The sequence below is a fragment of the Thalassobacter sp. 16PALIMAR09 genome (genome assembly GCF_000765485.1).
Lineage (GTDB): Bacteria > Pseudomonadota > Alphaproteobacteria > Rhodobacterales > Rhodobacteraceae > Thalassobacter > Thalassobacter stenotrophicus.
This window is the reverse complement of sequence record NZ_JHAK01000001.1, coordinates 56,622-112,063: the sequence shown is the minus strand read 5'-3', so window position 1 is coordinate 112,063 and position 55,442 is coordinate 56,622. Positions and strand designations below refer to the sequence as shown.

Here is a 55,442-nt window from a genome sequence, read left to right as displayed (position 1 = left end):
CATGCGTGCACGATGATCGAGCCGCCAACCCAAAGCATCGCCGCCGTACCAACCACCAGCAGCAGCTTCATAAAAGTAGGCATGCCCTTCACGATCCCACGCCCAATGGCAGCTGAAACACCGCCGCGCGCGGACATGTGCAGCCCGACATCATCCGCCTTTACGATGATCGCAACCGCGCCATAAACCAACGCCGTGATCCCGATGGCCACGACCACCAATGCAGCCCCTTTGAACACAAGGCCCGCCTCCGCAGGCAAAGCCGACAGCGCGATGGTCATGATTTCGGCCGAAAGGATAAAGTCCGTCTTGATCGCACCTTTCACCTTTTGCTCTTCGAGGTGCGCGGGGTCGCCTTTGACCCCTTTGGCGTCCAGATCAACGTGCCCCGGTCGGAGCCATTTCAGGATTTTCTCCGCCCCCTCAAAACACAAATACGCCCCGCCCAGCATCAACAAAGGTGCGATCAGCCACGGCGCGAATACCGACAAAAGCAGCGCCGCAGGTGTGAGGATCAACAGCTTGTTCAAGATCGAGCCGCGCGCGATTTTCCACACGATGGGCAATTCCCGCTCCGCCGAAAAACCGGTCACATATTTCGGGGTCACGGCCGCGTCGTCGATCACAGCCCCCGCAGCCTTGGCCCCGGCTTTGCTTGCTTGTGCGATGACATCATCCACCGAGGCCGCTGCGATCTTTGCAATCCCGGCCACATCATCCAATAGCGCCAAAAGGCCCGACATGTGCGAATCCCCCTTCAAGGTTACCGCAGGGTAACGCACGAAATTCCTTACGCAATCCGCACCGGTTAACCACCACTTCCGCACAGTCCCGCCATGATAGCGATATCAGTTTCCGCTAACGGCAACATTTACCGCTAACACACGAAAACTGCGACCGTTTCACCCTTTGTCAAAGCCGCTTGCTCCCGTATATCGGACCCAACGGGCACGGGGCTTGCACCGCTAAGAATTGGAGCGAAAGATGACCATCACTGTCGGGATCAACGGATTTGGACGCATCGGACGGTGCACGCTGTCGCACATCATTGAATCGGGGCGCAATGACATCGCCGTGGTCAAGATGAACGCAACCGGGCCGATCGAAACCAATGCGCACCTGCTGAAATACGACAGTGTTCATGGCCGTTTCGCCGGCGACATCCGGGTTGAGGGCAACACGATGGATCTGGGCCGTGGCCCAATCGAGGTGATGTCGACATACGACCCCACCGAACTGGACTGGTCCGGTGTGGATGTTGTGTTGGAATGCTCTGGCCAGTTCAACGCCCGCGACAAAGCCGCCGTCCACATGAACCACGGCGCCAAGCGCGTTCTGGTATCCGCCCCCGCCACAAACGCCGACAAAACCATCGTTTACGGTGTGAACCACCGCGAATTGGACGGCTCGCATCACGTCGTGTCGAACGCGTCCTGCACCACCAACTGCCTCGCGCCCTTGGCCAAAGTCCTCAATGACGCCATCGGCATCGAAAGCGGCATCATGACGACCGTACACTCCTACACCGGGGACCAGCCCACGCTGGACCGCCGCCACAAGGACCTGTATCGCGCCCGCGCGGCCGCCATGGCGATGATCCCAACGTCCACCGGTGCCGCCAAGGCCATCGGCGAAGTCATCCCGGCTCTGAACGGAAAACTGGACGGCACAGCATTGCGCGTGCCAACGCCAAATGTCTCGGCCGTCGATCTGACCTTTGTCGCCTCCAAGGACGTGACGGTTGCAGACGTTAACGCAGTCGTCGCTGAGGCCGCAGCCGGTCACATGGGCCACGTGCTGTCCTATGACCCCGAGCCTAAGGTCTCGATCGACTTCAACCACACGACACATTCGTCGATCTTTGCCCCCGACCAGACCAAGGTCATCGGCCGCCAAGTCCGCGTGCTGGCATGGTACGACAACGAGTGGGGCTTTTCGTGCCGGATGGCCGATGTCGCCACCGCGATGGGCCGCCTGATCTAAACTATCGCCCCCATCTGATATTCCAAAACCCCGCCCTAAAAGGCGGGGTTTTTGCGTTGTACGCTACCACGCAGGACACATGCGCGCTTCCCACCGCATCCCCGCTCTGGCAAGCTGCTGCCATGTCCAACCGTTTTGCCTTTGTTTTCTTCGCCCTGATCTGTGGCTTGCTCGCGTTCGACTGGCTCAATAACGAAGCCCAGGTGATTATCTTCCTCGGCCAACGGCTCTTGGATCTGATCGCGTGGATTGCATTCTGGCGGTAAACAGCCAGCTCAAACACCCAGACTTGCGCGTTCGGCCCCAACATGTTAGCGCTACCATAAATTAGCAATAAACCAGAACGGAGACCGGTTATGACCGTGCGCGTGGCAATCAACGGCTTTGGCCGCATCGGACGCAATGTATTGCGAGCATTGGTGGAACAGGGTCGCACCGACCTAGAGGTCGTCGCCATCAACGACCTTGGGCCCGTGGAAACGAACGCACACCTGTTGCGGTTCGACTCGATCCATGGCCGCTTTCCAGGGACAGTCACGACCACAGATAGCACGATTGACGTAGGCCGCGGCCCGATCAAGGTCACGGCCATCCGCAACCCCGCCGACCTGCCATGGGGCGATGTTGACATCGTGCTGGAATGCACCGGCATCTTCACCTCACGTGAGGCATGCCAAGCGCACCTCGACACCGGCGCGCGTCGTGTTCTGATCTCAGCCCCCGGCAAAGATACGGATAAAACAATCGTCTATGGCGTGAACCACGGTGCCCTGACGGACCAAGACATTGTTGTGTCGAACGCATCTTGCACCACAAACTGCCTCGCTCCCGTGGCGCATGTGCTGCACCAATCCATCGGGATCAAACGCGGCTTCATGACCACGATCCACAGCTATACCGGCGATCAACCAACGCTCGACACCATGCACTCGGATCTTTACCGCGCACGCGCCGCGGCCATGTCGATGATCCCAACCTCCACCGGTGCCGCCCGCGCAGTGGGCCTTGTTCTGCCTGAACTCGCTGGCAAACTCGACGGCGTCGCAATCCGCGTCCCCACGCCCAATGTCTCTGCCGTGGACCTGACGTTCGAAGCGAGCCGGGACACTTCGGTTGAGGAAATCAACGCAGCCCTCACCGCCGCCGCAGCGACCGGCCCCCTCAAAGGCATCCTTGCCGCCACCGACGACAAGCTCGTGTCGATGGACTTCAACCACGATCCGCACTCCTCCATCTTCGCCACCGATCAGACCAAGGTCATGGACGGCACAATGGTCCGCATCCTCAGTTGGTATGACAACGAATGGGGCTTCTCAAACCGGATGCTCGATACCGCTGCGGCCATGGGAAAACTGCTCTAACGGCCCAACCGCGCAAAAAGAAATGGCAAAGGGGCAAATCGCCCCCTTGCTCCTCCTTTGTTCCAAAAATACTCATCCACCAGACGCAACTGGGCAACAGAACTGGCGGAGACCCCTGATGAGCTGGAAAACACTCGACGACATGGATTTGGCGGGCAAACTCGTCTTGACCCGCGTGGACATCAACGTGCCGATGGAAAACGGGCGCGTCACCGACGACACCCGTATTCAGCGCATCCTGCCCACTTTGCGCGATATTCTCGCAGCTGGGGGCCGTCCAGTGATGCTCGCGCATTTTGGTCGCCCCAAGGGCAAGCCCAATCCCGATATGTCGCTGCGCCTTGTCGCCCCCGCGCTTGAAGCCGCTTTGGGCCAGCCCATCACTTTCTTTGAGAAACCTGTCCGCGCCGATCTTGATGCGTTGCCAGAGGGTGCCGTTGCCCTGATCGAAAACACACGCTTTTCCCCGCAAGAAACAGAGAACGCCCCCGAAATGGCAGCCTTCCTGGCCTCGCTGGGTGATGTCTATTGCAACGATGCCTTCTCAGCCGCGCACCGTGCCCATGCATCTACCGAAGGTGTGGCCAAGCTGCTCCCCTCCTGTGCAGGGCGCTTGATGCAGGCCGAACTCAGCGCGCTTGAGGCTGCTTTGGGCGCGCCCAAACGCCCGGTCACGGCCGTGGTTGGCGGGGCCAAGGTCTCAACCAAGCTAGAGCTGCTGGGCAACCTCGTGCACCGGGTCGACACGCTCGTGATCGGCGGCGGGATGGCCAACACATTTCTAGCCGCCCAAGGCATCGACGTCGGTAAATCCCTCGCAGAGCATGAGATGACCGACACCGCCATCCAAATCCTCGAAACGGCGCGCGTCGCGGGATGCCGCATCTTGCTGCCCTCGGATGTGGTTGTGGCGCGCGCGTTTGAGGCCCACGCCGAGTGCGAGGTCGTGCCCGCCGACGCATGCCCTGCCGACGCCATGATCCTAGATGCGGGCCCCGACGCGACCGCACAGATTATCGCGGCTTTTGAAGCCTCCAAGACCTTGATCTGGAACGGCCCGCTCGGTGCCTTCGAAATCCCCCCCTTTGACACCGCGACCAACGCCGCAGCCCAAGCCGCCGCCCGCCTGACCCGTGAGGGTGGGCTGATTTCCGTGGCCGGCGGTGGCGATACGGTGGCCGCCCTCAATACCTCCGGTGCGGGCGCGGACTTTACCTATATCTCAACCGCCGGTGGCGCGTTCCTTGAATGGATGGAGGGCAAAACCCTGCCCGGCGTTGCGGCTTTGCAGGGCTGATGCGCCACCGTTAGCGCGATCATAATTGCGGTCCCTTTCTGAGGCAGCTAAGCCGGTGTTAACGCATTCAGAAAGGCCGCTTCTATGAACGAGACACAAGCCAACCAAGTCCGGACAGGCAAAGGATTTATTGCCGCCCTCGACCAATCTGGCGGCTCAACGCCCAAGGCCCTGCGCCTCTATGGCATCGAAGAGGACGCCTATTCCGGCGAAGCCGAGATGTTCGACCTGATCCACGCCATGCGCGCGCGCATCGTGGACGCACCTGCGTTTTCTGGCGAAAAGGTCGTTGGCGCGATCCTGTTTGAAATGACCATGGACCGAGACATGGGCGGCAAGCCCAGCCCAGCCGCATTGTGGGAAGACAACGGCGTTGTGCCCTTCCTCAAGATCGACAAGGGCCTCGCGGATGAAGCGGACGGCGCGCAAATGCTCAAGCCGATGCCCGATCTGGACACGCTTTTGACCCGCGCCGTGGCCAAGGGGATCTTTGGTACCAAGGAACGCTCGGTCATTCACGCAGCCAACCCCGCCGGCATCGCCGCCGTTGTGGCCCAACAGTTCGACGTCGCACGCCAAGTTCTGGCCCACGGCCTGATCCCGATCATCGAGCCTGAGGTCACGATCTCCATCGCGGACAAAGCCGCCGCCGAGGATATCTTGCTGGCAGAAATCGCCAAGCACCTCGACGCAGTGCCCGCGGGCCAAGAGGTTATGCTGAAACTGACCTTGCCCGAAAAAGCGAACCTGTATCAGCCCTTGGTCGATCACCCCGCCGTCATGCGGGTTGTGGCCCTTTCGGGCGGCTATTCCCGCGAGGAAGCCAACACACGCCTGTCGCAGAACACGGGCGTCATCGCCTCGTTCTCTCGGGCGTTGACCGAAGGGCTGTCGGCGCAGCAATCCGACGAAGCCTTTAACAGCACGATCGCTGCCACAATCGACAGCATCTACGCGGCCTCTGTCGCGGGCTAAGTCCGCCTAGCCGCAGCAAATACTGGCCACGGGGGATTCCCAAATCCCCCGGGCTCTGCCATACTGCCCCAAAGGCCCATCCAGAGGCCCCACTTCGAGGCGCACCATGGCACGACCCCACCGAACCCGGTCCTTGTTTTCGTTGTTCTTCATCGTTGGCGTTCTTACGCTTGCGGGGTACTTTACCTTTGCGGCGGTACAGGGCGAATACGGCCTGTTTGAACGGATCGAGCTAGAGGCGCAGCGCAGCGAGTTACAGCAGGAATACGACCAGCTTGAAGCCGATGTCGTTGCCATGGAAAACCTGACCAAGCGAATGTCCGACGAATACCTCGACGTGGATCTGCTGGACGAACGTGCCCGCAAGGTGCTGGGCCTCGTGCGCGCAGATGAGATTGTCATCCAATAAAACCGCCCTCTGAGCGCCGTTTACGCGGGTTTCCGAGCAGATTGTCGCGGCATTAACTGTGCTGTAGACAGCCGCGCCGTTGCCGATTACAAGATAGTTCAATACTAAACTATCCGCGAATGCTCGCCCGGAGGAACCCTTACATGGCCACCAAAAGCGCTAAGAGTGCGAAGAAACCGAACGTTTCATCCGAAGAATTGATGGAGCATTACCGTCAAATGCTTCTGATCCGCCGTTTTGAAGAAAAGGCGGGCCAATTGTACGGCATGGGTTTGATTGGCGGCTTCTGCCACCTTTACATCGGCCAAGAGGCGGTTGTGGTGGGTCTTGAGGCTGCCGCCGACGAAGGCGACAAGCGCGTCACCTCCTACCGTGACCACGGCCACATGTTGGCCTGCGGCATGGACCCCAACGGCGTTATGGCCGAGCTGACTGGCCGCGAAGGCGGCTATTCCAAGGGTAAAGGCGGCTCCATGCACATGTTCTCGAAAGAGAAACATTTCTATGGCGGCCACGGCATCGTTGGTGCGCAGGTGCCAATTGGTGCGGGCCTCGCGTTTGCGGACAAATACCTTGGCAATGATCGCGTGTCATTTGCGTATTTCGGCGATGGTGCGGCGAACCAAGGTCAGGTCTATGAGACCTTCAACATGGCCTCCCTGTGGGAATTGCCCGTCATTTTCGTGATTGAAAACAACCAGTACGCTATGGGCACCTCGGTGCAGCGGGCCTCCAAAACGCCAGACATCTACACCCGTGGTCTTGGCTTTGGCATTCCCGGCGAAGCAGTTGACGGGATGGATGTTCTCGCGGTGAAGGCCGCTGGTGAAAAGGCCGTCGCGCACTGCCGCGCGGGCAAAGGCCCCTACATCCTTGAGATGAAAACCTACCGCTACCGCGGCCACTCCATGTCGGACCCCGCCAAATACCGGACCCGCGATGAGGTGCAAAAGATGCGCGAAGAGCGCGATTGCATCGAGCAGGTCCGCGACATGTTGCTGACCGGCAAACACGCCAGCGAAGACGAGCTGAAAGCAATCGACAAAGACATCAAAGCCATCGTGAACGAGAGCGCAGAATTCGCCAAGACGAGCCCCGAGCCCGCTTTGGACGAACTCTGGACCGACATCTACGCCGATTGAGCCGACAGAATTTGAGGAGAACTACCAATGGCAACTGAAATTCTGATGCCGGCTCTCTCGCCGACCATGGAAGAGGGCACACTGGCCAAATGGCTGGTAAAAGAGGGCGATACCGTCGCCTCGGGCGATATTATCGCTGAGATCGAAACCGACAAAGCAACGATGGAATTTGAAGCCATCGACGAGGGTGTTGTGGGCAAACTGCTCATCGCTGAGGGCACCGAGGGCGTCAAAGTGAACACGCCCATCGCCATCATCGGTGAAGCCGGTGAGGACATGTCCGCCCCCGCCGAACCCGCCGCCGCAGCGCCTGCTGCGGCCGAGGCCCCCGCAGCAGCAGCAGCCACCGTCGCCGCCCCTGCGGCACCTGTTGTGGACAGCAGCCCCGATTACCCCGAGGGCACCCCCATGAAAACTCAGACCGTGCGCGAAGCAATCCGCGACGCCATGGCCGAGGAAATGCGCCGCGATGACACCGTCTATTTGATGGGCGAAGAGGTCGCGGAATACCAAGGCGCTTACAAGGTCAGCCAAGGGATGCTGGACGAATTCGGCGCCCGCCGGGTCATCGACACCCCCATCACCGAGCACGGCTTTGCCGGGATCGCGACGGGTTCTTCCTTTGCTGGTCTGCGCCCCATCGTTGAGTTCATGACGTTTAACTTCGCCATGCAAGCCATTGACCACATTATTAACTCTGCGGCCAAGACGCTCTATATGTCCGGCGGTCAGATGGGGGCACCCATGGTGTTCCGTGGCCCCAACGGTGCGGCAGCCCGCGTTGGCGCGCAGCACTCGCAGGACTACGCGGCGTGGTACGCTTCGATCCCCGGCCTCAAGGTCGTGATGCCCTACTCGGCCGCAGACGCCAAAGGCCTGATGAAAACCGCAATTCGCGACAACAACCCAGTGATCTTCCTTGAGAACGAAATTCTCTACGGGAAATCCTCCAAAGTGCCGGATATGGATGATTTCACAATCCCCTTCGGCAAGGCACGCACATGGCGCACCGGGTCGGATGCGACGATCGTCAGCTGGGGTATCGGCATGACCTACGCGCTTGAGGCTGCCGAAAAGCTGGCCGAAGAGGGCATCGAATGTGACGTGATCGATCTGCGGACCCTGCGTCCCATCGACTACGACGCGGTCATCGCCTCGGTGCAAAAAACCAACCGCTGCGTGATCGTAGAGGAAGGGTTCCCTGTCGGATCGCTCGCCAACCACATGGCCAGCGTCATCATGGAGCGCGCGTTTGATTATCTTGACGCGCCGGTTCTGAGCCTGACGGGCAAGGATGTGCCGATGCCCTACGCGGCCAACCTTGAGAAATTCGCGCTGATCACAACCGATGAGGTCGTGGCCGGTGTTAAACAAATTGCTTACCGTTAAGGAGCGCGCGACATGCCGACTGAAATCCTGATGCCCGCGCTGTCCCCGACGATGGAGGAAGGGACGCTCGCGAAATGGCTGGTCAAGGAGGGGGACACCGTCTCCTCCGGTGACCTTTTGGCCGAGATTGAGACCGACAAGGCCACAATGGAGTTTGAAGCCGTCGATGATGGTGTCGTGGGCAAAATTCTCGTCGCCGAAGGGTCCGAAGGGGTCAAGGTTAACACCCCCATCGCCGTCATGCTCGAAGACGGTGAAAGCGCGGACGACATTGGTGCCGCCTCTGCACCAGCACCCGCTGCGGCACCAGCGGCCACACCAACAGAGGCAGCCCCCGCTGCCGCAACCCCTGCCCCCGCAGCCGCCAAGGCCGCTGATGGCTCGCGCCTGTTCGCGACCCCACTGGCCCGCCGGATCGCTGCAGACAAAGGTCTGGACCTGAACACGGTTTCCGGTTCCGGCCCCCATGGCCGCATCGTCAAAGCAGATGTCGAAAACGCCACTGCGGCCCCCAAAGCTGCGGCACCAGCCGCTGCGGCATCGGCCCCCGCAGCACCTGCCGCAGCGCCCGCCGCCGCAGGCACCGGCCCGACGACCGACCAGGTGTTGGCCATGTACGGAGATCGTGAGTTCGAGGAAGTCTCCCTCGACGGGATGCGCAAAACCATCGCCGCCCGCCTCACTGAAGCCAAACAAAACGTGCCCCACTTCTATCTCCGCAAGGATATCGAACTGGACGCGCTGATGGCGTTTCGTGGGCAACTCAACAAAACGCTTGAGCCGCGCGGCGTTAAACTTTCGGTGAATGATTTCATCATCAAGGCCTGTGCGCTCGCCCTACAACAGGTGCCGGACGCCAATGCCGTTTGGGCCAACGACCGGGTGCTTTCACTCAAGCCCTCCGATGTGGCTGTGGCTGTAGCGATTGAAGGCGGGCTGTTCACGCCCGTGCTCAAAGATGCAGACATGAAGTCGCTCTCGGCTCTCTCGGCTGAGATGAAGGACCTCGCCTCCCGCGCGCGAGATCGTAAACTTGCCCCCCACGAATACCAAGGTGGCAGCTTCGCGATTTCAAACCTCGGGATGTTCGGCATCGATAACTTTGACGCGATCATCAACCCACCCCATGCGGCCATTCTGGCCGTTGGCGCAGGTGCCAAGAAACCTGTCGTCGGCGCGGATGGTGAGTTGAAGGTGGCCACGGTCATGTCGACAACCCTATCGGTCGATCACCGGGTGATTGATGGTGCACTTGGGGCGAACTTGTTGAACGCAATCAAGAATAACCTCGAAAATCCAATGGGCATGCTGGCCTAATCAGCGGTCCCAGAACGCAAAAAAGGCGGCCCTCCGGTTAGGAGAGCCGCCTTTTTTAATGCAGTAAACGCAGGTGCTAGTCTGAGCCGCGCACGCCCAAAAGCTGATCCATTGTGACCGAGGGCTGCGAACACCCCGCCTCACCCACGATCCGCGCGGGCACACCTGCGACCGTCTTCATCGGCGGCACGGTTTCCAAAACCACCGAACCCGCCGCGATCCGCGAGCAATGCCCAATATGGATGTTGCCCAAAACGTGCGCACCGGCACCGATCAAAACACCATCGCCAATTTTGGGGTGGCGGTCGTCGTCTTCCTTGCCCGTCCCGCCGAGTGTCACGGAATGCAGCATCGAGACATTGTCGCCCACCACCGCAGTTTCACCAATCACGATGGAATGCGCGTGGTCGATCATCAGCCCCTTGCCCACACGCGCGGCCGGGTGAATGTCGATCCCAAACGCCTCAGAAACACGCATCTGAATGAAATAGGCCAGATCTTGCTGTCCACGGTTCCACAGCCAATGCCCCACGCGGTAGGCTTGAACAGCTTGGAAGCCCTTGAAATACATCAAGGGTTGCATCAGGCGGTGGCAGGCGGGGTCCCGCTCAAACACGGCGACCAAATCCGCACGTGCCGCAGCGGCCGTTCCGTTTTTCTCATCCCGCAGAGCCTGATCCGCGACCTCACGCACCAGCTGTTCGGACATCGCAGGCGATGCGATTTTCTCTGCGATACGGAACGCCAAGGCCCCTTCAAAGTTGGCGTGATGCAGGATGCACGCATGCACCATACCACCCAACAGCGGCTCTTGTGCGATGGCCGCACGGGCTTCTTCGCAGATGCGGTCCCAGATCGGATCAATGGAGCGAAGGGGTTTTTCTTGCAATGCCATGGGACCTCCAGAGGTTCAGCGGTATTCCGGCGACCATAGCAGTGCGGCCCCGCGCGCGCCAGATCAAGCGCGCGCGGGGCGTAACACAGCTAAGATTTTGAGAAAAGAGACGTTGCGCCCTAGGACAGCAAAAGAACCGCAGGTGAGCCGAGCCCAAATCGATCAGACAGCTGCACCACATGCACCTCATCACCGGCGCCCAGCGCCATGGCCGCTACATCAGCGACAGGGATCGTAAGGGCAGAGGTCGCAGTTTCAAACGTACCAAGCGTGGCATCGCCACGCACGAAAGACACCTGATAGGCCTCACGCGCCTCAGACACAGGCACATCAAGCCCCGCCCATGTGTCACCATCAAGGCGGGTCCGCCGTATCCAGCGGACATCTAGCCCCCCATCAGCCCTCGTTTCAGCCGAAAGGTGCGCAGGACGATAGGGTTTAAGTGCGACGCCTTGGGTCGGCCAAACCTGTTGCGAATAGGTGCTGTCGTCATATGGGCGATTGGCCGGTCCAACCAGGTAATGAATGGGCAAATCCCGCTGTGCTGCATCCATCGGCAGCTTGGTCAAATCCCGCCCAAGCAGAACAACCGTGCTCCCCTCTGGCCAAGCACGCGCGGCCAAGCCCTCAGTCCCGTTTTGCCCCCTTAGGCGGAGGGATATCTCATAGGTGTTCGGCCCGACCAGAACCGCATTCAGGAACTGGAAAATCTCCCACGCGTCGATACTCCCATCTCCAATGGCCATAACATTGGCACCGTTTAGCACTGACAAGCGCTCAGCGCTCGACAGATCGCCACCTGACACCTCTACGCGCAGCGCAGGCCCACGATCCCAAACGCCCGCGCGGGCGGGCTCCAGGACATTAAGGGTGGTGCCAACAACGGACGGCGCGCTCACGATGCCCTTCAACGCATAGTCGGACTGCTGCATCGAACCAAACACCGCAACGTCACCACGCCAAGGCACCGCATTCACCGCGACATGCGGCCCGGGGGCCTCATCCATTGACGCCGCAATCGGCAGGTCCATGAACTGTGCGTAGACTGGCACAACAGTAAACGTCGGCCGCTGCTTTGGCACAACGTCCAAGATTTCGGCTGGGTCATATGTGCTGACCTCTGTTCGAATGGCCTCGACTTGCTTCATGCCCTGATCATCGATCCGGTCCACGCGAAACACTTCCGCCACACCAGCGCCCGCGTCGAACCGCACCAGGTCCCCTGGCAAGATATCATTGCGGGAGGGCGGCAACGTAAAGGCAACCGTGTCGCGCGACACACGCGACTGCGCTTGCCACCGCTCTGCGACGGCGTGCCCTTCGCCGACACTTAGCACCAATGGCAACTCCGTCTGCGACACGGTCGCCGTCCGATCCTGCGGCCACGCCGCCTCTACCGTTTTGGACTGATAGCTACTGGCGGCCTCCACAAAGTCGACCATCACCTTACCTGCCACATCCGTAGACGGTGCAGTTTCGCGTTTTAGCACCTCTTGCCCATCGCCCTGATCGACAAATTCCTCTGGGTCAACATCCACAAGCCGCGCATTCTTACGCATCGTGAACACCAGCGTTCCCGAGACTTCGGTCACATCAAGACCATAAGCCATCAATAGCGGCTGAAGGCTGGAACGGGTGGATTGGACGTCCCGGATTTCAAAGCCTTGGACCAGCCCCTCTACCCGAGAAACGTCATAATCCACGTACCCCGCACGCTCACACAGCTCGGCTACAACCAACGCAAGGGGTTGCGCGCTTAGGCGACCATTCAACCAATGCCCGCGTTTGTAGTTATCCCCATCAGACCAAAGTGCCGTGTTGTTGGGAAACTCCGGCCAAGGGCGCGCGTCATACGCCCATACATGAGCGCGTGACATATCAATCATCGCTCCATCATAGACGTCCGACGTTGGGTTATGCGCTGGATCAGACCAATAGCGCAGCGTCGCTTGTATATAACGCATCTGCAAAAAATCATCGCGGCGACCGTTGGAATAGTGCGGCAATGCACTTTCTGAGGATTTTGCATCAATGAATTTGTTCGGCTGATTGGTGCCCTTGTCGATCGCAGCGCACCCAAATTCCGTAAACCAGATTGGCTTAGACTGAGGCACCCACGCCGTCGGCGAGGCTGACCTTACCCCCCCCACACGCTCATGGTGCGCAAGGCTCCACCAGCTTTTGATGTCCTTATAACGATACACCCAAGGCTCATCAAAGGCACCATCAGTTATCGGGGCTCTCTCCTGCGCGTCGCGCGCTTCTTGATCGGGATAAAACCAATCATACCCCTCCCCCCCCGCAACATTCGCCATCAGGTAGTCTTCGTTGTAGATTGAGCCGTAGGACGCATCCAAATGATCATCCCCATCCCGCCAATCAGACAGCGGCATGTAGTTGTCCATGCCGATAAAATCGAGATTGTCGTCCGCCCACAAAGGATCAAGGTGGAAGAACACGTCCCCCTCTGGGCTTTGATACCCAAAGTACTCAGACCAATCAGCGGCGTAGCCTAGCTTTGCCTCTGGCAAAAGGGCACGTACTTGCCCCAACAGAGCCACCATGCGCGCAACTGCGGGAAAGCTGTTGTTGTCCCCACGGATCTGCGTCAACGCCCGCATCTCGGACCCTATGCAAAAGGCATCAACGCCACCCGCTGCGGCACAAATCGCGGCATTATGAAGAATGAACCGATTGTAACCCCAATCATCCGCGGGACCCGTGTACGACACTGCACCATTTGCCACGCTGAAATCACCGGCATTAACGGCGCCAAAAAACGCATCCACTTCTGCTTCCGCCGCAATAGTCCCATCAGTTGATCCATCAACGCCCGGAGCCAGCTCTGTGGTAATGCGCCCCCGCCACGGGAACGAAGGCTGACCTTCCAAACCACTGTATGGGTCGGTCAGCGTATTCCCATCCAAGACTTCCATCAGAATAAATGGGTAAAACACCGCTCGCTTGCCGCGAGCCCGAATAGACGCCAAAGCCTCAATCACAGACTGGTCCGTCGGGGTACCCCCATACACGCTCTTGCCATCAACTTTGGGTAATATCTCAGCAGAAAACCGGTCCAAGCCCGCAACACGCCAAGGCATCTCCTTTGGATCACCTGTGTTCTGATCCACCTTCGGCTTGATCGTGCACATATTGCAGCGCAGATCGCTCCCAAACCAACTGCTAATCAACAAAATAGATTCAAGCGCAGGCATCTCCCCCTCGGCGGCGCGCAAAGACGCATCAAAATCGCTCTCTCCAGAGGGGGTATTCATGTTCAAGGGTGTCACACGCCCAAGCCCCTCATCAACATGCACAGGCGTCGTCGCAAGACTGTATTCGCCCGTCCCCGGGATCAGCGCCACACCCGGCACAATCCGCGCAGGCGCAGGCGTCAGTTCAGGATTTTGCGGATCGACCGCACGGATAACCTCAAAAGAGAACTGCGGCACCCGGTTACCAAAGGGCTTCAGCGGCAGCCGGTCAAACACGACATAGGCCATGCCCCTATACGCGGGCGTCTGATCAACGCCCTCAATCGCTTCAATCGCACTATCCGGCAGTTGATCCTCGGCGCCTGTATAAACCCGAAAGGTAAAATCCTTCGCTTGGATTTCCGTACCATCTGCCCAAATCCGCCCGATCCGACTGATCTGCCCTTCACATACCGAAACCGCGAGGCTCACGAAATACTCATAAGTGGTTGAGGCAGGTTGGCTCGGTGCCCCCTTGCCGCCCCCCCCTGACGTGCTCTTTTCCTCGTTAAACTGCGATGACCAAATGACCTGACCCGGAATACGATAGGCCCCCGCGACACGCGATACGGCTGCACCCTCCGTGGCTCCGTTGATCCGGAACCGGTCGATACGGCCGTATTCCACCACATCCGACCCTGATCCCATGATCTTTTGGTCAATGACCCGACCAAGGGTCGAACCCGCTGCTCGCCCCACGACGGCGGCGCTCATCCCTAGAACTGAGCCCCCGATGCTGCCGCCAATTGATGCGCCGATAGCGCCAAGTACGAGAGTGGCCATAATGCAAAATTCCTAGGCGTGAGGGGGAAAGGTAAAGCGCGCTGTCAGCGCGCGCTGCCACGGCGCAGAAAAACTGGTCTCAACAACCCCGTGGCGCGCGTAGGCATGGATAAATCGCGGTGTTTGTCCGACCGTCACAAGGATACCAAGGTGTTTGGCAACGGCGGTCTTGCGCATGCGAAAAAGCAACACCTGACCCGGTGCCAAAGGCGTCTCTGTATCGACATCCTGCAAAACTTGGCGTGCAGAATTCCACAAAACCTCAGCCTTTGAGACCTCGGACCAATCATACGTATAGGCCGGGATTGGAACCGGCTCCGCCCCAACCACATCGCGCCAAACACCGCGTACAAGACCAAGGCAATCGCTGCCCGCGCCCATGCACGACATCTGATGTTGATAGGGTGTGCCGATCCAAGTGCGTGCGGCTGCAACGACTTTGTCGCTTATCGCAGTCGAACCCGTCACAGCTGCCCCCCATCCATCGTCAGTCGGCTAGAGGGATAGCTCATCGCCCAATCCTCACCCGGGATAGTCGGAAAACCACGAAAATTGAGGATGTTGTCGAACTTGACCGCGCATGTGCTCGCAAGACGATTGCACCCCGTCGTCACACGCAAAACTCGCCCAGGCTCGATCATAACGTTCGGAGTAAACCATAGCTCAATGTCGCGCCCAGCGTCGGAAACCTTATCGGATTTAATGACCGTCGCACCCATCGGCGCGCCGTCCTCCATGATCTCAACGGTCCCACGCTCAAACCAGGCCTCAGGATACGCATCCAAACCCGCAACACGGACATACCGCTGGTCCTTAACACTCACGACGGTCACATCCGTGCGGTATTCCGGCGACGTCAGATCAACACCACAGCGCACATCACCCAGCGCCGCATCACACGACGGTTGGTAAACACGACCAAGAGGTTGGTTCAACAGATCAGACTTGCCCCGCAATTCCGCGACAAAACTCCCATCCTTGACCTGAACCTCTCCGATCATCGCCTTGAATTGCTCCGACACGAGATGACCGGCCTTCCAATCGTATAAAAGAACATCAACCTCAGCACTGTCATAGCGACCGTTGATGATATCTTCGGGGCAGATCACAGTCGATTGTAGCGCGCCTAAAGCCTCGGTGTTGTCCACCGACAAACCCGTAGACGTTTGAAGCGCGGCCCCCGTCAACCCAGAAGCCGCTTGGCAGGTCACGCCCTCGTAGGTGATGTCGTCGTCATGGTTTGTGAACCCCAGAACCGTTCCATCCGATCGTCGAATAATCCATATGTTACAAAGTGTTGTCGCCTGCTGACCGACCGTGCTCATAGGCGCAGCTCCACCACAGGAACATCCGGAATTTCACCGGCCTGAAAACTCGCTAAGGACGTGTAAATGCGGTCGGTATCAAACCGAACCGGCACATCAAACTCAAAGCCTGCAGTAATCTCCGCATCACTTTCGGGGGGATCCACAAAAGTCACGAGCCCCGTATCAAAGTCCACGGTGAACTCAGTGGTCTCTGCAAGCTCGCTGCCTTGCACCCCAACACGAACCGATCCCGCAACGGGCTTTTGCACCCCCCGGGTGTAGCTGTGCGGCCCAGATCGATAAGTCTTCGACAGACCAAACGTGACCGTTTCACCGTCTCCGACCCCTATGGTCTGATCACGAAACGTCGGCGCCTGACTGGGAAGGCACGATTTATAGTCCGACCAATCCTTCCAACGAAACCCGTACAGCCGCCCAGACCGGGCCTCGAAAAACGAAATCAGGTCCTCAATGTCGTCAAGCGACCGAACCCCAACGCCAGCGTCATAGCGCCGACGCGAGTGTTTCCACGGCGCGTTGCGTTCTTCATGGCCGTTGGCCAATGTAACCACTTCGGTCAAGCGTTCAGGCCCGCCGGATGAGCCAAAGCTCACCGCAGCGGGAAACCGTACTTCGTGAAATGACATGTCCGTCTCCTACCTGTTGCGCTGCCCACGACCCAAGGCGCGGCTCATCTCGGCCGCAACCTGGCTTTGTGATCGCCGGAAGCTTTGCGCATCGGGGGTGCTAATATTCATGACGACGGTGACCGGCTTTGCGCTCCCGCCTTCGGTCCGCACACCCAGCTTACCGTCTGGGCCACGGCTCAAAGGCATAATCGCCTCGGGGCCTGCCTCGCCCAGCATCCCCATACCGCCACGCATCGGAAATGAGGTCGGCTGAGACGCAATTCCACCCGCGATTGAAGACGCACGTCCTTGCGTGAATGCGCCGCCATCCGCAAATAAACTCAAGTTCGAGCCAATCGAATTCAGCCCTGACGCCAAGGCCCCACCAACCGCATTCTGAACGGGCTTTATCGCGGCTGAATAGGCCGAGTTGACCATCGACTTACTGATGCTCTCCAACGCGTCCGACAGCTTCATGCCGTCAAAAACCAGCCCGTCAAACGCGGACCGCAAACCAGAGCCAAAGCTCCGAGATAGGCTTTTGACCTCCTTGTCGGTGTAGGTCATCTCCCCCCGCAACGACCCAAGCTCTCGGGTGAAGTTCGACACGACGGTTTGCGCACCAGAAGCTTCGGTTTGCAGTGACTCCAGCATCTCCTTCAAGGTGCCGATGTCTTCATTCAGATCATCCATCAGACGTATCCTTTTTGTCAGGTTGCGGCGCGTCGGGATACTTCATCAAAAGCGCATCCAGCGCACCGCGCGACATCGCAGCCTCCGCACCCGAATGACCTAGCAACAAAGCCAGTTCGACCGGCGTCAGGTTCCAAAACTCCGCAGGCCGCAGGCCAAGCTGCGTCAGCCCGACACGCAAAAGACCGTTCCAGTCAAATGCACTCATCCGCTCAACCCTTCGATGGAGAACGCGCGCCCCAATAGAAGCGCCGCAACACGGGTGGCCTCCACCGGGCCACCCCCGATATCACCCTGCAAAAGCGTGTCCCGACTGCCCTGCCAGCCCCCACCCCGAAGGCCCGCAAAAAGCAGTTCAACCACATCAACGGTCGAAAACCGCCCGGACTCGAACCGTTCGACCAGATCCACCAAAGTGTCGGTCTCCATATGCGCCTCAAGGTCGGCCAGCACGCCAAGCGTCAGCTTTAACGTCAATGGCCGCCCATTCAGCATCAATCCCACTTCGCCAGCCCAAGGGTTCGCGGTCGGACGCTCCTTGCCGCGCATCAAGCGGGCGTAAAGGTCAAAGCACCCGCAGAAGCGAGCGAAACCTCATATGTTGCCTCGCCATTTAGCGTTCCGGCATATTCCAATGACGTCAGCTGAAACGTTCCCTCAACAGCGCCAAAATCGGGAATTATCACCTGAAATACGGGCATCTCTCCGTCAAAAAACAACTGACGCGCCCGCGCATCGCTCGCATCATCCCGAAACACGCCCGAACCGGAAACAGCCGCGGATTTTACACCGCCACCGGTCAACAACTCACGCCAACCGCCCTCACTGTCCAGCGAGGTGACATCAATCGTGTCCGCATTGAAAGTTAGCCGAGTGGCCCGCAGACCTGCCAACGTTTGAAACACACCGGCTCCATCCAGATCGACTTTCACCAGCAGATCTTTTCCTTTTTGCACGCTCATTGCGCACCTCCTTTTGACTTAGATGTCGTCGGTCACGCGGGCGCGAAACCACATATCAATACGGCGCGACCCGTCGGTCGTATCGCGCCGGGCCTTCGCCTTTCGAAACCGCAACTGAACCAAGTTTCCCCGGCTCAGGCTCAGGTCTTCGTTGGTCAAAATGTCCGAAACACGCCCGGCCACTTGCTTGGCTCCCAAGAACCCGGTGCCAGTCGTGACGACCGTGACCTGCAAATCATGGTTCGCTCCGGGACTGGTCCCATCGGCTTGCTCAACGACGTCTTCTGGTCCCAAGGCCACAAAGATGTCAGGTGTTGTGCCTGTCGGCATCGTGTCAAACACGGCCGAACCGACCATTGAGGTCAGCTCAGCATCTGCCTCAAGGGCCGCGAAAAGGGCTGTTTGCAACGCAGCGCTCAAACCATAGCTCACGTTGTCACCTCCTCTTCCGCAAAGCACATAAGATACCCGCCACGCGGACCGGTTTCATGCACAGCATCAATGGCATAGATGCGTGTGCCCTCCACAAACCTCTGCCCCGGCTTAGGGCGCGTTGTGCTGTCTTGGGGGGCGTAGCGGACGGTGATCTTTAGCCCCAACCGGCTGCGCGTCAGAAACTCCCGCGCCCGCCCCGAACCCGTGCGCGCATCAACCTGCGCCCAGTGCACGCCCAGCGCAGACCAGACTTCCGTATTGCCCCCTGCGCCATCGGAAACCGAACTCGCCTCCTCCAGCACCAAACGGCGATCCAGATTGATTTGGCGCTTCAACATCCCGGCCGCCCCCGCAAACGGATGTCACGAAACGGCTCGACCAATAGGCAGACTGAGCATGGCAAGGTATTGCTCCCCTCCACACTTGAATCGCGCTCAAAAAAGTCTTCGGCAAGCATCATGATCGCCTGGCGCAAAGCCGCTGGAACACTCGACCACTCCGCCGCAAAACCTGCGCGCACCAAAATCTCAGCACTCGAATTCATGCTCAGCGCGGGCAAAGCCCCGACACGCGATACCAATTCCGGCCGATGCGCATCCTGTTGAAGCGCATAGGTATTTGGATCAACGATGACTTCATCAGCGCCCGAATGCACCAGCTTGATCTGTTCAACTTCGGTCACGGGTGCCGCCGGAAACTGCAACCGATCCGAGGCAGTCCACTTCTGGGTCCGCACAATGAACTGACGGCTCAAAAAGTATTTACCCAAACGGGCTTCAAGTGCGGCAATCGCCGCCGTCAAACATCCCTCCAAAAGGCGCATCTGCCCCGGCAACTTATCAAAGCCCTCAGCAAGACGCAGGTGCGCTGCGAAATCCGCAATAGGAAGGGCCTCCCTGGGCACGGAATTTAACTCCACCATCATCATATCGATGTCGCTCCTTGCATTCAGCTTTGTGAGTAGAAAAAGGGGGCGCGCGGCCTCGACGCCGCTCGGACGGATCAAATCGGCTGGATAGCGCCGAGGATGATTGGGTCGCGCGCCCACCTCCGTGGAAAGAAAAAACCACGGAGGATAGGTTTCGGGCTTAGGAAGCCGCGAATTTCAACAGCTTGATGGCTGCAAAGTCTGACACATCACCGCCAACGCGTTTTGTGGCATAGAACAGGACATGTGGCTTGGCCGAGAACGGGTCACGCAGCACACGCAAATCGGGCCGCTCTGCGATGGTGTAGCCTGATGTGAAATCACCAAAGGCAATCGCATTCGCGTCCGACGCGATGTCGGGCATGTCTTCTGCGATCAACACCGGATAGCCCATCAAACGCGCGGGCTCACCTGCGGCCAAGCCATCCGACCAAAGGAACCGGCCATCCGCATCCTTCATCTTGCGCACAGCACCAGCCGTCTTGGAATTCATGACAAACGTCGCGTTCGCCCGGTACCGCGCGCCCAGCGCATAGACGAGGTCCACAATGGCATCGACCGCATTGGTACCCGCAAAATCACCATCCTGGCCCGTGGGCACATACCCAATGTTACTCCATTCCCAGATTTCATTGTCCACGGTCGGATGCGTCAAAAACCCGGTGGGTTTGTCCACACCATCCCCGTTGATAAAGGCCGACGCTTCTGCGCGGGCAAATTTGTCGGCAATACGGCCCGCGAGCCATCCTTCGATGTCAAAGGCGCTATCGTCCAGCAACCGCTGGGAGGCTTTGGGCAATGCCGATAATTCATGCAGCGGGATCGAAATCCGCTCGAGCGCGGGCGTAGCCCCCTCGCTGACGGCTGCGGTCTCGGTGGCCCAACCGGCACCTACCTCGGTGTGATCCACGAGCACGTCAAAGGACGTCGCCTCAACATTCACGACGTTGGCGATCGTCCGAATAGATGCCGATGACAACAGAACCGACTGAATGGTCTCCGCCGTCTGCGGATCGACCAGAAAACCGCCCTCGGCGGCGACAGCCGTGTTCATCGCTTTGCCCTCAAGCGTCAGGTTGCGAAGCCCCTCATCGTCACCACACCGCAGATAGGCATCGAGTGCCTTTTGGTGTGGCGCGTCAGTCGCTTGTGCGCCCTCAAGTGCGGGGCGGCGGTGGGTCATGGTTTTGGTGCTCAGCATGGCAATGCGTTCTTCCTGTTGTTGCATCCGTGTGGTGATCTGATCTTGAAAGCCCTTGAAATCAGTCACAAAGCCCGTCAGGGCCTCTGTGACTTCCCGGGCAGCTTGGGTCCCGGCAGACGCACTTGCGCTGCCCGACCCACGCATCGATTGCGTGGTCATGGTCTTATCCTTCGATAGAGTTGATAGGGGTCTTGCTGACAGTTTCGCCTAACGCGGCTACCCGGTCGTCAGCTGCGCGCGCGCCGTTTCCAGCGCACGTGCCATATCACGGAAAAGATACGCTTCAGCCTCATCCGACTTCGCGCCCACCCGTGCCGTAGGAAGCATCGGAAAGGTCACCAAAGACACCTCCCACAGCTCCAGTTCGTTCAAAAGCCGCTGGCCTTTGTCATTCTTTGAGGCCTTTTGCGTGCGGTACCCAATCGACAACCCGTCAATTGCACCCGCTTCAATCAGCGCTGCAGCCTCGCGGCCCTTGGCAACGTCCAAAAGCAGGCGACCCTTTACATAAAGACCCTTCTCGTCCTCATGAACCTCATCCCAAATGCCAATGGGCTGCGCGGGATCATGCTGCCACAACATCTTCACCGAACGGCCCTCAGTGGACAGCGCCCGTAGCGACGCACCATAAGCCCCGCTTTGGACGATATCCCCACCCTGATCACATGCACCGAAGTATGAGGCGTAGCCCTCAATACGGGTCCCGTCCGTTACTTCAACGGCCTCCCCCAATCGAGCGAACTTTGTTTCCAATCCATAGTCTGGCGTCATGCCTTACACTCCAATCTGAATAAGTTCAGAAATCCCTTTGGCGAGGATCACGCTCACAACACCAAAAACGGCCAACCAAAGGCGCTTTTCCATCCGCTCTATAGCGGCCTCGATACCCTTGAGCCGAAACTCCAACCCCTCCCAGCGCTGCTCCATCACACGCTCATTGGCGTCGATGCGGGCATTCGCGACGTCGAAAGGGTCATATAAAAACCGTGATCCGCCTACTCCGGGTTTGCGATCACTCATGACCATCCACCAAGGGGGGCAACCCCAGCATTGCGCGCTTTTCAGAAGCCGACAGAAAATCCGCGTCCGCCACGCGGCGCCACTGGGCCTCTCGCTCAACAGATAACGCCGGGACCTGATCTAGGTCCGGCTTTAGGAACAGCCGTTCTTCCGCATGCAAACCCAGCCAATACCCAAGGGCGGCGGTCACTTTGCTCACCAGCGGCAGAACGGTTAACCTGTAAAAGGCACGGTTCGCCTCTTGGTAATTGGCATAAGTCGCATCCCCCGGAATGCCCAGCATCATGGGCGGCACACCAAAGGCCATCGCGATCTCGCGCGCGGCGGCCTCTTTGGTTTGCTGAAACTCCATGTCTGAGGGCGAAAACCCCATGGGTTTCCAGTCCAACCCACCCTCAAGCAGCATCGGTCGGCCCGCGTTGCGCGCGCCTTGATGGTGCGCCTCCATCTCGGCCGAGAGCCGATCAAACTGATCCGCCGACATCGACATACCCGCCTCAGAGCCATTGTAGACAATCGCCCCCGAGGGGCGCGCCGCATTGTCCAACAACCCCTTCGACCACTTTGATGCCGCGTTATGCACGTCAACGGCACTTGCAGCCGCCGTCATCGGTGACAGGCCATAGTGGTCGTCTTGGGGATGAAACGCCTTGATGTGACACACAGGCGACACCTCACCTACGGTGAACCGATGCGCCTTGGCGCCGACCTTATAGTCATAGGCAACGGGCCAGCCATCGCTCCCCGGCACTACCGACATTCGGTCTGACCGCAGCACATGCAACTCAAGCGGAACGCCAAAATCGCCAACCGCCTCGACATAGCCATTCCCGCTCAGCAGAAACTGGCCGTACAAAGCCTCTAGCAACTCAGCCTGCCCCTGCACACCATTGGGCCGCCGCACCAATCCCAGCACCGGATGCTCCGAGAACCGCGTCGCCCCGTCCTCTAGCACCAAGGGCACCGCCGCCGCCGCCTCCGCAATCAACTTTACCGCGCGAAACCCCACCGGGTTGGTGGTAAACCCAACCCGCGTCAGGCTGCCCGTGTCGCGTGCGCTCCATGCTGTCCGAACGCCGCCCCCCGCCAGCGCCGCAACCTTGCCCGTCGCGGAGGCCTTTTGTTCAGGTGCGTTCGCGCGTGCCTCAGCCCCGCCCTCCCGCTTCAAAAAGTCGAACATAGCTGTCTCCGTCCTTGGCCGAATAAAAAAGGGCCCCAAAGGGCCCCGAAAAGAAGGTTCGATAACGTATGTCTACAAGGTCCGGATCGCTGCCGCGCCGCCGGGCGTGGTCGGTGCGATCATGCCCTCGAACAATGCCCAAACCAGCGCGTCAACGCGGTCCGGGCTGCCCTTGCCGGCGTATCCTTGCAACGTCATCTGGACCATCTGGTCCTCTAGTTCTGAAAACTGTCCGCAATGATGCACGCGACCCTGTTCGTACAACGCGGCAATCGGCTCAGCGCGGGCGCTCTTACCTTTGGTGGCGCGCACGGCCTGATAGCGGATCATCGGGTCCACTTGGCGCACGATCTGTTTAACCATGTCACCGCCCTGGTTCACTTCCGCGACCAGACAATCACCGTTATGGCGCTTCATCGCGGCCACCGCCGCCTGCGCCCACTCCAATGGGCTAGACGCCGCAACAGACGCATCCTCAATGACATAGGCCCGCCACGCCGCACGCGGCCCCTGATGGGTCACGCCAATCACGACGATCCCACATTCATCCGATCCCGCATGCCCCGTGACCGGCGGGTCCACCGCAACAATCACCCGGTCCACCTCGGGCAATTCTTTCACCCGACACGCCCCCAACATATGAGACGTCCAAAACGCGCCCTGCACGTCCTCCAGCAACTCACCATTCAACTCTTGGCGCCCCAGCCGGGACCCCTCATAGCGGCTCTCGACCTCGGCCAAGAAACTATCTGCCAAATAGGCCCGATTGGCATGGGTCGGAGCATGGGTCTGAACCGTACTCTCCCGCGCCAGCAAATCCTTCAAAACATCAACGTTGCGCGGTGTCGTGGTCACCACACACTTCGGGTCGTTGCCCAAACGCAGACAAAATTGCAGCATATCCCAAGTATCCTGCGCCTTTTTCCACTTTGCCAACTCATCAACCCAAGCCGCATCAAACTGCGGCCCGCGAAGCGCCTCTGGCTCACTGGCCGAAAAACACTGCGCCTCGGCACCATTCGGCCATACTAGCTTGCGCTTAGAGGCCTGCCATTCTGGCTTACGGTCCGGCGGACAGCACGCAAGAATGCCGCTGTCCCCGAAAACCATAACATCCCGCGTTTGGTCATAGGTTTCTCCAACCAACGCGACACGTTTGGCCCGGCCGCTCTCAAGCGGCCGGGACCCTTCTACCATTAGCCGAACCCATTCGGATCCGGCGCGCGTTTTGCCCGCGCCACGGCCGCCCATAATCACCCAGCTGCGCCAGTCCCCACTGGGCGGCATCTGGTGCGGCAATGCCCAAAACTCAAAGAGCCAAGGCAATGCCGCAAGTGCATGATCAGTCAGTTGCGCCAGGAACGTCTCCTGCGTCTCCCGCGGCGCGGAGGCAAGCCAGGCGGACCCGGATCTCAGCACGGGCGCTGTCAAGGTCGAACGTCCCGTTGGACATGCCTCCGTTGGATTTGGAGAAGTCATCTTCAATCCTCCTAGTATGATCCACAGCAGTCGAAATCGCTTTGCTCATGGTCGAGAGCATCGCGTTCACGTCCTTCCCATCGTCTTCAAGGGTCGGTGCAGTTTTCAAGGCATTGATCCGCGCCAGGAAAACTTCGCGGGCCACTTCGTATGCAGCAACTGCATCATTGGCCAGTTTTTCGCTTCTTGCTGCGGAATTGGTGTCAAAGGTCATTTTTGTGCTCCTAGATCAAAAATAGACCCGCACGAGCAGACATGAAAAATGCGACCTCGGGAGTATCATTCCCGGGCCGCCTTACCCACTTCTTCCAGCATGTCACAATGTATGTGTTTGAGCGTACGCTCCGGTCAATCCCCTAAATTCGCAAAAACCGCAAAGCCCTAGTTTTGGCTGTTCGCGCGGTCTCTCTCAATCTGACGCCAGCGGGCAACGTTTTGATTATGCTCAGCTAATGTGACAGAAAAGGCGTGCCCACCGGTGCCGTCCGCCACGAAAAAGATATAGGGGCTCTCATCGGGGTTCACCGCCGCCTCAATCGCCGCACGCCCCGGATTCGCAATCGGCGTGGGGGGCAACGCAGGAATGACATAGGTATTGTAGGGCGTCGCGGCCCGCAGCTCGGACCGACGCAAACCCCGCCCAAGGCTCCCCTCACCATTGGTAATCCCGTAAATCACAGTTGGGTCGGTCTGTAGCCGCATCCCCTGCCGCAAACGGTTGGTAAAGACGGACGCCACCAACCGACGCTCATCCGGCACCGAGGTTTCCTTTTCGATGATCGAGGCCAGGATCAACGCCTCCTCCGGCGATGTCACCGGAATATCATCCTGACGGTTGTCCCAAGCCGCGGCCAAAATCCGCTCCTGCGAGGCGGCCATTTGCGCCAACACATCCGCCCGCGCGGTGCCCCGCACCACTTCATAGGTATCAGGCGCCAACAGCCCCTCAGCGGGCACAACATCCACATCACCACTCAGGAAATGCGCGGACTTCAGCCCCTCCACGATCTCCCACGAAGTCAAACCCTCAGCGATCGAGACACGATAGATCATCGGCACATTCTGCGCGACCAAATCGGCATACACCTCAGGTAACGGCTCACCGGCGGCAAAGGTCGCCACATCCGACAAATCATCCTGCCCCGGCACACGCTCGCGCACGCGGGTCTCAGCCCCTTGGGCCCGGATGATAAAGGTCGACGTATACCGGAACGTCGAAGGCCCACCCGCCGTCACAATATCCATGATCTGAGGCATCGTGGCCCGCGCCGGGATCTCATAGTTGCCGAACTTCAGATCACCGTCACGCTCATTATAGCGCGCTGCCAGCCGGAAAATGATCCCGCTCTCAATCGCACCCGCATCCTCAAGGCTCTCACTCACGGCCGTCAACGATGCCCCGCGCGGAACCTCAAAAAAGATCGCCTCGTCCAGCGGCCCCTCAGACACATAGGTGTTCTGGCCCCACCCAATCAGCCCCGCAAGCGCGACAATCCCGACGATCAACATCGTGATCGCATTCGCGGCAATATGGTTCCACATGGGCAGGCCCCGCTGGCGTTGGCGTTATACTTTGCCCAAAACGAGGCTGGCGTTGGTCCCGCCAAAACCAAAGGAGTTCGACAAAGCCACGCTGATTTCCCGCGGCTCGGCCTCCATGGGCGCAAGGCTCAGTTTGGGATTCACAGCCGGGTTTTCAAGGTTCAGCGTGGGTGGCGCCACCTGATCACGGATCGCAAGGATCGAGAAAATCGCCTCAACCGCACCCGCAGCACCCAACAAATGGCCCACAGCGGATTTCGTCGACGACATCGTCGCTTTCTCTGCCGCCGATCCCATCAGCCGCTCAACCGCGCCCAATTCGATCGTATCCGCCATGGTCGAAGTACCATGGGCGTTGATGTAATCGATATCGGCAGGCGTCAGGCCCGCACGTTTGATCGCCGCCGCCATGGACCGCTCGCCGCCCTCACCGTCCTCTGACGGCGCGGTGATGTGATAGGCATCCCCCGACAGGCCATAGCCCAACACTTCGGCGTAAATCTTCGCACCACGCGCCTTGGCGTGCTCGTATTCTTCCAACACGACAACACCAGCGCCTTCGCCCATTACAAACCCATCCCGGTCCGCATCATAGGGGCGTGATGCTGCCTGCGGGTCATCGCCCCGCTTTGTCGACAGCGCTTTGCAGGCGTTGAAACCCGCGATCCCGATTTCCGAGATCGGGCTCTCCGCCCCACCCACAACCATCACGTCAGCATCATCCAACGCGATCAACCGCGCCGCATCACCAATCGCATGGGCGCCCGTCGAACAGGCCGTCACAACTGCATGGTTCGGCCCCTTAAAGCCAAACTTGATCGACACCTGACCGGACACCAGATTGATCAACGCAGACGGAATGAAAAACGGCGAAACCCGGCGCGGCCCACGCTCTTTGAGCAAGACAGCCGTCTCCGCGATGGAGGACAAACCACCGATGCCCGATCCGATCATCACACCGGTCCGGCATTTGGCTTCCTCATCTGCAGGAACATAGCCACTATCGGTCACAGCCTGCGTCGCCGCAGCCATTCCATACAGAATAAAATCGTCAACCTTGCGCCGCTCTTTCGGAGCCATCCAATCATCAGGATTAAACGTCCCATCCGAGCCGTCACCAAGGGGAATTTCGCACGCATAGGTCGTGGCCAAGTGGCTGGCGTCAAACCGCTCAATGGTGCCCGCGCCAGATTTCCCCGCAAGGATCCGCGCCCAGGTCTCTTCGACACCGCACGCCAATGGGGTTACCATCCCCAAGCCGGTCACAACAACTCGCCGCATGTCTGCCCCCTCATAGGTCGTTTGAGCGCCTACCTACACCGCTCCGCGCGCACCCTCAAGGGCACCAACTGCGGCCATCCGCACAAAGCAGCCCATAGACACCGCCCGCTCCTTTGTTCCCCAAATACTCATCCCAACCGCACAAACAAAAACGGCGCCCCAATCGGAGCGCCGTTCACCGCCAAATAAGGCGAAATCGCTTAGCTGGCTTTGGTCACGAAAGCGACGGCATCGCCGAAGCTTTGGATCGACTCAGCTGCATCGTCAGGGATCTCGATGCCGAATTCTTCTTCAAATGCCATTACCAGCTCTACGGTGTCGAGGCTGTCAGCGCCCAGATCGTCGATGAAGGAGGCGTTTTCTACGACCTTGTCTTCTTCAACACCCAGGTGTTCCACCACAATTTTACGCACGCGATCAGCGATGTCGCTCATATCTTTTCCTCACTTATGGGGGCGCCTGCCCGTTTTACATGTGTTGAGCCCCATGCACAGGCCCGGTACGCGGCTCTTTGGCCAATACGCCCGAAAGCGGCGAAAGGGTCCCCTCCCCGCAATTGTGCGCCGCCTATAGCACATCGTTTACTCAACGCAAACGATTCCGCGCCCGGGGATCTTGCCGGGCACGGACGCCATCGCAGCGCGCCTTAGATCACAGCATCGCCATGCCGCCGTTCACGTGCAGCGTCGCACCCGTGACATAGCCGGCCTCGGGGCTGGCCAGATACAGCGCAGCCGCCGCGATCTCTTGGGGCGTGCCCATACGACCGGCGGGGATTTGCACGTTGATCTTGTCTTTTTGCTCATCGGTCAGTTTGTCGGTCATCGCCGTGGCGATAAAGCCGGGGGCGACCGCGTTCACCGTGATCCCGCGTGAAGCGACCTCATAGGCCAGCGACTTCGACATCCCGATCAGGCCCGCCTTTGAGGCCGCATAGTTGCCCTGACCCGGGTTGCCCGTGGCCCCCACGATCGAGGAAATATTCACGATCCGGCCCCAACGCGCCTTCATCATGCCGCGCATCACACCTTTCGACAGCTTGAACGCCGCCGTCAGGTTCACGTCAATCACCGACTGCCATTCGTCGTCAGACATCCGCATGAACAAGTTATCCCGCGTAATCCCCGCGTTATTCACAAGGATATCCACAGACCCCATCGCCGCAGCAGCAGCCTTGGGCAACGCATCCACGGCCGACAGATCGCTCAGGTTGCACGGCGTGACATGCGCGCGCTCACCCAATTCAGCCGCCAATGCCTCAAGCGGCGCCTCACGCGTGCCCGACAGAGCCACCGTAGCCCCCGCGCCATGCAGCGTGCGCGCGATTTCCGCGCCAATGCCACCCGAAGCCCCCGTCACGAGGGCGCATTTACCAGTTAGATCAAACATCTTTGTCTCCTTTATCCGCTCAATACGCACAGGCCGCCCCTCGGGGGCGTACCGACGGCGCCAGCCTTATCCTTGTGCGACGGTGCGCGCCTGATCGGCGGTGCCCACAGCGTGGGTTGCGACACTGCGGTCGATCCGCTTGATCATCCCCGATAGTGCTTTGCCCGCGCCAATCTCCCACACTTCGGTCACGCCCTGTGCGGCCATCCACATCACGCCTTCGCGCCAGCGGACTGCACCCGTCACCTGATCGACCAACAATCCCCGGATTGTGGTCGCATCGCTCACGCCATTTGCGGTCACGTTCGCCACCAAAGGCACCGCCGGGTCGTTGAACTCAACTTGCGACAGCGCCTCGGCCATCGCCTCTGCGGCGGGTCCCATCAGGGCACAATGAAACGGCGCTGACACGGGCAGCAACATGGCGCGCTTGGCACCACGCGCCTTGGCCAGCTCGACCGCGCGTTCAACCGCCGCTGTATGGCCCGAAATCACCACCTGTGAGGGGTCATTGTCGTTTGCGGCCTGACACACTTCGCCCTCAGCGGCCTCAGCGGCGATCCCGGAGGCGGTCTCAAAATCCATCCCCAAAAGGGCTGCCATGGCACCGACGCCCACGGGCACGGCCTCTTGCATCGCGCTACCGCGTAGGCGCAACAGCCGGGCGGCATCCGCCACACTCAACGCGCCCGCAGCCGTCAACGCACTATATTCACCCAGTGAATGCCCCGCGACATAGGCCGCGTGATCCGCCAAAACGACCCCCTCAGCCTCAAGCGCGCGCAGCGCCGCCAGCGAGGTCGCCATGAGCGCGGGCTGCGCATTGCGCGTCAATGTCAGCTCAGCAATGTCACCTTCCCAGATCAGGTCAGACAGCTTTTCACCCAGCGCCTCATCCACCTCATCAAACACGGCCCGCGCCGCTGGATAGGCCTCGGACAAATCACGCCCCATTCCGATGGTCTGCGCGCCCTGCCCGGGAAAAACGAAAGCTCTGCTCATAGGGGTCTCCTCTGCGGTCTTGCCCGTTTTGCGCCTTTGACAGCGCGTTGCCACTCCCTAGCGTTTCGCTGCGCGCCCCACAACACCCCCGCTCGCGTGCGCACCATGCGCGGCCCATCACACAGGGTCTGTGCGCTGGCGCAGTTACTCCTTTTGCTCAAGTGCGGTAATGTAGAGCCACCTCAACCCGGAGACCCCCATGCCCGCCGCAAACACCCGCCAACACTATGGAAGCGTGACCAAGACCTTTCACTGGCTCACCGTCCTTCTGATCCTCACGGTCATTCCGCTGGGGATCGTGGCGCAACGGTGGTCGTTTGACACGTCCGATGCGCTGGCGATCAAGGCAACACTGTTCTCCATCCACAAAACCGTCGGCTTGACCCTGTTTTTCGTGGCCCTCGCCCGGATTGCGTGGGCCCTGACCCAAGCCAAACCCGGCCCCCTGCACCCCGACCGCAAGCTTGAGACCTTTGCCGCCGAAACGGTGCACTGGGCGCTCTATGCCTCGCTCGTGGTGGTGCCTTTGACGGGCTGGATCCACCACGCGGCAACCGAGGGCTTCGCCCCGATTTGGTGGCCGTTCGGGCAAAACCTGCCGTTCGTGCCAAAGGACGTGGACCTCGCGCACACATTCGCCAGCCTGCACATCATCTTTGAACGGGTTCTGATCATCTCGCTCGGGCTGCACATTGCGGGCGCCCTAAAACACGCGTGGATCGACCGTGACGCGACGCTGGCCCGTATGTTGCCCGGCACCAACCCCAAGGTCCCGAACTACGACCACACGACCACCGCAAGCCCCGCGATTGCGGCCTTCGCGGCCTATGGTCTGGCGCTATTGGTCGGGGCGGGTTTGGGCATGTTTGGCCACCAAGAAGGCCCCGCCACCCCACAGCTCGAGGCCGTCGCCTCCGACTGGCAGGTGACCGACGGTACGCTCGCGATTACCGTCACGCAATTGGGCGCGCCCGTGACCGGCCAATTCGCTGATTGGACCGCCGCTATCACCTTTGATGAGACCGTCACCGACGGCGTGGCGGGCCAAGTGGACGTCACGATCTCGGTGCCTTCGCTCAGCTTGGGCAGTGTGACGACCCAAGCCCTTGGGGCTGAGTTCTTCAACGCAAGCGACTTTGCCACGGCGACGTTTTCGGCCCCGATCACGGTGACAGATGGCGCGTATCTGGCCGATGGCACCGTCACGATCCGAGGCATCACAGTGCCCGCAACACTGCCCTTCACGTTGGCGCTACAGGACGGGATCGCGAACGTTGAAGCGCGCACACAACTCAGCCGTCTCAGCTTTGGCATGGGCGAAAGCGCCTATCCCGATGAGAGTTCAGTCGGCTTTGCCGTGGACGTCGCCATATCGCTGACGGCCAGCCGCGACACCGCAACACCCACCGCAAACTAAAGACAATCCGCCGGAAAATGCGCGAACATTGCTTAATGGCAAACAGTAAGCGGCCGCCGGATTTTCACAATTATCTAGCTTATAATCAAATACTTAGACAATTCCGCGCCCTCGCCCGCCGCGGAATTGCCCCAAAGCCGCCATTTTTTCCTCGCTCGCGTTAACCTTTTGCTGCTAGCCTCAAAGTGCATTTCGTTAACCAGTCATTTCTTTACCGAGCGACGCCGTCAGGCACCATTTATTAGGACTAAAATCATGAGCACAAAATCAACACTTATGGGCGGCCTTATTGCATCCGCCGTCATGTTGGGGGCGCTAGGTTCGGGCGCATTCGCCTCGACCCTCACGTACAATGGCCTCAACATTTCACCGGCCCAAAAGGTCGACGTCGTCGCCAGCGCCGAAGGCCAGTCGTTCAACAACCTGTCCGCTGGCGGGTTCAACATGTCCGACGGCACCAACAGCTTTATCGCGTGGTGCATTGACCTCTTCGATACGATCAAAACGGCCGCCTACACGCCGGGCCGCCCCACTCAGGTCAGCGACGCCGAACAAGCCGACCTGAACCGGCTGTTCACCCTTGGGCGCGACACGGCACAAACGGACGCTATCACCGCTGCCGCGTTTCAGGTCGCGATCTGGGAAATCGTCTACGAAACCGACACGGTTTACGCGCTTAATTCGGGGAACTTCATGGCCTCGGACAACGCGACTGTTGTGACGGCGGCGCAAGGGTTGCTCGACAACCTCGGCACGGACGCGGGCACAGCCTCGCTCAGCTTCTTTGCCTCTACAACTTCGCAGGACCTTGTGTCGGGGCAAACCGCAGTTGTGCCCCTGCCCGCCAGCGCGTTGCTGCTGCTGTCCGGTCTGGGCCTGTTGGGGGCTGCGCGCCGTCGGACCAACGCCGACTGATCACCACTACTATATACACACAAAAATGGCGGGCCCCACGCACGGGACCCGCCATTTTTCGTTTCAACCTAGGGCCATCTGGCCCACGGGGCTTAGCCCTCGGCTTGAGCCTCGATCGAGATGATGACGTTCACTTCATCGCCTACGAACGGCGCAAAGTTGCCCACGCCGTAGTCGGAGCGGATCAGGGTCGTCGTCGCGTCAAAACCCAACCAAGGCTTTTGCGCCATCGGGTGCATGTCGGCTTTGTTCATCTTGGCGTCCAGCACGACGGATTGCGTCACACCATTCAGCGTCAGATCACCAGTGATTAGAGCAGTGTTGTCGCCGGTGACTTCGATCCCAGTCGAGGTGAAGGACACCATTTCGTCGGCAGAGGCCTCAAAGAAATCAGCCGACATGAAGTGTGCATCGCGCTGTTCCCAACCGGTGAACATCGACATCACGGGCATCGACACCGACACCGAGGATGCGGCGGGGTTTTCGGCGTCAAACTGGATTTCGCCAGCAAAGCCGGAGAACATGCCGTAGGTCGTGGAAAAGCCCAAGTGATCGTAGCTAAAGATGATCTGACTGTGCGAGCTGTCCAATGTATAGGTTTCAGCGGCAAAGGTGGGGGCTGCGAAAGCCATCAGGGCGGCGGTGGTCAAAAGCGTACGTTTCATGTCAGGTCCTTGCTCTGGATGTGTGATCGTTCATTAACCCTAACATCGGCTTTCTCAGCCAATTGGCAATTTACCTTAACCCCACAGACCCTGTGCGATTGTGCAAATTGTCGTGATCAAGCACATGTGCCACGCGCAATTGCGCCCTTGCCTTGCAGGTCCTCGCATCCTATACGGCCCCATCCCGCCACCATATTGACCTGCGTGGCCTCTCGTGACCGAGCGGCGGGATAATGTTCGGTCTTTGAAACACGCGTAACATGACTGGAGACACCATGGCGCTCTACGAGCACGTGATGATCGCGCGGCAGGATCTGTCCAACGCGCAAGCCGAAGGGCTGATTGAACACTTCGGAACAGTACTGGCCGATAACGGCGGCGCACTCGTCGATTTCGAGTACTGGGGCGTCAAAACGATGGCCTACAAGATCAACAAAAACCGCAAGGGTCACTATGCCTTCCTGCGCTCCGATGCACCGGCTCCCGCCGTGCAGGAGATGGAACGCCTGATGCGCCTGCACGACGACGTGATGCGCGTTCTCACCATCAAAGTGGATGAGCACAAAGAGCTTCCTTCCGTGCAGATGCAAAAACGTGACGAACGCGACCGCGGCGAACGCCGTGAACGCCGCAACTAAGGAGACCTAAACCATGGCTGCAAAACCATTTTTCCGCCGTCGCAAGGTCTGCCCGTTTTCCGGCGACAACGCGCCCGCGATTGACTACAAAGACACCCGCCTTCTGCAACGCTACATCTCTGAGCGTGGCAAAATCGTACCGGCTCGCATCACCGCAGTCTCCGCTAAGAAGCAACGTGAGCTGGCCCGTGCCATCAAACGCGCTCGCTTCCTCGCGCTGCTGCCCTACGCTGTGAAGTAAGGAGACAGACATGCAAGTGATCCTTCTGGAACGCGTGGCCAAGCTCGGTCAAATGGGCGACGTTGTTGACGTCAAACCCGGCTACGCCCGCAACTACCTTCTGCCCCAGGGCAAGGCGCAAAACGCAACCGAAGCCAACATCGCTGGCTTTGAGGCGCGCAAAGCCCAGCTCGAAGCGCAGAACCTCGAAACCAAAAAAGAAGCCGCAGCTATGGCTGAGAGTCTGGGTGGACAGCAGTTCATCGTGATTCGCTCCGCTTCTGACTCCGGCGCTTTGTACGGTTCGGTCACCACACGTGACGCAGCAGAGGCCGCGACTGAAGCTGGCTTCACCGTTGGTCGTAACCAAGTTGTTCTGCAACGCCCGGTCAAAGACCTCGGCCTGCACCCAATGACAGTGGTTCTGCACCCCGAAGTGTCGTGCGAAATCGTCATGAACGTTGCACGCAGCACCGAAGAAGCTGAACTGCAAGCGTCGGGCAAATCGATCCAAGAACTGGCCGCAGAAGAAGAAGCTGCAGCAGAGTTCGAAATCGCTGAGCTGTTTGACGATCTGGGTTCCGCCGCCGCAGACGACGACGATATGGCTGACAACATTGTCACCACGCCCGAGTCGGACGCAAGCGACGAGGCATAAGGCATCTTAACCGCCTAAAGCTTACACTCTCAAAGAGCCGCTCCTCACCGAGCGGCTCTTTTTCGTTTCGGGGTGATGATTGGCGCGTGCGGTTTACATAACTAGTTTTATGGTTATGATGGCCCTATGTCTGACACACTCGACACCACGGCAACCGCCCTCGCCGCCCTTGGCCACACCGCACGCCTGAGCGTGTTTCGACTGCTGGTGCAGGCGGGCCATGATGGGCTCACGGTGGGCGACATCGCGGCTTTTGTTGATTTGCCGCCCTCTACCCTCGCGCATCACTTGCGCACGCTGGTTCAAGCCGGGCTGGTGATACAGGAACGCCGAGGTCGGGAGATTTTGAGCCGCCCAGATTTTGCGAAAATGGATGCAACATTGGCCTTTCTAACCTCTGAATGCTGTCGCGGGCTGCCTGCGGCATTGGCCAAGGGGTAATTTTTTTGCTGCTCAAATAACTATAAAACTGGATATATTGTGATGTTTCAGCCAAACATTTTTACTGCCAAAGGGCCTCTAGGGTTCGCCTCACATATCTGGTCAGAGCATCGCGTTGGACTGGCGATCGTGGGCATCCTGGGCCTGATTGTTGCATTGGAACCACCCCAAGCCGTTGAAAGCACTTGGTTTACAATCGACGCCCTTCTCTCAACGGCGCCGTTTCTGGTGCTGTCCATCCTAATGGCAGCCTACGCATCTGCGACGGGCGCCGATGGCCTGATCGCCAAGGCGTTCACTGGGGCGCCGGTTGTGATGATCGTTGCTGCAGCGGCCTTGGGCGGGCTTTCGCCATTTTGCTCCTGCGGTGTCATCCCCTTGATCGCCGCACTACTGGCGATGGGTGTTCCGCTGGCCCCGGTGATGGCGTTTTGGTTGGCGTCCCCCGTGATTGATCCGTCGATGTTTATCTTGACGACGGGACTGTTGGGATTTGAGTTCGCGGTGGCAAAGACTTTGACAGCCGTGGGGCTTGGGCTGTTTGGTGGCGCGGTGACCCATGCATTAACGGCCTCGGGCCACTTTCGGGACGTTTTGAAACCGCAGGCGCGCGGAGGCTGCTGTGGTGCGGCGTCCCTCACCGCGCCAAAGCCTGTCGCGTGGAAATTTTGGACAGACCCAGCCAGACGCAGCACCTTTGGGCGAGAGGCTTGGGGGACCACGGTCTTTTTGGTCAAATGGCTAGCCTTGGCGTTCTTGTTGGAAAGCCTGATGCTAGCCTATGTTCCAGCGGCATGGATATCGGGCGCGTTGGGCGGATCGGGCTTGGCACCGATTGTGACCGCAACGTTCGTGGGCGTGCCCGCGTACCTAAACGGCTACGCCGCATTGCCGCTGGTGTCAGGGTTGATGGAGCAAGGCATGGTGCCGGGCGCGGGATTAACGTTTTTGGTGGCGGGGGGCGTGACCTCCCTACCCGCGGCGATCGCGGTCTACGCATTGGTGCGACCACGGGTGTTTGCCCTGTATATCGTTTTGGCCTTGTCCGGATCGTTGGCAAGCGGACTGCTCTATCAGCTATGGCTTGGTTCGGCGGCTTGATCCAAATGAAAAAGCCGCCCCAAGGGACGGCTTTTACACGATACTTTGATTGTAAGCTTACTCGTCTTCGAGAGCTTCAACCGCTGCTTGCAGCTCATCTTTTGTGACTTCTTTTTCAGTCACTGTGGCCAGCTCGAGGATGTAATCGACGACTTTATCTTCGAACAATGGCGCACGCAGCTGCTGCTGCGCTTGGGCATTTTTCTGAATGAACTCAAAGAATTCACGCTCTTGACCGGGGTACTGGCGTGCTTGGTTCATGATCGCTTGGGTCATCTCGGAGTCGGAGACTTCGATTTCGTTCTTTTGACCCAGTTCAGCGAGCAGGAGACCCAGACGAACGCGGCGCTCAGCGAGTTTGGTGTGCTCTTCGGTTGGCTCGATCTCGGGGTGATCGTGGCCTTGAACCTCAGGGTTTTCCTCGTGCCACAACTGGTGTGCGATCTGACCGGCTTCGGCGCTGACCAACATGGGGGGCAGTTCGAAGCTGACAAGATCGTCAAGTTGATCCAGCAGGCCACGCTTGAGAACCGCACGTGCGGCGCCAGCGTATTCTTGGCCGAGACGATCCACGATTTGCTCTTTGAGCGCATCGAGGCTTTCGGCACCGAATTGCTGTGCCAGCTCATCGTTCAGCTCAGCGGTTGCGGGTGCTTTGACTTCTTTGACGGTGCACTCAAACACGGCGTCTTTGCCAGCGAGATGCTCTGCGCCGTACTCATCGGGGAACTTGACGTTCACTTCAACAGCGTCACCGGCTGCGGCACCGACCAGCTGCTCTTCGAAGCCGGGGATGAAGGAGTTGGAGCCGAGCACGAGGGGGTAATCCTCAGCGGCACCGCCTTCGAACGCTTCGCCGTCAACTTTGCCGAGGAAATCGATCACAACCTGATCGCCATCTTCGGATTTACCGTCTTTGGCGTCAAAGTTCTGTGCGGACTTCGCAAGGTTGTCGAGCGCGTCTTGGATGTCGGCATCCGCAGGCTTCACGACCAGTTTCTCGATCGAAACGGGTGAGAAGTCGACCTCGGGGATCGTGGGCAGAGCTTCATAGGAAAGCGAGACTTCAACGTCGTCGCCTTCTTTCCAGTCTTCGTTGGTCATTTTGACTTCGGGCTGCATCGCAGGGCGGTCGCCGGACTCTTCGAAGTGCTTGGACATTGCGCCATCGATGGTTTCTTGCATGGCTTCGCCCAAGAGACGCTGGCCAAACTGCTTTTTCAAAAGCGCCATCGGGACTTTGCCCTTGCGGAAGCCCTTCATCTCGATTTCAGGCTGAGCTTCAACGAGCTTTTCGTTCACCTTGGTGTCGAGATCGGCAGCCGGCACGGTGATGGAATAGGCGCGCTTGAGGCCTTCGTTGAGGGTTTCGGTGACCTGCATGTGGGGTTCCCCTTGAGCTGAACGTCCCATTGAACGTCTTGATGCGTGTAAGTCTGCGCCGATGCCATAGCCAAAAGGCCCGCGGCGGCGGCGGGTGTAAATCCAGCGCTTTCTAGGAAGGGTGCGTCCGGGGTGCAAGGGGATTCGCCACTTGTCCCCCTGCGGAGGGCTCAAGCATTGCCATATCCATAAAAAAAGGCCGGACAGCGCACCCGCATGTCCAGCCATTTTGATCTGAGGGAACCGAATGGTCGCCTTAATAAATGTAGCGAATTTGGTCTGACCAATACCGCTCAATCCGTTTGAGCGTCATGTTAATGTCGAAAACCTTGTCGGCGTTGATGCCCGTGGCCTCTTCCACCCCGATGGCGTGGCGCAGGAACAAGTCTTGGACGACATCGCGCACCTTGCGCCCCTTGTCCGTTAAGCGGACCCGAACCGAGCGGCGATCAATTTCGCACCTTTGGTGGTGCATGAAGTCATACTCGACCAGCTTCTTGAGATTATAGGAGACATTCGAGCCTTGGTAATAGCCCCGCGATTTCAGTTCACCTGCGGTGACTTCATTATCGCCGATGTTGAACAAAAGAAGCCCTTGGACAGCGTTGATCTCTAGGATGCCGAGGCGCTCAAACTCATCCTTGATCACATCCAAAAGAAGGCGATGAAGGCGTTCGACAAGGGCGAGGGATTCTAGATACCCCGTCCAAATGGCACCGGGGGCGTCGTCGGCATCCTTTTGAAAGGAAGGAACACCGGTAAAGGCTTCAAGTTTACTCATAATAAGGCTCCGCACATCTGCTTTGGCCCAACATACGTGCGGATTTCTCAACATTCGGTTAAAGGCGATAAGAAATCGTCGAGAATACATCTCTAGTTGCTTGAAACTTGCGCACATTCGCCTAGCACGCATCCTATCGGCACGCAAAACGCGCCGATAGAAACCAGTCATAACCGGTTGATTTATTGGGCCTGTGCAGCCCTGCGCCCCAGATCCGCGATCAGATCTGCGTAGCGCGCAGGTGGCTCAACCTGCCGCGTCACCCATTGCAGGATGTCGTGGTCATTCTCGCCCATGACGGCCTCAAACAAGTCCAATTCCGCGTCACTCATGCCCGCAAGTTCGTCATTTGCGTAGCCGCCCAGCACCAAATCCATCTCTTTGATGCCGCGCCGCCAGGCCCGGATACGCATACGCTTCAAGCGGACTTCGCGGCTTTCGGGGCCGGCGTTCGGCTCTGTCAACGGCGCGCTCATTGGTCGACCTTTGGGGTCGTCAAAAGGACCCGCAGACGTTTTTCGACATGACCCAAACGATCCGCCAAGCTAGAGGCCTCTGTGCGTAGTTGGCGGATTTCCAACAGCAAATTGCGGCTGTCGGAATTAGGGTCCGCAGCTTCCACCGGGGCATCGACCCCGTCACCTTCGCCGGTCAGCAACCACACGATCGATACGTTCAACAGCCCCGCAAGCATTTGCAGGCGGTTTGCGCGCGGCTCCGCAAGGTCATTTTCCCAACCACGGAGGGTCTTGACCTTGACCCCCAAACGCTTGGCCAATTCGGCTTGATTCATGCCAGCGGCATCGCGCGCGGCGGCGAGCCTGTCGCCAAAGGTCGCGTTGGCCTCTGAGTACCAGTTCGTTTCTGCTCCATCTTCCATGGGCGTCTCCTTGATCCCGGTCTTGACCCTGCTCGGCCCTAATGTAGGACAGTCTTAACCCTATCGTACACTTCGAGGCGACCATGTCCTTTCTCTCTGCGACACTATCCCGCGTAAAACCTTCGCCCACCATCGCCGTCAGCAACAAAGCCGCCGAGATGCGGGCCGCGGGTGCTGATGTGATCGGCCTTGGCGCGGGCGAGCCGGATTTTGACACCCCCGCCCACATCCGAGCGGCTGGGATTAGCGCGATTGAGACGGGCAAAACCCGCTACACCGCCGTAGACGGCATCGCGGAGCTGAAATCCGCCATCTGCGCCAAGTTCAAACGCGACAATGGGCTGGATTACACGCCCGCCCAAGTCACCGTGTCTTCGGGCGGCAAGCAGGTTCTGTACAACGCGCTGATGGCCACGCTGAACCCCGGGGATGAGGTCGTGATCCCTGCCCCCTATTGGGTGAGCTATCCTGATATGGTGCTTTTGGCAGGTGGCACGCCGGTGGCCGTGGAATGCGGCATCGACGTGGGCTTTAAGCTTACGCCGGAGGCGCTAGAGGCCGCGATCACGCCCAAAACCAAATGGCTGATCTTTAACTCCCCCTCCAACCCCACGGGCGCGGGCTACACCCGGTCCGAGCTAAAGGGCCTGACGGATGTTCTGATGCGCCACCCCCATGTTTGGGTGATGACCGATGATATGTATGAGCATCTCGTCTATGACGATTTCACCTTTTGCACCCCGGCAGAGGTCGAGCCCGGCCTCTACCCCCGCACCCTGACAACCAACGGTGTGTCCAAGGCCTATTGCATGACCGGCTGGCGCATCGGCTACGCCGCAGGCCCGGTTGAATTGATCGCGGCCATGCGCAAGGTGCAGTCGCAAAGCACCTCCAACCCCTGCTCAATCAGCCAATGGGCCGCCGTTGAAGCGTTGAACGGCCCGCATGACTTTATCGCAGAGAACAACGCGGCCTTCGTGCGCCGCCGCGATCTGGTGGTTGAGATGCTCAACAAGGCCGAGGGGCTGACCTGCCCCGTGCCGGACGGCGCGTTCTATGTGTACCCATCTATTGCCGGCTGCATCGGCAAAACCACCCCAAAGGGCACGGTCATAGACACTGATGAGACCTTCGCCACGGCCCTGTTGGAGGAAACCGGCGTGGCGGTCGTCTTTGGTGCCGCGTTCGGGGTCTCTCCGAACTTTCGGGTCAGCTATGCCACCGCAGACGACACCCTGCGAGAGGCGTGCACGCGGATCCAGCAATTTTGCGCCGCTCTGCGGTAGGCTGCACGCAAGCGTTAAAATTTGGCTCCGAATAAGATACAATCATCAGCGTTTGCTACGTTTTGATGACATATCTTTGAGGAGACTTATCAATGAAGTTTTCAATGCGCGGTCTGATTACGGCCGCAGCTATTTCGTGCGGGCTGGTGCCTCTGGCCTCCAACGCCGCCACATTTGATGTCGACTGGGCCGGGCTCACGTCTGGTGATTTCACTTTAGGGGCATCTGCGATTAGCCGAGATGTTGGCGGCGTGACGGTCCGTGCCAGCGGCTTTACCGCAGGCGTCGACACTGTCAGCGGCGCCCAAAGCCTGATCGGCCCACAGGCGGCAACAGACGTGACCGCCTGTACCAATCTGAACCCCGCACTCTGCCCGGGTGGACGCGCAAATGGCCTGCGCATTTCCTCGGCCGGCCTCGGTATCCGTGACGGTTTTAACGGCAACCTTGGGCTGAACGGCTATACGGACGCGACAGGCCAAGCCGTCAGCGAGTTCATTTTGTTTGAATTTTCTGCCGCCGTAGACATCGGGGCAATCGTTGTCGATGACGTGTCGAATTCACCCCGGCCGATTTGGTTCACGGCAAGTGCGTCAGCCATTGACCTGTCATCCGATCTTGGCACAGCCTTAACGGGACAGAACGTAACCAACAGCCCCGATGATGCTACGGATGGGTTTTTCACCCATGCGGCCAATCTGACGGATGTTCGCAGTCTGCTTGTGGGGGCGGCATTTTCTGGTGGCGATTTCTTCGGAATCGATCGTCAGAATGCAAATTTCTATGTAACGGGTTTTTCGGATGTTGCTCTCACGAGCGTCCCCGGTGGCGGCCCACCTGCCGCTGTTATCCCACTTCCTGCCAGCTTACCGCTGTTGGCCGTGGGGTTGATCGGGCTTGGCCTCATGCGGCGCAACCGCACATAATAGCTGTGTGTTCAGTATGACTAACGACAGGGGGCCCGTTTGCGCGCCCTCTGCCACTGCTTGCAACAGATACCTCAGGTGCTGCTCTGTACCATCAACGGGTGGCGCAGGAAGCGGCGGGTCATGAGTGCGCCCGCCACGCTTAGCCCAATGGCAAGCCCCAGCCAGACGCCCGCAGGACCAAGCCCCAGCGGCAGGCCCAGCACATAGCTGCACGGCACCCCAATGCCCCAATACCCGATCACCGCAAAAACCATCGGTCTGCGGGTGTCTTGGACCCCGCGCAACAGCCCCAGCGCCATCACCTGCGCGGCATCCGCGACTTGGAACAAGGCTGCGACCATCAAAAGAGTGACGCCAAGGCTCAGGATCGCGGGGAATGCCGGGTCGGAAGCATCCACAAAACCGCGCACCATCACCCCCGGCACCCCAAAGAACGCGGCAACCGTGAGGGCCACCACAAGCGTGGCCAAGATCAGGCCCGCCTGCGCCACCTTGCGCAGGGCCGCCCCGTCGCCGCGTGCATAGGCCGTGCCCGCGCGCACCGTCACGGCCGCCGATAGCCCCAAGTGCACCATAAACGTCGCCGACGTGATCTGAAGCGCGATGCCGTGGGCAGCCAAAGGCACCGCCCCCAACGTCCCGATGATGAGGCCAGACGCCATGAACAGCCCACTTTCCGCCAGAAGCGTCAGGGAAATCGGCCAGCCAAGCGCAAAGATCTCACGCGCTTCAAGCCAATCGGCCCGCCAAAACCGCACAAACACCTCAAACTGCGCCATCGCGGGGCCGCGCACCGCATAGATCGCCAGCACGGTTGCCATCACCGCATGCACCGAGAGCGACGCATAAGCCGCCCCCACAAGCCCCAGTTCCGGCGCGCCCAGATTGCCGAAAATCAGCACCCAATTGAGAAAGGCGTTCACCGCCGCGGCCCCAAGCGTGGCCCATAAAACAACTGCCGTCCGCTCTAGCCCCGCAAGGTGGCTGCGCAGCCCCGCCACGATCATCGCAGGCACCATGCCCAGCCCCGCGATGCGTAAATAGTCTTGCGCGCCCGCCGCGACATCTGCGTCCTGCCGGAGCATCAGCAAAAGCGGCTCGGCGAAGAAAAAGATCGGATAGGTCAGAACCGAAAACGCCAGCCCCAGCCACAGCGTCATCCGGGTGATCCGGCGCACGCGCTGCGGGTCATCTTGGGCGGCGGCGACCTTGGGCAAGGCGGCGGCCGAAAAGCCCGATCCGATGATGAACACCGTGAAAAACAGGGTCGAGCCCAGCACCGAGGCCGCAAGGGCCGCAATGCTATACCAGCCCAGCATGATCGTATCGACAATCCCCACAGCCGTCTGAGCAAGGTGGCTGCCGATTAACGGCAGACCCAGCACGAGGGTGCGGCGGACATGCTCACTGACGCTGTGCGCCTGCGGTTGGGGGATGGTTTGCTCCATGCCTCGCTCTACGCCCGCACCGCCGCCTTGGCAATGCATGGGTCCGGCGGTGGCAAGCCGGATGCGCCACCGCGCCCAACACGCTTGGGGGAACGGCGATGTGCTGCTAGGCTTGCGACGTATTAAATAAGGGGATTCATATGTCATTGGTAAAGACACTGGCCAAAGTGGCCATCGGCGTGGCCATCGCAAAGGGCGTGAGCGCGGCAACAAAGGGCGGCGGCACGGGCGGGATCGCTGGCATGATGCGCGGCACCGGCGGTGGGGGCGCATTGGGTGACATGATGTCGTCGCTGACCCAAAGCATGCAAGGCGGCGGCGGCGCGGCCCAAGGGCTTCAGGATATGATGGGCAAAATGCAAACTCAGGGCGCGCAGGCGGGGCAATCCGCTATGGGGGCGATGGGCGGTTTGGGCGATATGCTGAGCAAAATGGCCGGCGGCACCGCAGCCGCAGGGGCCCCGGGCGGCGGATTGCAAAACCTGCTGGGCCAAATCGGTGGGAGTGGCGGCGGACTGGGCACAGTCCTGGGTGCAGGCGGTGCGACCGCAGGTGCGGGCGGTTTGGGCGCCCTGCTCGGTGGCGCGCTTTTGGCCGACCCCACGCCCCCGGCCCCGTCGGACGAAGAAATCGCCCGCGTCATGCTACGCGCAATGTTGCAGGCCGCCAAATGTGATGGCCGTCTGGACGAAGCCGAACAAGCCCAGATCACCCAAATGGTCGGTGACGTTAGCCCCGAAGAGGCCGAATTGATCCGCACCGAACTGGCCGCCCCCGTGGACATCGAAGGCCTCGCCTCTGAGGTGCCCCAAGGGATGGAACAGCAGGCTTATATGATGTCGCTGATCGCCATTGATCTCGATAGTCAGGCCGAGGCGAATTACCTGATCGATCTGGCCGGTGCGCTGCGCCTGACCCCGGAACAGGTGGATGCGCTACACACCCAAGCGGGTGAGCCAAAGATTACCTAGCCGCTTTGGGCCACGCGCTTTCGGGCGCGTGGCTTATGGTATGATGTCGCCGTCAGGCGTCCGTTAGATTAATTGTCCTCGGGCTCATCCGCGGCGCCGTCCTGCTCCATCTGCGCCTTAAGGGCTGCAAGGCCCGCAAAGGGTTTGACTTTGTCTTCGGTCAACGGCTCCGCACCGGGGGGGGCCGCGACAAGGTCGAGATCTTCAATCCCAGCCGCGCGCGGATAGGCTGGCACCAACAGCGCGAGCGCCTCTTCCATCACCGCGCCCACATCCACGACGGCGGGCAGCGGCTCAACCGTGTCGTCATCGGGCATTTCGGCCTCGGCCTCTGTGACGTCTTGCCAGTTCGACACATAGTGGCGGGCAACCTCATCCTCGATCCGCGTGATCACCGGCTCAAAGCTGACCCGGCAGGGTTGCTCGACCGTTGCGCCCAGTTTGCCCGTCAGCCGCCAATCGGACCCGCGTTGCGGTGTCAGTTCCACCACAAACCGCAGTTTGCGCAGCGCGCTCAGCCCCAGCGCGTCCGCAATCGCCGCACACTGCCCAGCGTTGGGTTCCAACACCACGCGCGTTGTCTTTCGCTGGGCCAAGTCGGCCAGTCGTACGGGGTGTGGCACCGTTGCCGACACGTCGCCATCACTGTTCAGATCGTTCATCGCGCTCTCCTTCAACCAAGGCACGGGCTTGGGGTGCGGGCATTGCCCGACGCTCCCCTGTTGCGCCGCCCTGTCAGACAAGGTAATCGAGTAGAACGACCCGCCAGATATGGCAAGAGCAGCAACAAGAGGCCGTGCATGTCCAACCTGCCCTCCCCGTCCATGGGCGCCATGACGCGGGCCATCGTAATCGCCTGTCTGTGTGTGTTCATCTCCGCCTGCACCGCGCAGTTCCAGAACCACGGCTACACCCCGTCTGATGATGATCTGTCTGCCGTTTTGGTCGGTATCGACACTCGCGACAGCGTATCCGAAACCGTCGGTCGCCCCACATCCTCGGGCGTTTTGCAAGACCAAGCGTGGTATTACGTGGGCAGCCGGGTGCGCACATGGGCATTCACCGCCCCCGAAACGATCGAGCGTGAGATTGTCGCAATTTCCTTCGCCGACGATGGCACCGTGGCCAACATCGAACGCTTCGGCCTAGAGGACGGTCAGGTTGTTGCCCTTTCGCGCCGCATCACCGAAACGTCGATCCGTGAATTCGGCCTGATCCAGAACATCTTGCGCAACTTTGGCCGCGTTGATGTGGGTGAACAGCTGGCCCAGCAGTAGCCACAGCATCGGCGCGCCGCAAAGGGCGCGCCTTTTGGCTTAGTCCTCAGCCTCGAACGTCATCGCAACACCATTGATGCAATACCGCAGGCCCGTGGGTTGCGGCCCGTCCGGAAATACGTGGCCCAGATGCGCATCACAGCGGTTACAATGCACTTCAGTGCGGCGCATGAACCACGAGTTATCAACGCTTTCCCCCACTAAATCAGCATCCAGTGGTTGAAAGAACGACGGCCAGCCCGTGCCGCTTTCGAACTTATGTGCCTGATCGAACAGCGGCGCGTCGCAACACACGCACCGAAAGGTGCCCGGCTCTTTGGGGAAATCATCATGGGTGCCCGCCCGCTCGGTCCCGTGCTTGCGAGTGATCTTGAACGCCTCTGCACTCAACTGCGCGCGCCATTCCTCGTCAGATTTGACAATTTTGTCCATCTTGGGATGTTCCTTGTGCTCAAAACCCATTTGTCATGGCTGTGATACAGATTGCATCTAGCCCTGCGTGCAGAAATAGGCGTCACTAGGGCGGGCGCAAGGGTTTGACATGCACGCACCTTTAACGGGGCTTCACAATCGGGTGGCCCCGAACCCGAAACCAAGACAGAAACAGGCAATGGCTCAGACAGATTTCCTCCTCGACAAAGGCCGGTACCGCGCGCGGGTGGCGCGCACCGACGCAGAGCTGGCGCAATGCCACGCCCTGCGCAGTGCCGCGTTTCGGGGCGGTGCGCCGGATGTGGATGCGTTTGATGCGCGATGCCTGCATGTCATGGTGCACGATTATCAAACTGACGGCTTGGTGTGCTGTTTTCGGGTAATGCGCCTGTCCTCGGGGGCGATGATCAGCCAAAGCTATGCGGCACAATTCTATTCTTTGGACGCGCTGGAACATTTTGACGGACCGATGTTTGAGATGGGCCGCTTTTGCATCGCACCCCATGCCCAAGACCCCGATATCCTGCGCGTCGCGTGGGGGGCGATGACACGGCTGGTGGACGAAGCCGGGGTCAAACTGTTGTTCGGTTGTTCCTCGTTTGAGGGCACGCGGGCCGAGGCTTATCTGGATACATTCGCCCTGCTGCACGCGCGCCATCTTGCGCCCAGCCAGTGGCACCCCCGGGTCAAAGCACCGGCGGTTGTGCGGTTTGCTGACAGCCCGTCCACGCAGGACCCTAAGCGTGGCTTGGCCAATATGCCCCCGCTCTTGCGGACATATCTGATGATGGGCGGTTGGGTGTCGGACCACGCCGTCATCGATGCCGACCTTGGCACGCTGCATGTGTTTACCGGCCTCGAAATTGCGGCCATACCGCCTGCGCGCAAACGCCTTTTGCGGGCTGTCGCAGGCTGATCGCGCGGTTAAACGCGCAAAAAACCCAACGCACCGCTTGACCCGCCTGCCCCCCTCGCTTAGCGCGGGCACATGGCTCGTATCCCCCTTCTTCAATTGTCCGATATCTCGCTCACCTTCGGTGGCGCGCCCCTGTTCAAAGACCTCGATCTGGTCGTGCATCCCGGTGACCGCGTGGCGCTGGTAGGGCGCAACGGATCGGGCAAATCGACCCTGATGAAAGTTATGGCCAACTTGGTTGAGCCGGACACAGGGTCGCGCGTTTTGGCGCCTGCCACCTCGACCGGTTACATGGAACAGGACCCCGACCTAAGCGGATTTGAAACCTTGGGCGATTTCGCGCGCAGCGGCTTGGACCCGGCGGAATCCTACCGCGTTGATATGGTGGCAGAGGGGCTCAAGATGAACCCCGACATGGCCACCCAAAGCGCCTCCGGCGGGGAGCGGCGCCGCGCGGCACTGGTCAAACTGCTGGCCGAAGCGCCTGAATTGATGCTGCTCGATGAGCCGACCAACCACCTCGACATCGAAGCCATCGCGTGGCTGGAGGCGGAGCTAAGCCAAACCCGCGCCGCATTCGTGCTGATCTCGCACGACCGGGCGTTCCTAAATGCGCTGACCCGCGCGACCCTTTGGGTCGACCGTGGCCAAACCCGCCGCCAGGAAAAGGGCTTTGCTCATTTTGAAGCATGGCGCGACAAAACATGGGAAGAAGAGGACGTGGCGCGGCACAAGTTGGACCGCAAAATCAAGGCCGAAGCCCGCTGGGCCGTTGAGGGCATCTCTGCCCGGCGCAAGCGCAACATGGGCCGGGTCCGCGCCTTGGGCGATCTGCGCCAAGAACGCTCTGACATGATCCGCCGCCAAGGCGCTGCCGCGCTTGAACTGGAAAGCGGCAAGGCCTCTGGCAAGCGGGTGATTGAGGCCAAAGAGTTGGAAAAACGCTTTGGCGACAAGGTGATCCTGCGGCCCTTTGATCTGCGCATCATGCGCGGCGACCGCGTGGCATTTGTGGGGCCAAATGGGGTTGGAAAAACCAGCGTTCTCAAGATGTTGTTGGGTGAAGTTGAACCAGACGCAGGCACTGTCACCCACGGCATCGGCTTAGAGATCGCGGTGTTCGACCAAAGTCGCGCCGCTCTCGATCCCGAGGCGACCCTTTGGGACAGCCTCACGCTCGACCCGCTGCTGGGTGTGAGCGGCAATTCAGATCAGGTGATGGTGCGCAGCACCGCGCGGCACGTCGCCGGATACCTCAAGGATTTCTTGTTCGACGAACGCAGTCTGCGCGCGCCGGTCAAGTCGCTGAGCGGCGGGGAAAAGGCGCGGCTCTTGCTCGCGCGGATCATGGCCCTGCCCTCCAACGTGCTGGTGTTGGACGAACCGACCAACGATCTGGACGTAGAAACACTGGACCTGCTCCAAGACGTTTTGGGCGAATACGACGGCACCGTTTTGCTGGTCAGCCACGACAGGGATTTCTTGGACCGCGTCGCCTCGACCACGATCGCGATGGAGGGGGACGGCCGCGCCGTAGCCTATGCCGGCGGCTGGTCGGATTACCAAGCGCAGCGCGCCAAGGTTGCCGCAGAAGCCGCCTCCAAAGCCAAGGCCGCCGCGCCGAAACCTTCGGGCAGCAAGGTCGCGGACAAGCCAGCCGCGGCTGAGCCGAAGCAGGGGCTCAGCTACACCGAACGTCACCGCCTCGACGCGTTGCCCGCTGAGATGGAGCGGATCTCCGCCGAAATCGCTAAGCTGGAGGAGCTGCTGTCGGACGCAGAGCTATTCACCCGCGAACCGGTGAAGTTCCAAAAAGCGACAGACGCGCTTGTGGCGCGCCACACGAAGTTGGCGGACTGCGAAGAGGAATGGCTCGCGCTGGAAGAAAAAGCCGAAGGCTAGGATCAGCTGGGACGGCAGGTCAGTTCGCGCAGAAAGCAGACCGCATCGAACAGTTCTGAGAACGCGCGGGCGCCGTCCTGCACGCCGCCATTGAACAGCGCCACCAAGGTGAATCCGTCCGACAAGACGAACACCGCCGAGAATACCCCCGGCAAGTGGCCAAAGTGCGTCAGATGCGGCCCCTGAGGTCCGGGCCACACCCTCCAACCCAGTGCGTAATAGCTGCCGTCTGCGCCCTCGGGCGTGGCGCTGGTTTGCGCCATGTGGGATTGCACAGCGAACCGCCAATAGGCCGCCGCCGTGCTATTTGCGCCCCCTGCACTGGCCAGCAGGCTGGGGTCACTGTGCAGCGTGTCTGTCGCCGCGAGCGGGAGCCACTTTGCCCCGTCAAACAGCCAATGCGGCTGCGCGATTACCCCGAAATTCACCCCCGGAGCGGCCTGAGCCACGCTCTGGTATAAATCGTGATCTTTGGCGGCCAGCAGCTCAGACAACAAGCAATAACCGATGTTTGCATAGTGCTCAGACGTGTCGGGCGCGTGGTCCAACGGACGGCTGGCCCATGTGAGCCGCGCAAGCGCCGAGCATGGCATGTCCGGTGTGCCGCCCACACGTTCGGGCGCAAAAACGGGATCAAAGCTGGCGCGCCAATCAAAGCCCGCACGGTGCGACAGGATATGACGGGGCGTGATGTCCAGCGCGCGCGGATCAAAGGGGGGCGGCAGGTCCATCTGCGCGGCGAGCGGCGTGTCCAGCGCGATCACGCCCGCCTCTGCCAGCGACAGAACCGCGGCAGCGGTCAGCGGTTTGGTGAGTGAGGCGATGTGCAAGCGCGCGTTGGCGTCTATGGCCGTGCGCGCCCCGGGATCTGCATCGCCGAGGCCATAGACCGAAGGCTGCCCCCCGCGCGGCCCGTACGCGATTACCCCGCCGGGCAGGCTGTGGGCGGTGCGAAAAGCGTCGATCAGTTCGGGCAACGGGTCCCGCGGGCTGCGCGTATTCAAAAACAGCGCGGCGGCGACAGTGACGCAGATTGCGACAAATAGGAGTAGGATTTTGGGCATGGTGACCTCTGTCCCCTTTCCACCATCTTGGCGCAGTCAAGCCGTTGCGGCAAGTATGGAGGGGTCGAGACCGCTGTGCCGGAAGCAGGCGCGATGCCGCTGGGTGTTGGGTTGTCCCGGATAAGTGCCGGCTTCAGACCGCGATTGGTTGCCGCTGTTAGGAGAGGGACTCGTCCGATCCGAGGGGTCGAAAACGGTTCGCCGCAGGCGACATAGGCTCCGGGGGAGCCTTTGAGGTCTCGACGGGCGGAGCCCCGGGCTAGCGCGTGAGCCGCAGCCGCCCGTGTGGGGCTGCGGGACGTTTCGGCGCAGCCGATGAAAGGTCCGGGGGACCTTTCAAGTGCCGAACGGGCGGAGCCCCGGGGATACAACATTTGGTCAGGCTTGTTGCCGCTGTTTGGTGAGGGACGCGGCCGGTCCGAGGGTGGTAAGCGCGCAGCGCGTCCGCCCGTGGGGGCGGATCGGACGCGGCCCGGTCTCGAGACCGGGCGACCCGAAACGTTCGTGACTTAGTCTTAAAAATCTTATCTGTAGTTCGGATTACTGCGCTGTCATTACTATTTTAAGGTGGTTTTACACATGACGTTTCATACTCCAGAAGAAAAATTAAAAAACCTTAAGGCAAAGCTTGGGCCTGAGTTTGGAACGGCGATTTATTGGTTAGACAACGCATTAACCAACGCCTTTATTGAACTACAGATTTTTCACGGGTTTTTTGTGACATCCCCAAAAAGAGTCGAGGTTCTCAATGAAGCATCGGGTTTAGTCGCCACGTACGCGGGCAAAACACTTTGGGACTCACTATGCATGTCAATTTGTAGGTTAACCGATCCTAAGAAAAGTGTAGGCCAACCAAACCTGTGCCTCGAGACACTCTGTGACTACTTGAAAGAAGCGGAACACCCCGAGTTCAGAACACTTCTCAATGATGCCATGCAGACCGCGAAACCTTTTAGAGCAAGGCGCAATAAAGTCTTGGCACATGCTGATATAGACATCGCAACGAAAATAAGCACCATAAAAGGCAATAGCTATAATGATACGAAAAATTGTTTAGATAAGTGCGCCGTGTGTGTAAACTATGTTTACGGCGAGTTCTTTGCTACGACTATGCTGTACGATGACTGTATCACGGCCACAAAAGACGAGCGTGCATTTTTAAAGTCGCTTTATTTGGGCAACAAACTAATCGCCGACAACTCCGCAGCGACCAAAGCTGCAGTCGTCAAGAAGGACTGGACCGAAGTCGAACGCCTTGAGACGGAGGTGGAAGTTCCAGGTTGGATAGAGAGGGAATGAGACTCAAACATCCAACTCCTCCACAAACCTTGCATTCTGTTGGATATACTCAAACCGCTTCTCGGGCTTCTTGCCCATCAGGCGCTCGACCAAGTCTCCGGTTTCGCCCGGCATGTCCTCATCTACCGTCACGCGGATCAGCTTTCGGGTTGCGGGGTTCATTGTCGTGTCTTTCAGGTCCTTCGCGTCCATCTCGCCCAGACCCTTGAACCGGGAGACGTCGATTTTGCCTTTGCCGCCCACGCCCTTTTCCATCCACGCGTCGCGTTCCGCTTCATCTAGGCAATAGACCCGCTTGGCGCCTTGGGTCAGGCGGAACAGCGGCGGGCAGGCCAGATAGAGATGCCCTGTGTCGATCATCGGACGCATTTGCGTAAAGAAGAACGTCATCAGCAGTGAGGCGATGTGGGCGCCGTCGACGTCCGCATCGGTCATGATGATAATCTTGTCGTACCGTAGGTCCTCAACGTTGAACTTACTGCCCAGCCCCACGCCCAGCGCCTGCGTCAGGTCCGAAATCTCAGCGTTGGAGGTCAGTTTGTTCGACGCGGCCCCCAAGACGTTGAGGATTTTGCCGCGCAAAGGCAGGAGCGCTTGGGTCTTGCGGTCCCGCGCCATTTTGGCCGAACCACCCGCCGAGTCGCCCTCGACGATGAACAGCTCCGTGCCCTCGCGGTTCGCGTTTGAGCAATCAACCAGTTTACCCGGCAGGCGCAGGCGCTTGGTCGCGGATTTCCGCGCCGTCTCCTTTTCCTGCCGCCGCTTGAGCCGCTCTTCGGCGCGCAGCACGAGGAAATCGAGGATCGCGCCCGCCGCTTTGGTGTCTGCGGCCAGCCAGTTGTCAAAGTGATCGCGGACGGCGTTTTCGGTCATCCGGCCCGCTTCCGTCGTGGCAAGGCGGTCCTTGGTTTGGCCCACGAACTCCGGCTCTGCGATGAAACAACTGACCAAGGCGCAGCCGCCCGTTGTCAGGTCATCGCGCGTAATGGACGCGGCCTTTTTGTTGTTCGACAGCTCACCGTAGGCTTTGATCCCCTTCAGGATCGCGGCCCAAAAGCCTGCCTCATGGGTGCCGCCCTCGGGCGTGGGTACGGTGTTACAGTAGGACTGGATGAAACCATCGCGCGATGGGGTCCAGTTGATTGCCCATTCCACTTTGCCGGGTTGGCCGAATTTCTCATTGAAATCGACGGTGCCGGCAAAGGGCGTATCGGCGTAGGTCGCCGCCGTGCCCAGCGTTTCGCGCAGGTAATCGGCCAGCCCGCCTGGGAAGTGAAAGACCGCATCGGTTGGGGTCTCACCATCCTCAATCGCGGATTTCCAACGGATTTCAACGCCTGAGAACAGATACGCCTTGGAGCGGATGGATTTAAACAGGCGTGCGGGTTTGAAGCGATGGGCGCCGAAAATCTGTGCATCCGCGTGGAAGGTCACTTGGGTGCCGCGCCGGTTGGGGGCTGCACCGATTTTCTCCACCGGGCCTTGGGGGATGCCGCGGGAAAAGCGTTGCTCCCACAACTCGCGGTCACGGGCGACTTGGACAACCATCAGGTCCGACAGCGCATTCACAACCGAGGCCCCCACCCCGTGCAAACCGCCCGACGTCTGATAGGCCTTGCCCGAGAATTTGCCGCCCGCATGTAGGGTGCACAAGATCACCTCTAGCGCGGATTTGTCGGGAAACTTGGGGTGTGGGTCGATCGGGATGCCGCGCCCGTTATCCTTGATCGTGACAGAGTAGTCGGCGTGGAGTTCCACCTCGATGCGGTTGGCGTGGCCTGCAACCGCCTCATCCATGGAGTTATCGAGGACTTCGGCCACAAGGTGGTGCAAGGCGCGTTCGTCCGTGCCGCCGATATACATACCGGGGCGTTTGCGGACGGGTTCCAGCCCCTCAAGGACTTCGATGGAGGTCGCGTCATATGTGTCGGCATTTGCGCCTGAGAGAAGGTCGTCGGCCATGGAGGTACTGCTTCTTGTGTGAGGTTTGGGGCAGTATGGCCCATGTTGGGGCGCGGGGAAAGATGGTGCGGTGCAGCGGGTGTGCGGATGGCGCGGTTTTCTGGGGTCGCATGACCCGACGTACAGCCCGAGTGCCGCGCGCATTAATCATTGACCCACGCGGTTTGGGCTGTAGCTGTGGGGCAAACGCGCAAACCGGACCCGACTGATGCTGAATACCGACCCGATCCCTGCCCCGAACGCACGCCTCAAGGATGCTGCGAACTGGCGATACCTGCTTAAGGAATTCTATGAAATGTATCGCCACCTGCCCTCTGGGGGATCGGACCGGATCCGTGCGCACCTGCGCAACGCGCGCGAAGCGATCAGCCGGGTTCAGAAAGCCAACCCGGAGATGTCCTTTGACCCGCCCTGCAATTTGCCGGTGACGGATCATCTGGGGCGCGCGCTCGATGAGGGGCGTCAGGACCGCATGGCCCCCGTTGTGCGCACGCTGGAGCGTGTCGCCCCCGAGCTGAGCTGGCGCTATGGGTACGAAAAGGTCCCACGGGGGCTGGCGCGCAGCTATGGCTACGCCGAGATCGCGGGGCCAAGCGGGCCGATTGTGACCGATGAGATCATCCTTGGGGTGGTTCTGTTCGCCCCCGATTGCACCTATCCGGCCCATGCGCACAAGGGCATCACCGAAAGCTACATCTGCCTAAGCGGCGCGGTCTCGGAAAACCACCAAGGCGTGTATGCGGCAGGCTCACTTATCCATAACCCGCCAGAGCATTTGCACCGGATCACGGTTGGGCGCGATGAACCCGCCCTGCTGGCGTACGCGTGGTGCGGCGCCCGTGAGGATTTGGCGGGGCAAAAGATGAACTTCTCTCGCCCGCGGGGACCCAAGACCTAGGGACCCGCCCACCCGCCGATTTGACATAGCGCAAAGCGCATCGCGTTCCGACCTGTCACACCTGCATCGCACATGACGACAGGAGACACTGATGGACGGCATCCCCCCTGCCCCTGAACCCGGCACCTTTCCCACCGTGACCGCTGACAAAATCCGCGAGGCGTTTGAGACGGGCAAATATCCCTACAGCCACAAGATCGCGCGCCGGACATATGAGGCCGAAAAGGCCGCTCTGCAGGCGGAACTGCTGAAGGTGCAGCTTTGGGCGGCTGAGACGGGTCAGAAATTTGTGATGCTGTTTGAGGGCCGGGATGCGGCAGGCAAAGGTGGAACGATCAAACGGTTCACCGAACACCTCAACCCCCGCTCTGCGCGTGTTGTCGCCCTGAACAAACCCACCGATCGGGAGCGCGGGCAGTGGTATTATCAACGCTACGTGCAGCACCTGCCGACGGACGGCGAAATGGTCCTATATGATCGGTCGTGGTACAACCGCGCCGGGGTTGAGCGGGTCATGGGGTTCTGCACGCCTGCCGAATACCTCGAATTCATGCGCCAAACCCCTGAGTTGGAGAGAATGCTGACCCGGTCGGGCATAAGGCTCTATAAGTATTGGTTCTCGGTCACGCAGGCCGAACAAAAGCGCCGCTTCGAAAGCCGTGAGACGGACCCCCTGAAACGGTGGAAGCTATCGCCTATCGACAAAGCTTCGCTCGGGAAGTGGGACGCGTATACCGAAGCCAAAGAGGCAATGTTCTTTTATACCGACACCGCAGATGCGCCTTGGACGATTGTCAAATCCAATGACAAAAAGCGCGCGCGGCTGAACTGTATGCGTCATTTCCTCAGCACCTTGGATTATCCAGACAAGGACACGGATGTCGCCACCCCGCCCGATCCGCTGATCGTGGGGCACGCCAGTCACGTGATCCAAAAGTCTGATCATTTGCTTGCCGCGCGCCTGACCAACTAGGCGCGCCGCCGCGCGGGCCGGTTGAGGAGAGCCGCCCGCGCGTTTTATCCACCCCAAGCGAGAACCGCGGCCAAGACATTTGATCTCGTCCCCGGCCCTTGCTACGATCATGCCCTAGGGTGCGTCCAATATCCGCCCTGCTCCACGGGTTTTGAGCAAATGACCCGGGCCGTTCGGCCCACATACGGACACGTTGCAGGAAAGCTTGGCTTTGTTGGTAGTTCTCCCTTGCAACATACCTCGATTCACCCTATCGGTGCGCCCTCACGCCCCACGCCGTTACAAGCGGGCTGGACCGCATCGGCGAGCCAGTGTAGGGGTGCCCGAAATTTCCACTTCGGGGGCATCTGCCCCCCACAACGAATAGGGTGTCCCATGGCAGTCCCTCAGAATAAAATCACGAAATCGCGCCGCAACATGCGTCGTGCACACGATGCGCTCGTGGCTGATAACCCCGCTGAATGCTCCAACTGTGGTGAGCTGAAGCGCCCCCACCACGTGTGTGGCGCATGCGGTCACTATGCAGACCGCGAAGTGGTCGCACAGGCCACTGACATCGATCTAGACGACGACGCAGCCTAAGCGCATACTGCGCGGAGAGCCTTCGGAGACAACATTGGCAAAACGGCCCGGCCCGGCACAGCGTCCAGCTGTGATTTCCATCGACGCGATGGGCGGCGACCTTGGGCCCAAGGCCGTTGTTTCTGGTATGGCTATTTCTGCCAGTAAAAATCCGGACATTAAGTTCATCGTGCATGGCGACGGGCCCAAGCTTTCAGAGCTTGTGGCCCGTAAGCGCGTTTTGGATGGCCGGGTTGAAATTCGTCACGCAGATGATGTCGTCTCGATGGATGACAAACCCAGCCACGTGATGCGTCATGGTAAGGGGACCTCGATGTGGTCCGCCCTGGAAGCCGTGCGCGCAGGCGAGGCTGAAACGTGCCTGTCCTGCGGAAACACCGGGGCGCTTATGGCGCTTAGCATGGTGCGGTTACGCAAACTGCCCGGCGTGAACCGGCCTGCCATCGCGATCCTCTGGCCCTCTCGCAATCCGGGGGGCTTTAACGTCATGCTGGATGTGGGCGCGGATATCCGGGCTGAGGCGCAGGACTTGCACCAATATGCATTGA

Annotated in this window: 61 protein-coding genes (2 of these 61 cut by a window edge); 27 read left to right on the top strand and 34 right to left on the bottom strand. The window is 59.7% G+C overall.

Annotated elements, in window-relative coordinates; genetic code table 11:
- Positions 1 to 743, bottom strand: partial view of a DUF808 domain-containing protein gene (locus PM04_RS00575; protein WP_038002631.1) — the 5' portion only. The gene continues 187 nt to the left of window position 1, outside the view; only the first 743 of its 930 coding nucleotides appear in the window; its start codon is at positions 741 to 743; its stop codon lies off the left edge, out of view.
- A gap of 241 nt (positions 744 to 984) precedes the next feature.
- Here PM04_RS00575 and gap (PM04_RS00570) point away from each other — a divergent pair, with 241 nt between their 5' ends.
- From gap (PM04_RS00570) to PM04_RS00535, 9 genes are all read left to right on the top strand, one after another.
- A complete protein-coding gene (gene gap, locus PM04_RS00570; RefSeq protein ID WP_038002629.1) occupies positions 985 to 1,983 on the top strand; it encodes a type I glyceraldehyde-3-phosphate dehydrogenase in 999 nt (332 codons plus the stop codon).
- A gap of 122 nt (positions 1,984 to 2,105) precedes the next feature.
- Positions 2,106 to 2,249, top strand: a complete 144-nt coding sequence (locus tag PM04_RS17850; protein ID WP_152593980.1) for a glyceraldehyde-3-phosphate dehydrogenase — start codon at positions 2,106 to 2,108, stop codon at positions 2,247 to 2,249.
- Positions 2,250 to 2,339: 90 nt separating this feature from the next.
- Complete coding sequence (gap, locus tag PM04_RS00565) at positions 2,340 to 3,344, top strand: type I glyceraldehyde-3-phosphate dehydrogenase (protein ID WP_038002628.1); 1,005 nt, start codon at positions 2,340 to 2,342, stop codon at positions 3,342 to 3,344.
- A gap of 118 nt (positions 3,345 to 3,462) precedes the next feature.
- Positions 3,463 to 4,641, top strand: a complete 1,179-nt coding sequence (pgk, locus tag PM04_RS00560; protein WP_038002626.1) for a phosphoglycerate kinase — start codon at positions 3,463 to 3,465, stop codon at positions 4,639 to 4,641.
- Positions 4,642 to 4,725: 84 nt separating this feature from the next.
- Positions 4,726 to 5,616 carry a fructose bisphosphate aldolase gene (locus PM04_RS00555; RefSeq protein ID WP_038002624.1) on the top strand — a complete coding sequence of 297 codons (891 nt, stop codon included), beginning with the start codon at positions 4,726 to 4,728 and terminating at the stop codon, positions 5,614 to 5,616.
- A gap of 106 nt (positions 5,617 to 5,722) precedes the next feature.
- Complete coding sequence (locus PM04_RS00550) at positions 5,723 to 6,025, top strand: septum formation initiator family protein (protein ID WP_038002622.1); 303 nt, start codon at positions 5,723 to 5,725, stop codon at positions 6,023 to 6,025.
- A 143-nt stretch (positions 6,026 to 6,168) separates the two neighbouring features.
- A complete protein-coding gene (gene pdhA / locus PM04_RS00545; protein WP_038002620.1) occupies positions 6,169 to 7,167 on the top strand; it encodes a pyruvate dehydrogenase (acetyl-transferring) E1 component subunit alpha in 999 nt (332 codons plus the stop codon).
- A 27-nt stretch (positions 7,168 to 7,194) separates the two neighbouring features.
- The gene (locus tag PM04_RS00540) at positions 7,195 to 8,556 is read left to right on the top strand and encodes a pyruvate dehydrogenase complex E1 component subunit beta (protein ID WP_038002618.1); all 1,362 of its coding nucleotides are present in this window, start codon (positions 7,195 to 7,197) and stop codon (positions 8,554 to 8,556) included.
- 12 nt (positions 8,557 to 8,568) lie between these two features.
- Complete coding sequence (locus tag PM04_RS00535; RefSeq protein WP_038002616.1) at positions 8,569 to 9,873, top strand: pyruvate dehydrogenase complex dihydrolipoamide acetyltransferase; 1,305 nt, start codon at positions 8,569 to 8,571, stop codon at positions 9,871 to 9,873.
- Between the two features lie 76 nt (positions 9,874 to 9,949).
- Here PM04_RS00535 and cysE read toward each other — a convergent pair whose 3' ends face one another.
- The 23 genes from cysE to fabD all read right to left on the bottom strand — a co-directional run bounded on the left by cysE (position 9,950) and on the right by fabD (position 29,856).
- Positions 9,950 to 10,768, bottom strand: coding sequence for a serine O-acetyltransferase (gene cysE, locus PM04_RS00530; RefSeq protein ID WP_038002615.1), 819 nt, complete (start codon positions 10,766 to 10,768; stop codon positions 9,950 to 9,952).
- 119 nt (positions 10,769 to 10,887) lie between these two features.
- Complete coding sequence (locus PM04_RS00525) at positions 10,888 to 14,805, bottom strand: glycoside hydrolase/phage tail family protein (protein WP_038002612.1); 3,918 nt, start codon at positions 14,803 to 14,805, stop codon at positions 10,888 to 10,890.
- A gap of 12 nt (positions 14,806 to 14,817) precedes the next feature.
- Complete coding sequence (locus PM04_RS00520; RefSeq protein WP_234702832.1) at positions 14,818 to 15,273, bottom strand: NlpC/P60 family protein; 456 nt, start codon at positions 15,271 to 15,273, stop codon at positions 14,818 to 14,820.
- A complete protein-coding gene (locus tag PM04_RS00515) occupies positions 15,270 to 16,130 on the bottom strand; it encodes a DUF2163 domain-containing protein (RefSeq protein WP_038002610.1) in 861 nt (286 codons plus the stop codon). Before PM04_RS00515 ends, PM04_RS00520 begins: the two co-directional genes overlap by 4 nt.
- The gene (locus PM04_RS00510) at positions 16,127 to 16,759 is read right to left on the bottom strand and encodes a DUF2460 domain-containing protein (RefSeq protein WP_038002608.1); all 633 of its coding nucleotides are present in this window, start codon (positions 16,757 to 16,759) and stop codon (positions 16,127 to 16,129) included. The genes PM04_RS00515 and PM04_RS00510 overlap by 4 nt, the downstream gene beginning before the upstream one ends.
- A gap of 9 nt (positions 16,760 to 16,768) precedes the next feature.
- Complete coding sequence (locus PM04_RS00505; RefSeq protein ID WP_038002605.1) at positions 16,769 to 17,434, bottom strand: phage tail tape measure protein; 666 nt, start codon at positions 17,432 to 17,434, stop codon at positions 16,769 to 16,771.
- The gene (locus PM04_RS00500) at positions 17,427 to 17,642 is read right to left on the bottom strand and encodes a rcc01693 family protein (RefSeq protein WP_038002603.1); all 216 of its coding nucleotides are present in this window, start codon (positions 17,640 to 17,642) and stop codon (positions 17,427 to 17,429) included. The genes PM04_RS00505 and PM04_RS00500 overlap by 8 nt, the downstream gene beginning before the upstream one ends.
- Positions 17,639 to 17,983, bottom strand: coding sequence for a gene transfer agent family protein (locus PM04_RS00495; RefSeq protein ID WP_038002602.1), 345 nt, complete (start codon positions 17,981 to 17,983; stop codon positions 17,639 to 17,641). The genes PM04_RS00500 and PM04_RS00495 overlap by 4 nt, the downstream gene beginning before the upstream one ends.
- On the bottom strand, positions 17,983 to 18,396 hold the full coding sequence (locus PM04_RS00490) for a phage major tail protein, TP901-1 family (protein WP_038002600.1): 414 nt from the start codon (positions 18,394 to 18,396) through the stop codon (positions 17,983 to 17,985). Before PM04_RS00490 ends, PM04_RS00495 begins: the two co-directional genes overlap by 1 nt.
- A gap of 18 nt (positions 18,397 to 18,414) precedes the next feature.
- Positions 18,415 to 18,828 (bottom strand): DUF3168 domain-containing protein, encoded by a 414-nt coding sequence (locus tag PM04_RS00485; protein WP_038002598.1) that lies wholly within the window; start codon positions 18,826 to 18,828, stop codon positions 18,415 to 18,417.
- Complete coding sequence (locus PM04_RS00480) at positions 18,825 to 19,169, bottom strand: head-tail adaptor protein (protein ID WP_038002595.1); 345 nt, start codon at positions 19,167 to 19,169, stop codon at positions 18,825 to 18,827. The genes PM04_RS00485 and PM04_RS00480 overlap by 4 nt, the downstream gene beginning before the upstream one ends.
- Positions 19,163 to 19,753, bottom strand: coding sequence for a hypothetical protein (locus PM04_RS00475; protein ID WP_255347900.1), 591 nt, complete (start codon positions 19,751 to 19,753; stop codon positions 19,163 to 19,165). The genes PM04_RS00480 and PM04_RS00475 overlap by 7 nt, the downstream gene beginning before the upstream one ends.
- A 166-nt stretch (positions 19,754 to 19,919) precedes the next feature.
- On the bottom strand, positions 19,920 to 21,122 hold the full coding sequence (locus PM04_RS00470) for a phage major capsid protein (RefSeq protein ID WP_038002591.1): 1,203 nt from the start codon (positions 21,120 to 21,122) through the stop codon (positions 19,920 to 19,922).
- A gap of 57 nt (positions 21,123 to 21,179) precedes the next feature.
- On the bottom strand, positions 21,180 to 21,734 hold the full coding sequence (locus tag PM04_RS00465; RefSeq protein WP_038002588.1) for an HK97 family phage prohead protease: 555 nt from the start codon (positions 21,732 to 21,734) through the stop codon (positions 21,180 to 21,182).
- A 3-nt stretch (positions 21,735 to 21,737) separates the two neighbouring features.
- Positions 21,738 to 21,983, bottom strand: coding sequence for a hypothetical protein (locus PM04_RS00460; RefSeq protein WP_038003775.1), 246 nt, complete (start codon positions 21,981 to 21,983; stop codon positions 21,738 to 21,740).
- Positions 21,976 to 23,163 (bottom strand): phage portal protein, encoded by a 1,188-nt coding sequence (locus PM04_RS00455; protein ID WP_038002587.1) that lies wholly within the window; start codon positions 23,161 to 23,163, stop codon positions 21,976 to 21,978. The genes PM04_RS00460 and PM04_RS00455 overlap by 8 nt, the downstream gene beginning before the upstream one ends.
- A gap of 72 nt (positions 23,164 to 23,235) precedes the next feature.
- Entirely contained in the window at positions 23,236 to 24,579 is a 1,344-nt protein-coding gene (locus PM04_RS00450; protein ID WP_052068304.1) for a DNA-packaging protein, read from the bottom strand.
- The gene (locus tag PM04_RS18145; RefSeq protein ID WP_038002585.1) at positions 24,506 to 24,856 is read right to left on the bottom strand and encodes a hypothetical protein; all 351 of its coding nucleotides are present in this window, start codon (positions 24,854 to 24,856) and stop codon (positions 24,506 to 24,508) included. The genes PM04_RS00450 and PM04_RS18145 overlap by 74 nt, the downstream gene beginning before the upstream one ends.
- A 167-nt stretch (positions 24,857 to 25,023) precedes the next feature.
- Entirely contained in the window at positions 25,024 to 26,184 is a 1,161-nt protein-coding gene (gene mltG, locus PM04_RS00440) for an endolytic transglycosylase MltG (protein WP_038002583.1), read from the bottom strand.
- A gap of 24 nt (positions 26,185 to 26,208) precedes the next feature.
- A complete protein-coding gene (fabF, locus tag PM04_RS00435; RefSeq protein WP_038002581.1) occupies positions 26,209 to 27,465 on the bottom strand; it encodes a beta-ketoacyl-ACP synthase II in 1,257 nt (418 codons plus the stop codon).
- Between the two features lie 200 nt (positions 27,466 to 27,665).
- Positions 27,666 to 27,899 (bottom strand): acyl carrier protein, encoded by a 234-nt coding sequence (locus PM04_RS00430; protein WP_038002579.1) that lies wholly within the window; start codon positions 27,897 to 27,899, stop codon positions 27,666 to 27,668.
- A 217-nt stretch (positions 27,900 to 28,116) separates the two neighbouring features.
- A complete protein-coding gene (gene fabG, locus PM04_RS00425; protein ID WP_038002577.1) occupies positions 28,117 to 28,854 on the bottom strand; it encodes a 3-oxoacyl-ACP reductase FabG in 738 nt (245 codons plus the stop codon).
- Between the two features lie 66 nt (positions 28,855 to 28,920).
- The gene (gene fabD / locus PM04_RS00420; protein WP_038002575.1) at positions 28,921 to 29,856 is read right to left on the bottom strand and encodes an ACP S-malonyltransferase; all 936 of its coding nucleotides are present in this window, start codon (positions 29,854 to 29,856) and stop codon (positions 28,921 to 28,923) included.
- A gap of 199 nt (positions 29,857 to 30,055) precedes the next feature.
- Here fabD and PM04_RS00415 point away from each other — a divergent pair, with 199 nt between their 5' ends.
- Both PM04_RS00415 and PM04_RS00410 read left to right on the top strand, forming a co-directional pair.
- Positions 30,056 to 31,273 (top strand): cytochrome b/b6 domain-containing protein, encoded by a 1,218-nt coding sequence (locus PM04_RS00415; RefSeq protein WP_038002573.1) that lies wholly within the window; start codon positions 30,056 to 30,058, stop codon positions 31,271 to 31,273.
- A 255-nt stretch (positions 31,274 to 31,528) separates the two neighbouring features.
- Complete coding sequence (locus tag PM04_RS00410) at positions 31,529 to 32,188, top strand: VPLPA-CTERM sorting domain-containing protein (protein ID WP_038002572.1); 660 nt, start codon at positions 31,529 to 31,531, stop codon at positions 32,186 to 32,188.
- Between the two features lie 92 nt (positions 32,189 to 32,280).
- On the opposite strand, the gene PM04_RS00405 is transcribed toward PM04_RS00410, so the two are convergent.
- Positions 32,281 to 32,853: a YceI family protein gene (locus PM04_RS00405; protein ID WP_038002570.1), complete on the bottom strand. Its 573-nt coding sequence runs from the start codon at positions 32,851 to 32,853 to the stop codon at positions 32,281 to 32,283.
- A gap of 275 nt (positions 32,854 to 33,128) precedes the next feature.
- Between PM04_RS00405 and rpsF the strand changes: the two genes are divergently transcribed.
- The 5 genes from rpsF to PM04_RS00380 all read left to right on the top strand — a co-directional run bounded on the left by rpsF (position 33,129) and on the right by PM04_RS00380 (position 35,911).
- Entirely contained in the window at positions 33,129 to 33,491 is a 363-nt protein-coding gene (rpsF, locus tag PM04_RS00400) for a 30S ribosomal protein S6 (RefSeq protein WP_038002567.1), read from the top strand.
- A gap of 13 nt (positions 33,492 to 33,504) precedes the next feature.
- A complete protein-coding gene (gene rpsR / locus PM04_RS00395; protein WP_038002566.1) occupies positions 33,505 to 33,732 on the top strand; it encodes a 30S ribosomal protein S18 in 228 nt (75 codons plus the stop codon).
- Between the two features lie 10 nt (positions 33,733 to 33,742).
- Positions 33,743 to 34,369, top strand: a complete 627-nt coding sequence (gene rplI / locus PM04_RS00390; protein ID WP_038002564.1) for a 50S ribosomal protein L9 — start codon at positions 33,743 to 33,745, stop codon at positions 34,367 to 34,369.
- Between the two features lie 126 nt (positions 34,370 to 34,495).
- Entirely contained in the window at positions 34,496 to 34,810 is a 315-nt protein-coding gene (locus tag PM04_RS00385; protein ID WP_038002563.1) for a helix-turn-helix transcriptional regulator, read from the top strand.
- A 42-nt stretch (positions 34,811 to 34,852) separates the two neighbouring features.
- On the top strand, positions 34,853 to 35,911 hold the full coding sequence (locus tag PM04_RS00380) for a permease (protein WP_038002560.1): 1,059 nt from the start codon (positions 34,853 to 34,855) through the stop codon (positions 35,909 to 35,911).
- 57 nt (positions 35,912 to 35,968) lie between these two features.
- On the opposite strand, the gene tig is transcribed toward PM04_RS00380, so the two are convergent.
- From tig to PM04_RS00360, 4 genes are all read right to left on the bottom strand, one after another.
- Positions 35,969 to 37,294, bottom strand: a complete 1,326-nt coding sequence (gene tig / locus PM04_RS00375; protein WP_038002558.1) for a trigger factor — start codon at positions 37,292 to 37,294, stop codon at positions 35,969 to 35,971.
- A 256-nt stretch (positions 37,295 to 37,550) separates the two neighbouring features.
- Complete coding sequence (locus PM04_RS00370) at positions 37,551 to 38,075, bottom strand: MarR family winged helix-turn-helix transcriptional regulator (protein ID WP_081945958.1); 525 nt, start codon at positions 38,073 to 38,075, stop codon at positions 37,551 to 37,553.
- Between the two features lie 182 nt (positions 38,076 to 38,257).
- Complete coding sequence (locus PM04_RS00365; RefSeq protein ID WP_052068275.1) at positions 38,258 to 38,551, bottom strand: succinate dehydrogenase assembly factor 2; 294 nt, start codon at positions 38,549 to 38,551, stop codon at positions 38,258 to 38,260.
- The gene (locus PM04_RS00360; protein WP_038002557.1) at positions 38,548 to 38,955 is read right to left on the bottom strand and encodes a helix-turn-helix domain-containing protein; all 408 of its coding nucleotides are present in this window, start codon (positions 38,953 to 38,955) and stop codon (positions 38,548 to 38,550) included. Before PM04_RS00360 ends, PM04_RS00365 begins: the two co-directional genes overlap by 4 nt.
- Before the next feature lie 83 nt (positions 38,956 to 39,038).
- Between PM04_RS00360 and PM04_RS00355 the strand changes: the two genes are divergently transcribed.
- Positions 39,039 to 40,241, top strand: a complete 1,203-nt coding sequence (locus PM04_RS00355; RefSeq protein ID WP_038002555.1) for a pyridoxal phosphate-dependent aminotransferase — start codon at positions 39,039 to 39,041, stop codon at positions 40,239 to 40,241.
- Positions 40,242 to 40,333: 92 nt separating this feature from the next.
- Positions 40,334 to 41,167 (top strand): VPLPA-CTERM sorting domain-containing protein, encoded by an 834-nt coding sequence (locus PM04_RS00350; RefSeq protein ID WP_038002554.1) that lies wholly within the window; start codon positions 40,334 to 40,336, stop codon positions 41,165 to 41,167.
- A gap of 74 nt (positions 41,168 to 41,241) precedes the next feature.
- Here the strand turns inward: PM04_RS00350 and PM04_RS00345 are convergent, their stop codons facing one another.
- Entirely contained in the window at positions 41,242 to 42,618 is a 1,377-nt protein-coding gene (locus PM04_RS00345) for an MATE family efflux transporter (RefSeq protein WP_038002553.1), read from the bottom strand.
- Between the two features lie 140 nt (positions 42,619 to 42,758).
- Between PM04_RS00345 and PM04_RS00340 the strand changes: the two genes are divergently transcribed.
- The gene (locus PM04_RS00340) at positions 42,759 to 43,589 is read left to right on the top strand and encodes a DUF533 domain-containing protein (RefSeq protein ID WP_038002551.1); all 831 of its coding nucleotides are present in this window, start codon (positions 42,759 to 42,761) and stop codon (positions 43,587 to 43,589) included.
- A 68-nt stretch (positions 43,590 to 43,657) separates the two neighbouring features.
- Here PM04_RS00340 and PM04_RS00335 read toward each other — a convergent pair whose 3' ends face one another.
- Positions 43,658 to 44,251, bottom strand: coding sequence for a DUF177 domain-containing protein (locus PM04_RS00335; protein ID WP_052068276.1), 594 nt, complete (start codon positions 44,249 to 44,251; stop codon positions 43,658 to 43,660).
- Positions 44,252 to 44,389: 138 nt separating this feature from the next.
- Between PM04_RS00335 and PM04_RS00330 the strand changes: the two genes are divergently transcribed.
- Positions 44,390 to 44,866, top strand: coding sequence for an outer membrane protein assembly factor BamE (locus PM04_RS00330; protein WP_038002549.1), 477 nt, complete (start codon positions 44,390 to 44,392; stop codon positions 44,864 to 44,866).
- A gap of 39 nt (positions 44,867 to 44,905) precedes the next feature.
- On the opposite strand, the gene msrB is transcribed toward PM04_RS00330, so the two are convergent.
- A complete protein-coding gene (gene msrB / locus PM04_RS00325; protein ID WP_038002548.1) occupies positions 44,906 to 45,298 on the bottom strand; it encodes a peptide-methionine (R)-S-oxide reductase MsrB in 393 nt (130 codons plus the stop codon).
- 178 nt (positions 45,299 to 45,476) lie between these two features.
- Between msrB and PM04_RS00320 the strand changes: the two genes are divergently transcribed.
- Complete coding sequence (locus tag PM04_RS00320; RefSeq protein WP_038002546.1) at positions 45,477 to 46,214, top strand: GNAT family N-acetyltransferase; 738 nt, start codon at positions 45,477 to 45,479, stop codon at positions 46,212 to 46,214.
- A gap of 72 nt (positions 46,215 to 46,286) precedes the next feature.
- On the top strand, positions 46,287 to 48,116 hold the full coding sequence (locus tag PM04_RS00315; RefSeq protein WP_038002544.1) for an ABC-F family ATP-binding cassette domain-containing protein: 1,830 nt from the start codon (positions 46,287 to 46,289) through the stop codon (positions 48,114 to 48,116).
- A 2-nt stretch (positions 48,117 to 48,118) separates the two neighbouring features.
- On the opposite strand, the gene PM04_RS00310 is transcribed toward PM04_RS00315, so the two are convergent.
- Positions 48,119 to 49,180: a serine hydrolase gene (locus PM04_RS00310; protein WP_038002543.1), complete on the bottom strand. Its 1,062-nt coding sequence runs from the start codon at positions 49,178 to 49,180 to the stop codon at positions 48,119 to 48,121.
- Positions 49,181 to 49,759: 579 nt separating this feature from the next.
- Here PM04_RS00310 and PM04_RS00305 point away from each other — a divergent pair.
- Positions 49,760 to 50,479, top strand: coding sequence for a hypothetical protein (locus tag PM04_RS00305; protein ID WP_038002541.1), 720 nt, complete (start codon positions 49,760 to 49,762; stop codon positions 50,477 to 50,479).
- A gap of 3 nt (positions 50,480 to 50,482) precedes the next feature.
- Here PM04_RS00305 and parE read toward each other — a convergent pair whose 3' ends face one another.
- Positions 50,483 to 52,441, bottom strand: a complete 1,959-nt coding sequence (gene parE, locus PM04_RS00300; RefSeq protein WP_038002538.1) for a DNA topoisomerase IV subunit B — start codon at positions 52,439 to 52,441, stop codon at positions 50,483 to 50,485.
- A gap of 208 nt (positions 52,442 to 52,649) precedes the next feature.
- Here parE and PM04_RS00295 point away from each other — a divergent pair, with 208 nt between their 5' ends.
- The 4 genes from PM04_RS00295 to plsX form a co-directional block, all read left to right on the top strand.
- Positions 52,650 to 53,339, top strand: coding sequence for a dimethylsulfonioproprionate lyase family protein (locus PM04_RS00295; RefSeq protein ID WP_052068278.1), 690 nt, complete (start codon positions 52,650 to 52,652; stop codon positions 53,337 to 53,339).
- A gap of 91 nt (positions 53,340 to 53,430) precedes the next feature.
- Positions 53,431 to 54,312 (top strand): polyphosphate kinase 2, encoded by an 882-nt coding sequence (gene ppk2, locus PM04_RS00290; RefSeq protein ID WP_038002535.1) that lies wholly within the window; start codon positions 53,431 to 53,433, stop codon positions 54,310 to 54,312.
- Positions 54,313 to 54,687: 375 nt separating this feature from the next.
- Entirely contained in the window at positions 54,688 to 54,894 is a 207-nt protein-coding gene (gene rpmF / locus PM04_RS00285) for a 50S ribosomal protein L32 (RefSeq protein WP_038002534.1), read from the top strand.
- 34 nt (positions 54,895 to 54,928) lie between these two features.
- Positions 54,929 to 55,442, top strand: the 5' end (the start) of a protein-coding gene (gene plsX, locus PM04_RS00280) for a phosphate acyltransferase PlsX (protein WP_052068279.1). 599 nt of this gene lie beyond the right edge of the window; 514 of the gene's 1,113 nt are visible here — the first part of the coding sequence; the start codon lies at positions 54,929 to 54,931; the stop codon falls past the right edge of the window.

Excerpts from the sequence above, each read along its gene's own strand:
- tig (WP_038002558.1), bottom strand. The coding sequence starts at position 37,294 with ATGCAGGTCACCGAAACCCTCAACGAAGGCCTCAAGCGCGCCTATTCC.
- PM04_RS00320 (WP_038002546.1), top strand. The coding sequence starts at position 45,477 with ATGGCTCAGACAGATTTCCTCCTCGACAAAGGCCGGTACCGCGCGCGG.
- cysE (WP_038002615.1), bottom strand. The coding sequence starts at position 10,768 with ATGGCATTGCAAGAAAAACCCCTTCGCTCCATTGATCCGATCTGGGAC.
- PM04_RS00360 (WP_038002557.1), bottom strand. The coding sequence starts at position 38,955 with ATGGAAGATGGAGCAGAAACGAACTGGTACTCAGAGGCCAACGCGACC.
- ppk2 (WP_038002535.1), top strand. The coding sequence starts at position 53,431 with ATGGACGGCATCCCCCCTGCCCCTGAACCCGGCACCTTTCCCACCGTG.
- PM04_RS00490 (WP_038002600.1), bottom strand. The coding sequence starts at position 18,396 with ATGAGCGTGCAAAAAGGAAAAGATCTGCTGGTGAAAGTCGATCTGGAT.
- PM04_RS00555 (WP_038002624.1), top strand. The coding sequence starts at position 4,726 with ATGAACGAGACACAAGCCAACCAAGTCCGGACAGGCAAAGGATTTATT.
- rpsR (WP_038002566.1), top strand. The coding sequence starts at position 33,505 with ATGGCTGCAAAACCATTTTTCCGCCGTCGCAAGGTCTGCCCGTTTTCC.
- PM04_RS00505 (WP_038002605.1), bottom strand. The coding sequence starts at position 17,434 with ATGGATGATCTGAATGAAGACATCGGCACCTTGAAGGAGATGCTGGAG.
- gap (WP_038002628.1), top strand. The coding sequence starts at position 2,340 with ATGACCGTGCGCGTGGCAATCAACGGCTTTGGCCGCATCGGACGCAAT.
- PM04_RS00510 (WP_038002608.1), bottom strand. The coding sequence starts at position 16,759 with ATGTCATTTCACGAAGTACGGTTTCCCGCTGCGGTGAGCTTTGGCTCA.
- PM04_RS00330 (WP_038002549.1), top strand. The coding sequence starts at position 44,390 with ATGTCCAACCTGCCCTCCCCGTCCATGGGCGCCATGACGCGGGCCATC.
- PM04_RS00335 (WP_052068276.1), bottom strand. The coding sequence starts at position 44,251 with ATGAACGATCTGAACAGTGATGGCGACGTGTCGGCAACGGTGCCACAC.
- PM04_RS00480 (WP_038002595.1), bottom strand. The coding sequence starts at position 19,169 with ATGTTGAAGCGCCAAATCAATCTGGATCGCCGTTTGGTGCTGGAGGAG.
- rpsF (WP_038002567.1), top strand. The coding sequence starts at position 33,129 with ATGGCGCTCTACGAGCACGTGATGATCGCGCGGCAGGATCTGTCCAAC.
- msrB (WP_038002548.1), bottom strand. The coding sequence starts at position 45,298 with ATGGACAAAATTGTCAAATCTGACGAGGAATGGCGCGCGCAGTTGAGT.
- PM04_RS00405 (WP_038002570.1), bottom strand. The coding sequence starts at position 32,853 with ATGAAACGTACGCTTTTGACCACCGCCGCCCTGATGGCTTTCGCAGCC.
- PM04_RS00350 (WP_038002554.1), top strand. The coding sequence starts at position 40,334 with ATGAAGTTTTCAATGCGCGGTCTGATTACGGCCGCAGCTATTTCGTGC.
- gap (WP_038002629.1), top strand. The coding sequence starts at position 985 with ATGACCATCACTGTCGGGATCAACGGATTTGGACGCATCGGACGGTGC.
- PM04_RS00355 (WP_038002555.1), top strand. The coding sequence starts at position 39,039 with ATGTCCTTTCTCTCTGCGACACTATCCCGCGTAAAACCTTCGCCCACC.
- pgk (WP_038002626.1), top strand. The coding sequence starts at position 3,463 with ATGAGCTGGAAAACACTCGACGACATGGATTTGGCGGGCAAACTCGTC.
- PM04_RS00430 (WP_038002579.1), bottom strand. The coding sequence starts at position 27,899 with ATGAGCGACATCGCTGATCGCGTGCGTAAAATTGTGGTGGAACACCTG.
- PM04_RS00410 (WP_038002572.1), top strand. The coding sequence starts at position 31,529 with ATGAGCACAAAATCAACACTTATGGGCGGCCTTATTGCATCCGCCGTC.
- PM04_RS00460 (WP_038003775.1), bottom strand. The coding sequence starts at position 21,983 with ATGAGTGATCGCAAACCCGGAGTAGGCGGATCACGGTTTTTATATGAC.
- PM04_RS00315 (WP_038002544.1), top strand. The coding sequence starts at position 46,287 with ATGGCTCGTATCCCCCTTCTTCAATTGTCCGATATCTCGCTCACCTTC.
- PM04_RS18145 (WP_038002585.1), bottom strand. The coding sequence starts at position 24,856 with ATGACCTTTGACACCAATTCCGCAGCAAGAAGCGAAAAACTGGCCAAT.
- PM04_RS00340 (WP_038002551.1), top strand. The coding sequence starts at position 42,759 with ATGTCATTGGTAAAGACACTGGCCAAAGTGGCCATCGGCGTGGCCATC.
- rplI (WP_038002564.1), top strand. The coding sequence starts at position 33,743 with ATGCAAGTGATCCTTCTGGAACGCGTGGCCAAGCTCGGTCAAATGGGC.
- PM04_RS00455 (WP_038002587.1), bottom strand. The coding sequence starts at position 23,163 with ATGTTCGACTTTTTGAAGCGGGAGGGCGGGGCTGAGGCACGCGCGAAC.
- PM04_RS00550 (WP_038002622.1), top strand. The coding sequence starts at position 5,723 with ATGGCACGACCCCACCGAACCCGGTCCTTGTTTTCGTTGTTCTTCATC.
- PM04_RS00540 (WP_038002618.1), top strand. The coding sequence starts at position 7,195 with ATGGCAACTGAAATTCTGATGCCGGCTCTCTCGCCGACCATGGAAGAG.
- PM04_RS00495 (WP_038002602.1), bottom strand. The coding sequence starts at position 17,983 with ATGCGCGGCAAGGAGCGTCCGACCGCGAACCCTTGGGCTGGCGAAGTG.
- PM04_RS00365 (WP_052068275.1), bottom strand. The coding sequence starts at position 38,551 with ATGAGCGCGCCGTTGACAGAGCCGAACGCCGGCCCCGAAAGCCGCGAA.
- PM04_RS00500 (WP_038002603.1), bottom strand. The coding sequence starts at position 17,642 with ATGAGTGCATTTGACTGGAACGGTCTTTTGCGTGTCGGGCTGACGCAG.
- fabF (WP_038002581.1), bottom strand. The coding sequence starts at position 27,465 with ATGCGGCGAGTTGTTGTGACCGGCTTGGGGATGGTAACCCCATTGGCG.
- PM04_RS00370 (WP_081945958.1), bottom strand. The coding sequence starts at position 38,075 with ATGAGTAAACTTGAAGCCTTTACCGGTGTTCCTTCCTTTCAAAAGGAT.
- PM04_RS00475 (WP_255347900.1), bottom strand. The coding sequence starts at position 19,753 with ATGGTGGAGTTAAATTCCGTGCCCAGGGAGGCCCTTCCTATTGCGGAT.
- PM04_RS00385 (WP_038002563.1), top strand. The coding sequence starts at position 34,496 with ATGTCTGACACACTCGACACCACGGCAACCGCCCTCGCCGCCCTTGGC.
- PM04_RS00345 (WP_038002553.1), bottom strand. The coding sequence starts at position 42,618 with ATGGAGCAAACCATCCCCCAACCGCAGGCGCACAGCGTCAGTGAGCAT.
- rpmF (WP_038002534.1), top strand. The coding sequence starts at position 54,688 with ATGGCAGTCCCTCAGAATAAAATCACGAAATCGCGCCGCAACATGCGT.
- parE (WP_038002538.1), bottom strand. The coding sequence starts at position 52,441 with ATGGCCGACGACCTTCTCTCAGGCGCAAATGCCGACACATATGACGCG.
- mltG (WP_038002583.1), bottom strand. The coding sequence starts at position 26,184 with ATGTGGAACCATATTGCCGCGAATGCGATCACGATGTTGATCGTCGGG.
- PM04_RS17850 (WP_152593980.1), top strand. The coding sequence starts at position 2,106 with ATGTCCAACCGTTTTGCCTTTGTTTTCTTCGCCCTGATCTGTGGCTTG.
- PM04_RS00310 (WP_038002543.1), bottom strand. The coding sequence starts at position 49,180 with ATGCCCAAAATCCTACTCCTATTTGTCGCAATCTGCGTCACTGTCGCC.
- PM04_RS00465 (WP_038002588.1), bottom strand. The coding sequence starts at position 21,734 with ATGACGCCAGACTATGGATTGGAAACAAAGTTCGCTCGATTGGGGGAG.
- pdhA (WP_038002620.1), top strand. The coding sequence starts at position 6,169 with ATGGCCACCAAAAGCGCTAAGAGTGCGAAGAAACCGAACGTTTCATCC.
- PM04_RS00470 (WP_038002591.1), bottom strand. The coding sequence starts at position 21,122 with ATGACCACGCAATCGATGCGTGGGTCGGGCAGCGCAAGTGCGTCTGCC.
- fabG (WP_038002577.1), bottom strand. The coding sequence starts at position 28,854 with ATGTTTGATCTAACTGGTAAATGCGCCCTCGTGACGGGGGCTTCGGGT.
- PM04_RS00535 (WP_038002616.1), top strand. The coding sequence starts at position 8,569 with ATGCCGACTGAAATCCTGATGCCCGCGCTGTCCCCGACGATGGAGGAA.
- PM04_RS00380 (WP_038002560.1), top strand. The coding sequence starts at position 34,853 with ATGTTTCAGCCAAACATTTTTACTGCCAAAGGGCCTCTAGGGTTCGCC.
- PM04_RS00305 (WP_038002541.1), top strand. The coding sequence starts at position 49,760 with ATGACGTTTCATACTCCAGAAGAAAAATTAAAAAACCTTAAGGCAAAG.
- PM04_RS00295 (WP_052068278.1), top strand. The coding sequence starts at position 52,650 with ATGCTGAATACCGACCCGATCCCTGCCCCGAACGCACGCCTCAAGGAT.
- fabD (WP_038002575.1), bottom strand. The coding sequence starts at position 29,856 with ATGAGCAGAGCTTTCGTTTTTCCCGGGCAGGGCGCGCAGACCATCGGA.
- PM04_RS00415 (WP_038002573.1), top strand. The coding sequence starts at position 30,056 with ATGCCCGCCGCAAACACCCGCCAACACTATGGAAGCGTGACCAAGACC.
- PM04_RS00515 (WP_038002610.1), bottom strand. The coding sequence starts at position 16,130 with ATGAGCACGGTCGGTCAGCAGGCGACAACACTTTGTAACATATGGATT.
- PM04_RS00525 (WP_038002612.1), bottom strand. The coding sequence starts at position 14,805 with ATGGCCACTCTCGTACTTGGCGCTATCGGCGCATCAATTGGCGGCAGC.